We start from the raw sequence: 48,732 nt of genomic DNA, 5'->3' as shown, positions 1-48,732 counted from the left end.
TAGCGAGTCGATTGAAATTTGTTCCCGGTGTCAGCTATCGCAATTTGTTGATCTACCGTGGTGACGCGGATCCCCCGTCGCCGTTCACGCCGTCGACTCGCACCTCGGCGCCACACGACCTGACCGATCTTTCGGTTGCTGATGATTTCCCGCGCGGACCGGGCAGCGACATCCTTGTCTCACTGATGAGCGCGTCGGCAGATATCCTGGCCGACCACCCAATCAATCAATCGCGAAAATCGGCCGGTAAGAAAGTCGCCACGAACGTCTGGTTGTGGGGCAGCGGAGGGGCACCGGGATTGCCAACGTTCAACGATCGATACGGCCTGCAAGGGGTAATGATCACCGCAGTCGATCTGCTGCGAGGCCTCGCTTCCCTGGCCGGTTGGGACCGCATCGAAGTCGAAGGAGCCACCGGCTACCTCGACACCAACTACGCCGGCAAAGGCAAGGCCGCCGTGGAAGCGATCGAAAAATACGACATCGTTTGCGTGCATATCGAAGCTCCCGATGAGGCCTCGCACGAAGGACGCGCCGACGCCAAGGTCGAGGCCCTTCAACAAATCGACGAGCACATCGTTGCCCCGTTGTGGAAGGTGGTCCAAAACCGCACAGACGCGAAGATCCTCATCCTACCCGATCACCCGACATTCTGCCGCACCAAGAAGCACACGCACGGCCCGGTACCGTTGGTGATGGCGGGCAGCGGAGTCTCAGCCGATGACACGGCCGCCTACGATGAAACCACTGCCGCCGCGTCAGGGCTCATCTTTGATCCAGGTTGGACGATGATGGATCAATACCTCAAGAAATCGAACTGATCTGCACGGGACGCACCACTTGCGTCCGATGGCACCGGCTTTGCATCACACGAACCGCATTGTCGGTGCCGCACAGGTTCGCCCGACGTGGGATTACCGCGGCACAACTCCAACGCCAGTGAATGCCACCGCCGACTGCAGCCAACGTCAACCAGAGGAGCGTTGCTGCCTAATCCGGCGGAAACAAGGCAACAACGCCCATTACAATCAGGTAAGATTCGGTGTTGGCACTTCATCGAATTTGAATCCCCCCGCCTTTGGATACCCGAAAGATGATCAACACCGCACCCCACCGCTCCAGGCTGCCCGCGGTTCTCACGAGTCTCGTTCTTGCTAGTTTTGTTATTGTGGCGAGCATCGGATGCAAACCTCCGGCTCCCGCCGAACCAGCAGATCCCGTTACTCAAAACCGATTCGAGCAGACCATCAACCAGGACAAGATTGTACTCGTCAAGTTCGGCGCGACTTGGTGTCCCCCTTGTCGCGAAGTCGATCAAGAACTCAAAACACTCGCGGGCCAACTGCCCGATGACGTCGAAGTGCTCAAGATTGATGTCGATGAAAATCCCGAGCTAGCCCAACGCTACGACATCTCGAGCATTCCCAAACTGCTCTTGGTGCGCAACGGCGAAATCCTCTCGGAAGAGATCGGCTACATGAGCGGCGATCGGATCCAAAGCTGGATCAACGAATACCGTGGCGACGCCGGATCGACGCCTTAGTCGTTTTTGTTGGCTCCATGTTCGGGTAGTGGATCTTTCACAAGATCCACGACAGCCTTCCCGAAAACGAAGGTGTGTGGGAATACCTGGGATTCGCCCGAGTGAATCAGCTCGGGTTCATCTTCTGACGAGCCCGATGCAGCAGCGGTCCGATCGTGTTTTCACTCACGCCAACCGCTTGGCTGATCTCCTGATACGACTTTCCTTCGAGGTGATACATTCTCACCACGTTGGCTTCCCGCGGGTCCAAACGCGTCATCAGGTGTTCCACCTCTTCGGTGTCTTCGATCCGCTGGATATCCGCGTCCGAAGGGCTCGCGTGCTTGCCGTTGACGACCGACGCATCCGCGGAACCGCTCGCCTCCGCCATCGCTTCTCGTTGTTGTTGCTGCAGACGCCGGACGACGACTCGTCTCGCGATCACGGTCAAATAAGTGGCCAGTGAACAATGTCGGCGGAACCTTCGCAGCACGGCAAAATCATGCCGAACCAGGACCATAAAGACTTCCGCGACATAGTCGTCGCGGGTGGATTCATCGATCGAGATCCCGCGCCCGGTAGTGGTGCGATGCACGACATGAACAACGAGCCCCACGAACCGATCGACGAAATTCTGCCACGCCCGCGGTTCGCGGTTGAGGCAACGTTCTAGTAGAAGTCGATCGACGTCGGAAAGGCTCACGTGGGTGGCTCGCGAGGATGAAGAAGAGTCGAGGCGGAGTAACGATGTAAAACGGAGGATCCTGTCCCGCCTTGCATCGCATCGGTTTGTAACACTTTTGGCCCCCGCCGCTAACGATGCATAGTAAGTCGACGTGGCCTTGAGAGCAAGTTTTGGTTCGATAGAAGCGATAATCCGGCCCGTTCGGGCTATGCCACTTGTTTCAGGTAAGCGAATAGTGGGGGATTTGACGCCGATCGGGGGGATGTTCGGTTCAGTTCCCAAATGTCGCAGGCGGATTATTTTTTCGCGCGCCGTCGACATGACCTAGGCTTTCACCGACGTCCTGATTATCCGCATTCTCTGCTCCACACTTCCATGAACGATCACGTTGCAGACGCACTTACGCAGTCACCATCCACTGTCTTTCCTGTCGCGGCCCCCGCGACGGACGACTGCAATGCCGGTCAATCAGCGACACGCCTGAGCGAACTGCTCGTCGGCCTCGGCGATGCGGCCACGGGTGAATTGGCGGCACTTCACCACGGTGCCGAAGCCCCTCCTCATCAAGACGACTCCGGTTCTCGCGGCGAAGAGCCAACCGACGCGTCCTCCAGCCAAGATACGGCGGGCGATGCGGCGATGGCCCGGATGTACGAAAACCGGTTGGCGATGGTCCGGCTGGGCATGGCGACGTCACTGTTCTACGCACTCCGTACCAAACACGCCCCCACCGCCGCACACAGTCTTCGCGTCGCACTCTCCTGTTCGGCATGGTGCGAGCGACTCGGCCTCAGCGATGAGGAACGCGACCGAATCGAAGTCGCCGCTTTGCTGCACGACATCGGCAAAATCGGCATCCCCGATCGCATTCTGCGCAAGCCCGGAAAACTGACGGTCGAAGAACAGATGACCATGGACTGTTGTGCCGAATTGGGGTGCGAGATCCTCCGCGGCTGCACTGACGACCAAAGCCTGCTCGAAATCGTTCGTTACAACGGAACGTGGTTTGAATCCCGACGCCAGGACGACACGGTTCGTGGCGATGCACTTCCACTCGGTGCACGCATGCTCTCCGTCGCAGGTGCGTTCGACGCGATGACGACCGACCAGGTTTATCGCGGCGCGATGAGCCGCGAACGCGCCTTGCAGGAATTGTTCCGCGGCAGCAACACCCAGTTCGACCCCGAACTCACCCGCGACTTCGCAACGATGCTCGAGAAGCGTCCTGAGATGCTGCATGGCTGTGTTGTCGATCGTTGGTTGCAACAGCTTCAAAACACATCCCACAACCTGCTCGGCAAACCCGTTGGCAGTCACCACGCACACGCTGCGATGGCCGGTGCGTCCGAGAACAACCAAACGCTTGCTTCGATTTTCGACACAACCTCGGGAAGATCATCGTCGATCGAAAGCTCCATCGCCGCTGAATTGCTTTACTACGAAACGCTCGGCGACCACCTCCGCGATGGAGTCGCGTTCACCAACCGCGAAGGTGAAATCCTTTATTGGAACGATTCACTCGCACAGATGACGCGAATCGCCGCCGTCGCGTCCGTGGGCACTCACTGGGATTCCGAAGAGTTGAAATTCGCCGTTGTCGGCAAAAGCGATTCGACGGAATGTCCCGTCAACGAATGCCTGCAGCGTCAAATCGTGGTCACGCGAAACATGAAGTTGCTCTCGGGACATTCGGCAGACGAGCACGAAATCCTCGACCACCGCGACAAACTCGCCCCATCCAAACCTGTTTCTGAATTGCCCGGACGCGACGTCCTCGTGCACGTCGCACCGGTCGAAAATGAAAACGGCGGCGGTGCCGTTGTCATCGTGCGAGACATCTCTGACCGCGCACAAATGCAGAGTCAGATCCAAACCCTGCACAAGAAAGCAACGAGTGACCCCTTAACGGGAGTCGCCAACCGAGCCGAGTTTGACCAACGCCTGACGCACAGCACCACCAAAGCCAAACAGCAAGGCATCACCTTCAGCCTGATCATGTGTGACATTGACCACTTCAAAAAGGTCAACGACATCCATGGGCACCAGGCCGGTGATGAGGCCTTGATTCAATTCGCCAACGTGCTCGAAAGCCACACGCGTGGATCTGACCTCGTCGCCCGATACGGTGGCGAAGAATTTGCTTTCCTCGCGATCGGCAGTGACAACGCCACGGCCACACGTCGCGCTGAAGAAATTCGCGAAGCCATCGCGGCCACGCCGCTGAAGGGACTCGACGGAGAATCGGTCACGATCAGCATGGGGGTCACGGAATTCCAAACCGGCGATGCCCCCGAAACGATCGTCGCACGAGCAGACCGCGCGTTGATGCAGGCGAAAGAAAACGGTCGCAACCGCGTCGTTCAACTCGGCAGCGGCTTTGTCGACACCAACGAGAAATCCGAACCATCCGGATGGCTCAGTTGGTTCACGTCGAACGATTCCGGGAAACAGCAAGAGTTCGAACTCGCGACCCCCGTTCCGACGGACCTCGCGGTCGAGAAACTCCGCGGATTCATTTCCGACCACCGCGCCGAAATCATTAACGTTCACGGCAATGAGCTGTCTCTGCGTCTGAACGTTTCTGGTGGCAACGGCCGACGTGCCGCCGATCACCGCATGACGTTCAACACGTTGATTCGACTCAGTGAATCGCGTGGCAAACGCGGGATACGAGGTGCCTCGCTGACGCAAACGCAAATCAACGTCACGATCACGCCACTGCGAGGTCGAGATCGAAGAAGTGCGAGCTTTGGCCCCTGCGTCCGACAAGTCGTCAACAGCCTGAAGAGCTACCTGATGGCAGAAATCGTCCAAGCGGACGACTGATCACGCACACCGATAGCTGCACGCTTGCTCGAAACAATCGCGTATTAAGAGCGCGTCTTTCCGGCCAACGTGACTGATTTGGGACGCTGAACGTTCTTGGCGAGTCCAACCATTTCGAGCATTCGGATTACGCCCCACGACATATCAAACTCGTACCACTTGTGGCCGTGACGGGCCGCACGCGGGGAAGCGTGGTGGTTGTTGTGCCAACCTTCTCCATGGCTGATCAACGCGACCAACCAATTGTTGGTGCTGTGGTCACGGGTCTCATAGTTGCGGTAGCCGAATACGTGACCGAGTGAATTGACGGACCATGTTCCGTGCAGAACAAAAACCGTTCGCACGGCAACGGCCCACACGGCCCAACTCAGGTAGTGACGCAGAGCGACCGACCAGTCGCCTCCGCTGACCGCCAATCCGATGATGCCACCGATCACCGACAACGCGATCGCGTGAGCGAGGAAGACAAAGAACCAGCCGTCTTTCCGCTCGAGTTTGAGGTAAAAGGGGTCACGCAACAAATCGCGAACATATCGCTCGTAGCGACTCGTGCGGTCCAAATCTCGGTGGCGGCAAACGACCCATCCGACGTGCCCCCACAGGAAACTCGCCAGCGGCGTGTGCGGGTCGGGTTGGTGATCGGAGTGTTGGTGGTGCATCCGGTGGATCGCCACCCAGCGAGCGGGACTGTCTTGCAAATTGCACATCCCTAGCATCGCCAGCGTATGCTCCAACCACTTCGGGCAGGTAAACCCGCGGTGTGTCAGCAACCGGTGATATCCGATCGTGATCCCGAGCATTCCGAACACAAAGTGACCGGCAATCGCGGCAATGAACGCGGGCCACGTGAACAGGTAGCCGAAGAACGGCGGCACGATGGCGAGCAGTGCGACGACATGCACGAGCGACAGCACGATCACGTATTCCCACATCACCTGCATCGGTTCGGTCGCCTCCGGTCGAGGCAACCGTTGCGGGTCATGACCGGCCAACTCCTCGTCTTTGTAGAGCAGTTCGTCGCCCATCGGATCGTATTCCGCTGCCGCTCGATCTCCAGGTGACGCCGTCTTTCCGGCGGAATCGGCAGCGTTGGGCATTACTTCGGAGGTCGACATCAGAACCGTCTCAGGCTTGGTTTGGGTGGATCGTGCAAAGGTCGGCAGTGGGGTAGCGTCGGCATTCTCCCACAAACTTGCAATCCCAATTTAGCTAGATGCGATATTTGCGTCGAACCGGAAAGGTGCGACAACCGGGTAAAAAATGCAGCCCGCTAGAGGCACCGGGCCTGGCAAACCGCCGCCAATGCCACCGCTCGCCTCGGCTTGACGACTCTGGCGGTCCCCAAATTCGGCCTCAAATTCGCCCGCATCTTCCGCGGATAAAGCCGCTACCGCCGCCCCGCGTTTCCCACCGACCAACATCGCGAGCACATAATTCGCGGGGTGGTCCTCGGGCAATTCGCCAACGGACTCCGCCAAATGGTCCCGAAATTTCACGGCTGCCGCCAATGGATGCTGCCGCGTCTGCAGCCGAATGGTGCCCGATCGAACCGCTTCGCAAACCGCCCGCACGGTCTCTGGATCGTCCACCCGGACCTGAGAATGAGCAATCACGCCGAGGTCCCCGATTTCGATCTCGGCCGATTCCGCTGCGTCCTCTCCAGCCCGCAGGGCAGCGGACGCCGCGTCGAACACCGACCCGTCCGCGTCAGTGCACGCGGCAACCACCGGTACAGTGGCGACCTCGGTCGCCTCGATCCACCGCAGGTCATCCACATCGCCAACCGGCATGTCCGCCGGCAACAGATCGTCGATCCTCAAGCCCACGATCCAACCAAAGGTTTCGTCGCTTGGCTCGCCGTTGGCGATTCGTTGTCGAAACGCGTAGATCGCATCCGAATCGTCGCGGCGAAGCACGCCTTCGGAGACCCATTGCTCGATAAACTCCGTCGCTCGTTCGAAACGGTCGTTCGCTTCGTCCCCCGGCTCGCTACGGTTGGCGATAACACGGACGACATTCGCGGGATGCCGTTTGTAGAGACGGTTGATAGCGTCCTCGCAGGCGCCACACTCCGCCGGCGCGACCACCTCAGCGAGCGAGCTGACGTGGTCGAGGTTGTATCGCAGCGGAGCAAACGGAATCGCTTTAGCCATCGGACGAACCTGCAGCGGCGGTCATCGGCATGAGCGAGTTAGCTCATCCAGGCCGGCAGTTCACCCGCGGCCGGCAATTCGATGATCTTCGCCTGCGTGATCGCATCGATGGCCATCAGTTCTTTCATGACCGATTCAGGCACATCGCCATCAAGGCTCAACACACCAATCGCGTCGCCACCGGCAGCGTTTCCTTCTCGACCGACCGCCATTTGAGCGATGTTGATGCCGTTGTTGCCGAAGATCGTTCCGACGTTGCCGATGATCCCGGGCACGTCTTTGTGAGAGAACACAAACAAACGGCCATCGAGGAACGACTCCAAACGATAACCGTCCAGGAGGATCAAACGCGGCATCTCGTGGCCGAGTACTGCGGCACCGGCACTGACGCTCTTTCCGCTGCCAGAAACCTCAACTGTGATGCTGCTCGTGAACGCACCTTGATCGCTGTTGTGCTCGACCGTCAATTCGATACCGCGTTCCCGCAGCAACATTTCCGAGTTGATCACGTTGGCGTCTTCGACGACTCGTTCGAGCAGTCCGGCGCAGAACGCGTTGTTGAGCACGCGAGTGTCTTTGCCGGCGACGGCACCGCGGTACAACAACCGGACATGATCGATTCCACCGCCGTGCCACTGGTTGACCAACAGCCCGAGGCGATGAGCGATGTTGAGATAACTGCGGAGTTCCTCGAGCGTCTTCGGATCGAGCGAAGCAACGTTAACGCTGTGTCGGATCTCACCCGTCTTGAGGTAGTTGATCAGCAGGTGAATCCCTTCGACGGCAACCTGCGTTTGGGCTTCTTCGGTACTCGCACCGAGGTGCGGCGTGCAGCAAGTGCCAGGCATTTTGAACAGCGGGCTATCGGTGCACGGTTCGTTCTCGTAAACGTCCAAGGCAACTCCACCGAGCTTGCCGGTTTCGAGTCCTTTGACGAGCGCGTCGTGGTCATAGATACCACCGCGAGCAACGTTGATCACGCGAAGTCCCGGTTTGACCTTGTCGAGTTGGTCCATTCCGATCAGTCCCTTGGTTTCGGGCGTCAACGGAGTGTGCACGGTCAGGTAGTCGATCATCGGCAACATTTCGTCGACCGTCTCGACCCGTTTGACGTTCAACGATTCAGCCTGATCGTCAGTGAGGAACGGGTCATACGCAACCACCGTCATGTCAAACGCACGAGCACGCGAGGCGACTTCGCGACCGATGCGTCCCATCCCCACGATCCCGATCGTCTTACCGGCGACCTGGGTCCCCATATAAGCCTTCCGGTCCCAACGTCCTTCGACCAGGCTCTGATGAGCCGGTGCGATGTTGCGGCTCAGTGCGAGCATCATCGCGAACGTGTGTTCGGCGGTCGAAACCGTGTTGCCCGCGGGGGTGTTCATCACGACGATCCCGCGACGCGTGGCGGCGGGCTTGTCGATGTTATCGGTTCCCACGCCGGCACGAACCAACGCACGCATCCGTGTGTTGCCTTCGAGCGATTCCGGAGTGATTTTCACACCGCTGCGCAGAATCGCGCCGTCGAATTCGTTGAGAGATTGGCGGAGTTCTTCGCCCTTGAGTTTCGTGCGGATCTCATACTCGATACCGTCTGTGGCTTCGAGAAGGTCGAGTCCCTCTTGGGCGATGTCGTCGAGAACTAGAATGCGATGCATGGGAAGAAAGTGGGGAAAAAAGATAGGTTGGTCGGTGAGAACAAAAGGACGGATAGGAGTCCGTCGAACACAATCCGTTTTGCGAAGAGGCCGAACGTTCGACGCAGGATTCTTCGCCAACACCACCTCGACGAACGGTTTCGTCCGCCGTTGGGTTATCGACTCAGTGGAATTAACCGTTGCGACTGAGGAAGTCCGTCATGAATTGGCCGAGCGTTTCGACACCCTCCCGTGGCATCGCGTTGTAGATGCTCGCACGAATGCCTCCGACACTGCGGTGACCTTTCAACGCTGCCAAGCGATGCGTCGCCGCCTCGGAAATGAACTTCGCGGTCAACTCGTCCGACGGCAAATTGAACGTCACATTCATCAACGAACGGCACTCGGGGCGAGCGTGCCCACGGTAGAACCCACCGCTTTCGTCAATGATCTTGTAGAGAGAGCCGGACTTTTCACGATTGATCTTTTCCATCGCTTCCAAGCCGCCGATTTCGTCACGCAGCCATCGAGCGACTTTTCCGAGCACGTAGATCGCGAACGTCGGCGGGGTGTTCCATTCCGAGTCGTTATCGTGATGGTTCTTGTAGTACAGGTAACCGGGCACCGAGGCGTCGGCTTTCTCGATCAGGTCTTTCCGCATGACCACAGCGGTCACACCGGCAGGCCCCGCGTTCTTCTGAGCACATGCGTATAGCATGCCGTACTTTTGCACATCGAGCGGACGACACAGAAAATCACTCGACGCGTCGCTGACCAACGGCACCGACTCGGGGCATTCCGGTTCGTCTTGGAACTGGACACCCTGGATCGTCTCATTGCTGCAGTAATACAGATACGCCGCGTCGTCGCTGACGCTGTAGTCTGCCGAGGTCGGCAGGTGGTCGTAGTTGGATTCTTTGGCGTCGAAGATCGCGACCGCGTCGCCTTCCTTCTTCGCTTCGTTGATGGCCTTTTTGCCCCACGATCCGGTCAGCAGGTATTCCGCACGTTTGCCGGTTCCCCGCAACAGGTTGGCGGCGATCGCGGAGAACTGCAACGTGGCTCCGCCCTGCATGAACATCACGCTGTAATCGTCACTGATTCCGAGCAGACTGCGGAGCGTGTTTTGGGCGTCGTGCAGAATCTCGACGAACAGTTTGTCCCGGTGGCTGATTTCGAGCAGCGATGCTCCCGCACCGGGTAGACACAGCATTTCGTCCTGGACCTCTCGGAGCACCGACTCCGGCAAACACGCCGGTCCAGCGGAAAAATTGAATACGCGGTCGGTAGCAGCAGAGGGAGCCGGAGCGGTCATTCGAAAAACTCTTTCGGGAAAGAGTGAAAAGGAGTGGGAAACCGACGAAAAATCACGATTAACAGCCGATCAGTCAGCCGTTCGGCCGGATTCTATGCTTGGAAACCATTCTGCGAAAGGCAACGCGGGGGTGAAGCGGTGGGATCAAAGCAATCAATTTTGCCACTTCCGCGCACACAACCCGCCGCAGACGAATATTCCGATCGCTGCCCAACCTGTTGTCCCGATCCGATGGATTTTCGTCGCCCCCGGAAAACGTCCCCGGGTCGGCTCGAGCCCCACTCGGCCCGCCTCCGGCACACTCCTGGGTCGCTCCCAAGCCGCAATCTGGTCCGCGTCTGGGCAGCATCTGGGGCTGGGCAATCGGGACCGCCGCTGTGCTCGGCGACGTCTCGCGGTGCGGCTTTTCGATCTCGATCTCGCATAGAATGGGTCCGGGCGAATGACGCCGGACTCCCGTTACCATCCCTACCACGAGGCGGAAAACCGTCGCGACTCGGTCACCGCGAACGATGCAGAAATTCATCGGGCGATTAAAATTCGAGTTGCCCGCATGACGTTGCAGATGCCTGCACGGCGTCGTGGGACGAGCGAAGTCCGCTGGTCAGTGCTGATGCAGCTTGCGAACTCGGCGAGCCCGGCTCCTGCGTTGGTCGCCACGGTTCTCCTCGTTGACGCCGTTCTTTGCGACGAACAACGAATCACTACCATTCTTCGTGCCAGCACATTCTTTTGTGCCTGCCTTGTTTCACTTCCGAATTCAAAACCTGAGTTAGCTTGACCGCTCCCGCCGCACATCATCCGGAGGCGTCCTCTCCACCGGAGGCATCCGCGCCGACAACCTCGTGGGGATCACCGTTGGTGATTTCGATGTGGCTATTGATCGTGGTCGCGGTAGTGATGGGACCGCTGGATATTTCATCGGGTGCTCCCAAAATGACCGTTGGACTGGACTCGACCGTGGCGTGCAAACTTCTGGTCGCCGGGTTGGCCAGCATGCTGGGTCTGTATGCGGTGCTCACCTCCACCGCGACACGTCAAACCCTGATGACGTTGCCCAGCGTCGCGATCATCACGATTTTGTTGCTCGCCGGTTTGGCCACCCCGATCGCGATCAGCAGCACGTCACTGCCGACGACGCTGATCAATTTCGGATACTTGATGTTCACCGTCACCGCATTGCTGACGCTGAAACTGCGCGGCGTCGGGCTGGCTCTTCTCGCTGGCGTAACGGTGACCTGTTCCATCGCGTTGTCTCTGTGGTTCTTTGTCCCTTCCTACGGCGTCTTTCCGGAATTGCTGGAGGGCGGCTTGATCGTCAAACGTCTCAGCGGCACCGCTCACCCCAACGCGGTCGGACGAGCGATGATGCTCGGACTGATCTTGACGCTTTACTTCTACCGTACCGACGTACTGCCCGCGTTGCCGACCGGCGTGCTCGTTGGGATGTTCACGCTCGCCGCGTATCTCACGCTCAGCCGTACCGCGATGGTCGCGGGCGCGGCCGGCGTCGTGATTTTGTACTTGGACGTGATCTTCAGTCGTGCCGGCATCTTGGCAATGTCGTTTGCCGTCGTGCTCGGAATCTGCGGCGTGACGACCATCTATATGCAAGGCGACGAAGATCGATTCATCGACAAAATCTTGACGAAGTTCTCGAAGTCAGGAAATGCTGAAGAAATCACCAGCGGCACGGGGCGTTCTGAGATTTGGGCGAAAGCAGCGAGTCTGATCGGCAACCGACCGATCATCGGCCACGGATTCAACGCGGCCCCCACGTTGATGATTGACCACTCGCAGGCGACACACAACGCGGTGCTGCAAGCAACACTCGCGGCGGGTATCATCGGCGGCGTCTTGATGTTCGGACTCATGGCCTGGAACGTGTACCTTGTCACCAGTTCCAATGCGCTATTGATTCGGGCCCTTGCAGCCCTCATCGTGATCGCCTCGCTCGCCGAGGATGCGGTCCTGGAAACGTTTCCTGGCCCGCTGACGATCGCGTTCTTTGTTTGTTCGGTCTATCCGGTGATGGTCACCGCCCCCAACAGTCAGCCTGGCACCGAGTCTCGGTCGATCGCCGGACTCGCGGGAGATGCCGCGTGAGCGATTCGCAACTCACGCGAGACGCGGCTCCCGGCGGGAACGCAGCCGGAAATGTGAAGACGGCACCTGCCGAGAATGTTGACGCCACGGTCGTGTGCCTGCAGAACTTTCTCGCCCCCAACATGATTGCTGTGTGCCAATCATGGTCCGAGAAAACACGCCACCTCATCTTGCTCGTCAGTGTCGCGATGGAGGGCAACCGAGCCTGGACGGCCGACGACGGTGGGATGGATCTCCGCGTGCAGCGAACATGGACGCACGCAAAGACAGACCACCACCCCGGTGGCTACAGCGACGTGAATTATATTCATGTCCCCTTAGACACCATCGGCCAACTCCGTCGCGCCAAACCAGACGTGGTGGTCTCCTGCGAACTGGGAATGCGTTCGATCCTCTCGGCGATCTACACTTCCGCGACGGGATGGTTTGGTCTGCGACGCCGGCGTTGCCAACTCGTCCTCGCGATCAGCACGTCGCCGTGGATCGAAGCAAGCCGTTCCGGATTGCTTCGCCGGACGCAGCGTCGATGTCTTTTGCGATTTGCAGACGCGGTCACCTATCACGGTCCCGAGTGTCGCGAATGGCTCGTTGAGCTAGGCGTGCCCAAGGAACAGTTGTATCCATGGATCTACGCGGCCGACCCGACCAAAATTTACAACGGCCCGCTTCAATGCGTCGCGGGCGAAAACGGTTCCACACTGCGCCTGATCACAGTGGGGCAATTGATCGACCGCAAAGGTGTCCGCGAGGGACTCGGCGAACTGCTCGAAGTCGCCAAACGGATGCCGAATGTCGCGTTCCACTGGACCCTGCTCGGTGACGGGCCGCTGATGCCGGTCTTGCGTGAAACTCAGTTGCCCACGAATCTGACCGTGGACTTACGCGGCAACGTCAACTCCGAAGAGATTCGCGACGCATACCGCGATCATGAGATGATGTTCTTTCCCACCCGCGGCGATGAGTGGGGATTGGTTGTCGATGAAGCCATGCATTCGGGCCTCGTTGTCATCGGGAACGGTCGCGCTCAGGCGGTCGTCACGTTGGTCCAAACAGATATCAACGGCTATATCTACACTCCCGGTAACGTCGACTCGCTGCAAACAGCGATCGAGAGTTACACGTCGCGCTCGCCCGACGAGCGGATGCGGATGCGTGAAACCGTGCGAAAAACGGTTGCCGATCGAACTCACGAGACCTCCGCCCAACAAATCACTGATTTGGTTGCAAAATTGAAATCGAATTGATCTTGTCTTGGTTTCACGGTGGACGGCACAATCGCCGCCATGTCGCTGCCCTTTGATTCCGACGCCCCAACCTCACCCACTCGCTCCGCCGGGAAGCGTGCGGACGTTGCATGGGAAGATGACGGGCCCAACCCGTTTGCGTTGGTACTCGAATCGAGCACGCCGTCGGCGAAATCACGTTTGCTGCGTGCGGTAAAAACGATGTTGGCAATCATCGCTCTGACGGTGGTGTTGCTCGGTGGAGTGTTCTTTGGAAAGCAGTTTTTGCTGTCGCGTTTGGTTGCCGGTTTCGACGAACTCGATGCCACCGCCAAACAGAATCGATTAGTCCAAATTGCTAGCTTTGGATCCGACGCGGTCGAACCGCTCGTCGAGAAACTGATCGCGGAAGACGACGCGGTATCGGAGTCAGCGTTCTCGCTGCTGCAGCAAATGCAAAACGATTGGATCACCCTCGAACCGGAATCCGCACGAGCGGTCCATTCACGACTACTCAAAGCGATCGCGTCCACCTACCGCGAACGAGTCAACGCATCGTCCGCTCTTTCAACGAGACAATATGCCCGCGCCCGGGAGTTGGTGCGGCAAACGATTCTCGAATATTCCGGCTCGCCCGCCGAAGGGGGACAGACACCAGAAGGTGTGCAAAGCCTGCTCGCCGGTGCGAACCGTTTGTTGGCTGTCTTGACGCCGCCTACATCGCCGAACGCGACCATCGCCCGATCCGGACTGAAAATCGATCCCCAGCACGCACAAGGCGAAACATCGCCTACCGCTCTCTCCGCCACCGACCGCCAATCCGGATGGACCGACTGGCCGCCGCCGAGCCAGCGGGAACCGGGCCGTTCCGCGAACGCATCGATCGTACGCTCCGGCTCCAAACTGAACCAACCTGAACGCGGCCCCGGTGACGACGCAAAATTGCAGCCTGTCCCCGAAGGCATCACCGTTCCGCTTACCACGGTCGAACCACGCGTGATTCGTTCCGGTTCCCAAGTGGTCGCGGCGCGGCCTCCGGTCAATCAACCGATCAAAATGACGGCGCACCTGGCGGACTCCCCGATGGCGGTTCTGTCCGATGAGACCGTGATTCGCCATCTCGCCAATCCCGACAAACTCCTCGCCGGCCAAGCGAATGCGGAATTGGTCCAGCGTGGTTTTTCGGACGCACAGCTCGAAATGGCCTCAGCGATCGCGTTGGCTAGCCCACAAGACCGGATTCGGTTGATCGACACGCTCGTGCACTCCAGCCAGTTGGACTCGGGCCCATGGCTATCGATGCTGCTCGATGACTCCGACCGCCGTGTCCGTTTGCACGTCGCCTCGACGCTGGCCACGACGAACAACCCTGCGATTCTCGAAAAACTGCGCCAACGTCTCAATCACGAACGCGACGCTCACGTCGCCGCCCGCCTGCGACGCGTAATCGACCGCAACTAAGCCCTGATCGCTGAACTCAAGATCCGCCGGGCATTTGCCTCGAAATTCAGATAGATCGAGGTTTTCAGAAGCGTTCTGGAGAATGGTCCCTGGAGAAACTGCCACCTCGACCTATAATCGGGGGGATAGTTCAGTTTCACACACTTTTCTCATAAACGTTACGGGCACGAACATTCATGAGTCTCGAAGACGAAGTCGAATTCGCCGGTGCTTTTGGTCAGTTAACGCCGACAGGCGGTGGGGATCCGATTCCGCTCATCAAAGACAAACTGCTCATCGGTCGACGCCGTCACTGCGATATCTGCCTGGACTTCCCCAATGTGTCTAGCCAGCACTGCAAAATGACGCTGGAGCACGGATACTGGTTTATCCGCGACCTCAACAGCCGCAATGGCACCAAGGTCGACGGTCGCCCGATCATGCGAAAACGGGCCGACCCTAACTGCAAAGTCGCCATCGCTCGTCACCAATACGTGCTCGAGTACGACCCACAATTGCTCGGTGCCTACGGGCCGCCTCCGGCCGACGACGACTACATCGATGAAGTCATGAAGAGCTCGCTGATGGACCGCGCCGGGATGTCCAAACGCGACCCCAAGAAAGGCTTCTTCAACCGCAAATCGGATTGAGCCCGCCCGATTCCGATTCAATGCAGCGAGTTCGTCAAATTTTGACTAACCCGCATCCCTTATCTCGCCGATAAAATCGACAGGTGCACTACCGCTGCGCTTCGCTACCAACGATGCGATGCCGCGACGCGATAGTGAAGCATTTCTGGGATTTTTACGGCGAGTTTTCTTTTGATGTCGAGCGACTCGACTTCTATCGATCGACGCCCCTCCTCCGGAGCAATGGATGCCGGACGATCGCGTTTGCCCCAACCGCTGCACGCCTGGATCATGCAGTGGGGGACAGCGATCGTGGAAGGCATCTCGTCAGTCGGCGACATCGCCTACTTCGCATACCAGATGTTCGGTTGGATGTTCACGCGGTTGCCCCGACGTGGCACCATGATGGTCAACTTCTATCAAGTCGGTGTGCTCAGCCTGCCCGTCGTTGCGTTGACGGGCACCTTCATCGGCATGGTGCTCGCCGTGCAAAGCTACTACCAATTCCAAGCCATCGGTCTGGAAAGCCGGCTCGGTGTGGTCATCAACACCTCGTTGGTCCGTGAACTCGGCCCCGTCCTCGCCGCAACCATGCTCGCCGGACGCGTCGGCGGTGCGATGGCTGCGGTACTCGGAACGATGCGGGTCACCGAACAGATCGATGCATTGACGACGATGGGTGCCGACCCGATCCACTACCTCGTTGTGCCGCGGTTTCTGGCATGCCTGTTGTTGATCCCCGCACTGACCGTGATGGCGGACTTCATGGGAATCGTCGGCGGCTATTTTTACAGCGTGATTGTTCTCGGCATCGATCGTGCCGCGTACCTGCACCATTCACGCGAAGGGGTGGTCGGGTTCGATCTCTTCAGCGGCATCTTTAAAAGTTTTTTCTTCGGCGGAATCATTGCGGTGGTGAGTTGCTACCGCGGGTTCAACTGCCAACCAGGTGCTGAGGGAGTCGGCAAGGCGGCTACGGCTGCGTTCGTCTACTCGTTCGTGCTGATCCTCGCAATCGATTTGTTTTTGAACATCGTTTTGGATTCGATCTACTTCATGATCTATCCGGAAGGAACGATGCTGTTTTGAACGACTACGAACCAGAAACCGAACCAACAGACGATCTTCCGGAGCCTGACACGGCTTCCGAGAGCGCGCCGTTGATCGAAGTCAACAACCTATCGATCGACTTCGATGGCAACTGCATCCTTTCGGGAATCACTCGTTCGATCACGCGTGGGCAGACCGTCGCCGTTATCGGCGAGAGCGGATGCGGCAAAACGGTCTTCATGAAAACGTTGGTGGCTTTGTTAACTCCGACGACGGGAACCGTTCTCTTTGACGGCACCGATCTGAATCAACTCACGCCCGCGCAGCTCGCGCAAGTAAGACGCCGGTTCGGCTTTGTCTTTCAGAATGCAGCGTTGTTTGACAGCATGAACATCTTCGACAACGTGGCGTTTCCTATCCGGCAAAACGAACCATCGACCGAAGAAGATGAAGTCCGCGAACGGGTGCGAAATCACCTCATCGAGGTGGGCCTGCCCGAAGACGTCGCCCGTAAATACCCAGCCGAAATCTCCGGCGGGATGCAGAAACGCGTCGGCCTCGCCCGCGCCCTCGTGCTGAAACCTGAACTGATCGTGTACGACGAACCCACCACGGGACTCGATCCGATCATGAGCGACGTTATCAACGAACTGATCCTCAACACACGGCGACTCTATCCGGTCACCAGTGTTGTGGTGACCCACGACATGCACACCGCACGCAAGGTCGCCGACCGCGTGATGATGTTTTACCCTCGTCGGATGCTCGACCAGGGTCAATCACAAATCTTATTCGACGGACCGCCCAGCCAACTCGAAAACGCCGACGACCGCCGGGTCCGTCAATTTGTGCGTGGAGAAGCTGGCGATCGCATTCGCGAAATGTCTCGAGCAACGGCGTAATTCAATGGACGAAAACAAACTGCGATTTGGCGTCGGCGTGTTGGTCATCGCCGCGATCGGGATCGGGGTGATCCTGACGTTCCTGTTCGGTGCGTTCCCCGCCATCCTGAACCGGGAATACACGCTGACGGTGTATTTCGATTCGGCCGAGGGCATCAACACCAACTCACCGGTGCTGCGCGACGGCGTCAAGATTGGCCGCGTGTCGGATATTCAATTGCGTCCCGAAGGCGGCGTGCTGCTGACGCTCGCGATGGATGCCGAACACAAAATGACCCACCAATACATCCCACAAATCGGGATCGGGTCCTTGATCACCGGTGACTCCAAACTGGAGTTTCGCAAAGCCGAACCGCGTGAACTCCAAAAACTGCTCGGCCAGGACCAAGACCTGATCGATCGCACGTACTCCAACGACGAGTATTTCGCGTACGGCCAGAAACTCGAAGACCCGTTCTCGCTGCTCTTCGGAATGGAAGACGAAATGCGATCGACCTTCCGCAGCATCCGCGGCGCCGGCGATGCCGTTCAAGACATCGGGAACAGCATTCAAACTCTCGTCCGTGACGTGCGCGGCGTGATCGGCATCGATCCCGTTCCAGCCCCACCGACGAACTCGTTCCCTGCCGGTGTACCCCGTCAATCATCTGCGGGTCCGGGTTTCTCACCATCCTCGTACGCCGCCTCGACGTCCAACAAAATGATGCCGAGCCCGTCTTGGGCACGTCCTGTTCGCCTCGTCGCGCAGTCGTCACCGCAAGGTGGCTCCCAATACGCGATCCAAACGGTTGCGTTCGCGGCCCCGTCGCCCAATCAAAACCAGTTTGCACCTCCTGGCTCTCAGGTACTGCCACCAGGAACGCAGCCACCCAACGCGTTGCAACAGGGACTCACGCCTCCCGTATCACCACAACGCACTCCAGGCACGCAACCGACTTTGCTCGACCTACAAAACGAAGCCATCGCGACGCTCGAAGAACTGCAAGGCGCCATTCGCGACGCCCGTGAAATCCTCGGTGATGAACAGATCCGCCGCGGTCTGTCGGACTCGATCGGACGTTTCCCGGAAGTACTCGATCAAGCAACCGAGACGTTGAAAACCACCGAGAAGACCTTCGACAGCTTTGCCGACGTCGGCAAACAATTCGAACAAGTCGGATCGGTTGCCGAGCAAGCACTCAACGAACTAAAAACGACCGCCGGCGACACACTCGAAAGCTTCCAAGCAACCGCGAAAAACGTCGAAGCGATCACCGAACCGATCGGACGTCGCAGCGAAGAACTCGTCGACCAAGTTCTCCGCAGCCTCGCGAACGTCGACAACGCGTTGCTCCAAATCGACACGTTCGGCCAAACCCTCAACACCTCCGACGGAACGCTCAAACGACTCCTCGAAGACGACGAGCTGTACTACGAAATCCGTCGCACGGTGGAAAACATCGAAGCCGCAACGGCCCGTGTTCGTCCGATCCTCGACGATGTGCGTGTCTTCACCGACAAGATTGCACGCGACCCACGTCAACTCGGCGTGCGAGGCGCACTCGGCCGACGTCCCACCGGCGCCGGACTCAAGTAAACACGTGGCGATATTCCGTCGCCGCAATCGTTGGTGTACAGCCTTGAGGCGATTTCCGGGCTGATCAATCGCGGTGGTCCGCCAACGACCGGCGTCAATCCTTCGCAACCGATTCCATCGCCTGGTAAACACGAATCCAATCCACCCACATGATGCTCTTGTTGGTATCCGCCAACTCTTCATCGGTCGGTGTGATCCCTTCGTCTGAACGCCAGTCTTGATCTTCGGTGTTGATAATGATGTGCATCGGTTTGCTCAGCCCTTCACCCGAGGTGTATCCCTTGGGATCGATCACATCCGGCCCCGAGACCTCACGCACCTTCTTCCCGTCGACGTAGTACTCCAGGTGCCACGGGTCGCGCCAGTACACGCCGACTCGGTGAAAGTCCTTTCGCCAATTGGTTCCGTCAAAATACCACGACCCCTTATCGGTCGGCTGGTAATCTTGGAACGGTCGGCGAATGAAAACGTGATGGCTGAGATGCAACCGCTGCGCCGTCCATGACTGCGACTCCCTTTGGCTGCCATAAGCCTCGATGATGTCAATTTCTTGCGTGGAGTCAGGGCTGAGCATCCACACGTTCGAGGCCATCACGAGCCCACTGATTTTGACCTTCGCCTCGACGAACAAGGGATAGCGAAACGTCTCTCGGGAAGAAATCGCACCGGCGTAGACCTTCTTTGTCCCCGCCTTCCGGCTGGCATGAATCCCCAAATGCCCATTGGTCACATAGGAATGCCCAGAGTTGAATTCGCTCAGTCCCGGGCCCAACCAACGATTAATGAAAGAGTCACGCCATCGTTCGGTAAACGCCGGCGGTTTGTTCATCGGCTGAGCATCATAACCGAAGTCATCCGAAACGGACTGCAACTTCCACTCGAGCCCCTGACCGGGTTGAACCGGAATCGCAAACGCATCCCAATCAGCTGCAAACGTGGTCGAACTCCCCAACGCGAACGCGATCGATACTGCATAGAGCAACTTCATCTCAACCCTTTCGAATCCAACTCGACCAACCCAAACATTCAAAGCATGCACTATAAACCGCACCCGACCAACCAGGAAGGAATTCGACGGCACACATCCGATCCCATCCTAAAAAGTTTTCTCAAACGCCGTCGTGTTCACGTTCCTTTAAGGTTCGCATGTCAGAATCACCTGAGATTGTCCTCTCGCGACATTCTCGTCGTAACCTTCGGGAGCGACGATCGGTCTCACCACACATGTCACCACAAACGTGACTTCCCAATCACAACGAGCCTCAAACATGAAACGCTACTTAATCGGAATCGGCATCGCCCTCCTCGGTTGCTCCGCGACCGCAATCGCATGGAACCAACTCGACCGCCCGGATGAACGCGGTGGTCGGATGCACGGCGAGCGTCAGCACGGAAAACGGAACTGTGGCTGCCTGTCCCAAGACATTCGTTGCGAAGAGGAACAAACCAACCAGGAAGAAAGCGAAATGGCATCTCCATCAAAAGGCACCGTCATCATTGAATCGGGATTCGACACCGACCCTCGCGACGGCGGACGACCGGTCAAACTCATCGCCGCCGCACTCGGAGTGGACGAAGAAGTTTTCAGGGATGCGTTTTCCAACGTGCGTCCTGCTCGCGGAGGCCATCCCACCGCCCAACGAGCTCGAGCCAACAAAGAAGTTCTGATGAACGCACTCGAACCACATGGTGTGACGAACGACCGATTGGATGAGGTGAGTAATTGGTACCGTTATCGGCCCGAGTCCGGCGAACTGTGGCAACACCGCGAAGCAAAACTCACACCCGTGATCGAGAACGAAGAACTCGCCGGTATCCGCATTGATGACGGCGGGGCAGGGTACCTGTCGACGCCCGAAATACGTGTCGCAGGATTCGACAACGTCCGATTGCAATGCGAACTGGATTTCAGCAAAGACCTGGAAACCAACGGGCAGATTACATCGGTTACAATTGTCGAAAACGAAGAGTCTCCATAAAACCGATTCCCAAAGGTTAGCAGTCGACCGGCGTTCGTCACGGCCTATGCGTCCGTGACGTGCGTTCGGCAAAACGGTACCGAAACGTGGTTACTTAACATGGTTTACTCGCCTATGAACCTATGCGAATTCTAGTAGTCGAAGACGACGCCGACTTACTCGCCGGGTTGAGCCAAGCGCTGCGAGAATCCGGCTATGCGGTGGATCAAGCCGACGAGGGAAACTCCGCGCTCGCATTGGCGAAGGCTGGTTCCTACGATGCGATCATCCTGGACATCATGCTGCCTCATCTCAACGGACGAGAAATACTTACGCAGCTACGTCACACTCGCTCGACGCCTGTCCTTTTCCTGACCGCGTGCGACACGATCGACGACCGTGTGGAAGGGCTCGACCTTGGCGCCGACGACTACCTCGTCAAACCATTTGATCTCGCCGAATTGCTCGCTCGGGTGCGAGCGATGATCCGCCGACACCATGACGTCCGCGATCCAGTTATTCGAATGGGTGACTTGGCCATCGACACCAACGCTCGCTTGGTGAGCAAGGATGGCGTCCCGATTGAACTGACCGCTCGCGAGTACGCGTTGGTGGAATTGCTGGCCATGAAGCGTGGTGGGTTGGTGACACGAACGTTTATCTACGACCACCTTTTCGACGACAATCATGACTCGATGTCCAATTTAGTCGACGTTTACATATCACGGATTCGATCAAAACTCGGCAAGGACTTCGTAAAAACACGACGCGGGGAAGGCTATTTCGTTGGCAATTAGATCTCTCCGTTTGCGTATCCAAATCTGGCACGCGGCGATCCTGTCGCTGGTCGTGTTCGGATTCGCTGGGCTGACCTACTGGCAACAGAGTTCTTGGAAGATGCGAGAAACCGATCGGGAACTCGCCGCCGCTGTCGAAGTCCTCACCTCGCAACTCGCAACAATCCCCAAAGATGAATTCGCCGCGTTGATCTCGCCGGGTGCGGTTGCGGACACCAACAGTTCGAGAGCAAACGCAACTTGGCAGAACCTGAGCGTTCCCGACACGTTCGCTTACCGCCGGGTCCGCAACCGTTTCGAAATGCCGTACTTTGTCATTTCGGATTCAACCGGAAAGTCGCTCAAAACATCCACGCAGAGGTTCGAACGAACACCACCAGGAACGATCTACCCGCCGCGGCAATCGTCCACCTACGTTCTGCTGCGTCGGATGGGCGAATGGCGAGAAGCCTATGCCCAAGGTCCTGCCGGGACGACCATCCTGGCGGGTCGTTTCATCGGGACAGACTACCGTGACCTTCACGAACTCGCTTGGACATTAACCGCCGTCGGTGTGTTGCTGTTGTTTGTCGGACTGATCGGAGGATGGATCGTTTCCGGTCGCGCCGTCGCGCCGATCAACCAAATCGCTTCCGTCGCGGAAACCATCTCTGCGAGCGAACTGTCCGACCGGATCAACACCGATTCGATGGACCGAGAGTTCGCCGGTCTCGCTGATACGCTCAACCATGCATTCGACCGTCTCGAGTCGGCGTTCCAACGACAGTCGCAGTTCACCTCCGACGCATCACACGAACTGCGAACGCCGTTGTCGGTGATGAGTATGCATCAACAACTCGCGTTGTCCAAACCGCGCAGCGAAGACGAATACCGAGAGACCCTCGCGGTCTGTCAACGCGCCACCCAGCGAATGACTGACCTTGTCGAATCACTGCTGGTCCTCGCACGACTCGATGCCAACCCTTCACCTCGATGGAGCACGGTCGAGCTTGGGGAGCTTGCAACCAACAGCATCGAAGATTTGCTACCGCTCGCGGAACCCAAACAGATCGCGGTCGAAACCCAATTCGAAGATTCGGTTTTCGTTCGCGGTGATAAGATTCAACTCGCGCAAGTGATCACCAACCTCCTGCAGAACGCAATCACCCACAGTCCAGTTGGCAGTACAATCGAGGTGTTTGTGAACGCCACGGAAACCCGAGCGAAGCTACGTCTCGTCGATAACGGCCCCGGGATCGCGGCGGAACACCTCGAAAAAATTTTCGATCGCTTTTACCGAATCGAAGCCGATCGCAACCGCAGGGAATCCGGCGGCAGCGGTCTGGGGCTGTCGATCTGCCGCAGCATCCTGGAACTTCACCGCGGCCAAATTTCGGTCAGCAGCCAACACGGCAAAGGATGCCAATTCGAAATCAGCCTCCCCCGGGTCCCCGCTTCGCCCGACAATTCCGCCCAAAATCTCAATCCGGTAGATTGAGCCCTACACACGTCCTCGGCGACTTTTTGGGCAGGCGTTTCGCATCAGCGCCTCCCATTTCCGGCCAATACTGGCTGCAATACAAGCGGATTGGGGACGGCTTTTGCGCACCCGTCGCCGGTGGTGTCACCCTCGACGAATTTGGGGTCCCCGACTACAACATGGGTCCCAATCGGCGGCATTCTTTGGAGTGCCCCGCGTCCTGAATCCTTTCCTTTTCGCACCCCTGTCGCCCCATTCGCTCATGTCGACCGCGCCTGCCGAATCCCAAACTTCGTCCACCGACCCGTATTTTCAATCCCTCTTTGCCGAACGCATCGGCGGGGCCAACTACGGCAAGGGAACCGAGATCTACAAATTCGAAAAGATCAAACGGGCCAAACGCAAAGCACTCGCCGACCATCCCGATCGCCAATTGCTTGATTTCGGCATCGGCGAAAACGACTCGATGGCCGACCAAAGCATTCGCGACACCATGCAACGAGAAATCAACCTCGTTGAAAATCGCGGGTACGCCGACAACGGAGTCGCGGAATACAAGGAAGCCGCCGCACGTTTCATGAAGCGTCATTTTGGCGTCGAACTCGACGCGGCGACTCAGGTCAATCACTGCATCGGCAGCAAACCGGCCTACGCAATGTTGCCGGCCTGTTTCATCAATCCCGGCGACATCACGATGATGACCGTTCCGGGTTATCCCGTGGCGGGAACCCACACGCGTTACTACGGCGGCGACGTTTACAAACTGCCGTTGCTCGCGGAAAACAATTTCCTGCCCGATCTCGATGCGATTCCCGACGACATCTATCGCCGCACCAAGTTGATGGTGCTTAACTATCCCAACTCGCCCACCGGTGGCACCGCACCGACCGAGTTCTTCGAGAAGGTCGTCAAACTCGCCAAAGAAAAAGAGTTCGTGGTCGTCAATGACGCCGCCCACGTCATGCTGACCTTCGACGGCAAACCGAAGAGCTTCCTCGAAACCCCGGGTGCCCTCGACGTCGGTGTGGAAGTCCACTCGATGAGCAAGGGCTACGACATGATCGGATGGCGCATGGGATTCGTCGCCGGACATCCGCTCATCGTTCAAGCCTTCGCGGACGTCAAAGACAATAGTGACAGTGGCCAGTTTATCGCCACGCAAAAGGCCGCAGCGGCCGCACTCGACGATGACTCAATCCCGGAACGGATTCGCGCCAAGTACCGTCGCCGGATGGAGAAACTCGTCAAAGTTCTCAAGGACGCGGGCTTCGAAGCCGAAGTGCCCGGCGGTACGTACTTCCTTTACACGAAATCGCCGACCCACTCCGCATCGGGCGAAACGTTCGCCGCGGCCGAAGACGCCACACGATTCCTCATTGAACAGTTCGGAATCGTCACGGTGCCCTGGGATGACGCCGGCGCGTTCCTGCGATTCAGCGTCACGTACATGGCCGAGGACGAAGCCGCCGAAGATGCATTGATGGCGGAAACCGCCTCTCGTCTCGCCGGGGCCGGGCTGCAATGGAAGTCCTAGGCGGCCCCTACTACGCCGTCGCCGGTGCCGGTGAATCACACGGCCCCGCCGTCACAACGATCATTCACGGTTGCCCGCCCGGTCATCGCATCCGCCGCGCCGACGTGCAACCGTACCTGGATCGTCGTCGGCCCGGTGGGAACAAACACGGAACGCCCCGCAACGAAAAAGACAAAGTCGTTTTCCTGTCGGGGCTGTACCGTGACGAGGTCGACGTGCTGCTCGGCGGATCCAAACTATCCGTCGATGTCGATGGCGCGTCCTTCGAAACCGAAGGCTATGAAGACGGCTTCACCACCGGTGAACCGATCGCGGCCATCGTTCTGTCGACCAGCAAAAAGTCGGGCGACTACACCCAATTTGCCGGTCCCAATGGCGAAGTTCGTCCGGGACACACCGACCTCGTCAAATACCATCAGTCCAAAGGTTTCGTTGATATCCGCGGCGGTGGACGATCGAGTTACCGCAGCACGATCAGCGACGTGATCGGCGGCAGTGTCGCGCGAATCATCCTGCAACAACTCTTTGGGGTTCATATCCTTTCGTCGATCAGCCAAGTCGGAACGCTGCGTGCATCCAAAACGCTCGCCGATCACCTATCGATCAAAAACGCAGACGAAATCGTCTCAACACTCGATTCCGCAGAAATTCCATCGATCGATACCGAGTTTGCTTCGGCAGCCGGTGAAGCGATCAAAGAAACTCGCAAACGGGGTGACTCCCTCGGTGCCGCAGTCGAAGTCGTTGCCGTCGGTGTCCCGCCACTACTCGGCAACCCACTCTACCAAAGTCTCAAAGTTCGTTTGATGGGAGCCCTCGGCGGACTCAACGCGGTCCAGTCGTGCGAGATCGGCTCGGGTGTCGATGTGATCGAACGAACCGGCAGTGCCAACAACGATCCGATCCGTCATGACGGATACCAATCCAACACGCACGGCGGTTTGATCGGTGGGATCACGACCGGCAGCCCACTCGTGGCACGCGTCGGTTTCAAACCAACGTCGACGATCAACTTGCCACAGCAGTCGGTTACGAAGAACCTACGCGACATCGAGTTTGAACTCGCCAAAGGTCGCCATGATCCGTGCGTCGGCGTTCGCGCCGGCGTCACGCTGGAATCTCGAATGGCAATCGAACTGCTCAACGCCTTGCTCGCCTATCAAGCATCCGCACACGTGGGCGACGCGATCAATCTGTTTGGCGACGAATAAGTTCCACGCGGATTCCGCTCGCGATGAGCTCGACGAGACTCGCTTCGAGTCGCGTGATCAATTCATCGCGAGCAACCGGGGTTGGCGCCCGACGCCGAAATCCAACCAGCATCCCGGCAACCTCGCTGGGTGAGTCCATAACTGGCGCAGCGACAATCGCATGCGCTGGCGCCCCCTCGTTGTCGGCCTTGGCGTGGTACAAAACCGCCTGCCCCCACTCGACAACGCGTCCGAGGACCCGGTCCATCTCTTTGCTCACCCCGTCAGCGATCGCCGCATCAAACACGTCGACCAACTTATTCACCGGAGAGACCACGTCACCGCGAACGAGGCAGCACAACGTCTTCCATTCCGATTGATCTCTCACAAAAGCAATCGCGACTTCGAATCCGATGATGCGATCCATCGCGGTCAACGCGTCTTCGAGAAAACGGTCGTTCGTCGTCGCGGAATAGAACAACTTGGCGATCGTTCTCAGCCAAAGCATCAACTGCTCGCCTTGCTCGGCATCGAAACTCGAACCGAGGGTATCGACCAGTGCATTCCGCTCGATAGCGCCGGGAGCCACCTCCTCTTCACGCGGATATGAGCCGGTTCCCTCACCAGTGTTCGCCCCCTCGCTCGCCTCAACGCGTTCCTCCACACTCGAATCAATTCCAGGCCCTATCTCCACAAATTGGGAACCGATACCAACGAGCGGTCGTGGCGTTCCCAACGAAATCATGCGATCGGAAACCTTGGGCAACTCCACCACGATCGTCACATGATGCAGATGCAAACGCACGCTACCACGCACATAGCAAGTCTTCCCCGGCATCAGTTCGCGACCGGGGTCGATCGTGATTCGACAGTTTCGACTGCTATTCTGAATCAATACCTCCCCATCGGCCTGCGGCGTAATTCGTAGATGCGATCGGGAAATCTGCGTATCGAGACGGTCGGCGACAATCAATCGACGCACCGGTTGCTGCCCATCGACGCAGAACGGCAATGGTTCGTTTCGGCGTTGTCGCCCGACCTCGATGCTGCCGGTAATCTCGGTGCTGATTCTTTTCTGACCGGCAGAGTAAACGCTTACTACCGCCTGAACTGCCTCGGCATCAGCCTGCTCCCCAAAGGATGAAATCATGTAGCAATATCTAGCAATAAGTCTCTATTCGGAAGGATCGACTCTCAAACATTTCAGCGCAATCAAACATGTTGCCTGTCCTTGAACGACATTAAAATGGCATTTTGAGATTGAACCCGGACATTGAATTCAGTCATCGCGGAATTCAGACATCGCGACGAGGCTTGGCCGCACCACCGATCGCGATTCGCGTCAGAGCGCCGTCTGCGGCCTTGGACAATGCGTTCAACTTGCAAATTTGACACAGACCCTTTCGGCACTCAGAATTCCAATCGGTCAACTCACGCCTATTCGAGTAACACTCCACCGACTTATCTGATGGCTCATGAAACCAGATGAATCAGAAGTCCAATCGTTTTCCACGCGAGTGCCCGAAGAAACCCCACCGAACACACCGGCGGAATCAGATGCGTTCTCCACACGCGTTCCCGATCAAGCCATCGAAGCGGACACTCCACAGAGACTGCAATCCGAATACAGCACACGGGTAGACCAATCGATCGACACACACGGTGATGTCCCTGAACCAGGCAACACTTCGGCGACGCCCAATCGATCGATCCCGTCGCCGCTGCGATTTCGCGTTCTGCGACCGCATGCCAAAGGCGGATTGGGGCAGGTGTCTTTGGCGCAGGACACCGAACTGAAACGTCAGGTCGCAGTCAAAGAAATTCAAGACCGTTACGCCGACGTTCCCGAAAGCCAAGCTCGATTCGTATTCGAAGCCGAGGTGACCGGCCGGTTGGAACACCCCGGCATCGTGCCGGTCTATGCATTGGGAAGGCATCACGATGGTCGCCCCTACTACGCGATGCGTTTCATCTCGGGCACCGCGATGGACGACGCGATCACGGAACTTCATAAGTCACCCGACGCCTCGACGTTCGACCGTCGACTGCGTGACCTCCTGAATCGATTTATCAGCGTCTGTAACACCATCGACTACGCTCACTCGCGTGGCTACATCCACCGCGACCTCAAACCTGCCAACGTGATGCTCGGTGAGTATGCCGAAACTTTGGTCGTCGACTGGGGACTCGCGAAGCAGATTGGTGTCCCTGATTCAGACAGCAATCGACTGAGTGACCAGGACGTTGGATCCGCCGCATACCTCGCCGATTTCGAACACGAACACGGGCAAGGAAAAACTCGCGACGGACGCGCTGTGGGTACGCCACACTACATGGCTCCTGAGCAAGCCGCCGGAGATGTCCGTCGCATCGGACCTCGCACTGACATCTACTGCCTCGGCACAACGCTGTATCACATACTCACCGGTTCAGCCCCGCTGACAACCAACGAACGGCTATCCCTGTCTCAGTTGTTCAACCGAATCAAACAAGGAGACATCCCCCCGCCGATCGAAGTACGCCCCGCGACACGTAAATCACTCAATGCCATCTGCCTCACCGCGATGGCGGTCGATCCCGACAAACGGTACGCGTCGGCCCGACTGCTCGCCAAAGACATCGAAAACGAACTGGCCGACGAACAGGTTAGCGTGGTTCCCGAAACGATCGCCGATCGCGCCGGTCGTTGGATGAGGAAACACCGCGGCATCACAGCAACCGCTGGGATCTCGTTGATGATGCTGACATTGCTGTCCACTGCCTTTTACATCGTGACCCAATCTACGCTCGATCGGACTCGGCGTTATCTCCAAATCAGCCAACTCGAACAGCAATTCGATACCGCGATTCATGCTGAGGCACAGCGTCAACGCGATGCCAATCTCGCAGTCGCCTCGATCACGCCGCCGACTACGAACGTTGACTCGAGCCGAAACACGATCGACCAGATTGAAACGCTCCGTAGAAAAGAAACGCCCGACTTCCAAGACACCAACCGCCGGATGTCGCTGCTCGGGAACTGGACCGCAGCGATCGAACAGTTGGGGCGTCAACGCATGAACCGCGACCTCCACGCCAAATTGGTTCACGAAGTCGACCGGTTCGGAAAAGAATTCCCGTATCCAGACCTCCCCGGATTCCAAGACGAGGTCGATCGTTTGAGCCGTCTCGCGAAGGACCGCATCGCGCAGTGGTACTCCATTCCTTTACCGGAACTCAACGACGAACTGTTTGTCTCCCAGCACGGTATCCCGCCCCGTACTCAACACGCAAACGACCAAGAGTTTGTGTCGATCCTCGACACTCCTCCGGGTAACGTCCAAGTTTCCACACGATTCGCGGGCGACATTGCTGTAGCCCGCAGCGTGGGGATTGTGTTGTCAGAGTCACCCGATTCGGTTTATGAAAATTCAGGCTACCGGTTTCTGATCGCGGATCAGAGTTACCACCCCATCTACGACAACGACTCTCGACCGAGCATCGCGGAAGCCAATCGCCGGGACAGTTTGATGGCGTTTATCATTCGCAACGAAGACATCCTGCGGGTGCAGCCGATCAAGTTATCGCAGTCATCAGAAGGCGACGACCGTCTTCCGAAATTGACCGCCCGCCGAGAACGTGGAACCCTGCTGACCTTTCAAATCGACGACCAGCAAATTCGATTCGAGGATCTCTTTCCGATCCCGCCGGATCAACCGGGACGCATCGGGTTGATCTGTCCGACCGACATGGGTGTCGTTGAAGTTTCTGTTGAAGCCCAACGTGACCGAGCAAGCGTCAACCGCTTCGTCGAATCCCGCAGCGAGTCTGATCCGGTCGCGAATCGCTCTTCTCTCGCGGCTGATCCGATCGAACAGGGCGACCGAGCCTTTGCCGAAGGTGATTTCGTTGCCGCCCGACGCTTCTACGAACAACTCCCCAACAACGTCGAGGCCCTCGCCAAGTCCGCTTTCACGCTCGAGTTCTTAGACCCCGACGAGTACCCGATCGTGCTGCGACGCATCGTGGAAGACTTTGCCCCGGAAGGCGTCGAAAACAAAAACGTTCGTCAGTGGTATCTCTACGCCGGCGTGAAGCTCTTTTTGCACTACCTACGTCTCCCCGATGAACGCTCGCGAGCCGACTGGGTACTGACCCGGCTGAGAGTGAATTACGATCTCGAAGACGTGCAGTCTCTCATCCCCGAGGTCGAGCGACAGTCCTTCACGCAAGAGTTGCTCCGTCCCGGAAAACGCACGCGCGTCCTGTTCGGCAACGAAGGCGACCTCGAAGAACTCGACGGGGTCATCGAGTTGCTCAGTAACAACCCGCGATGGCGGCGGCTTGCGTATTGGCGAAAGTCCGACGCGATCCGATACGACTGGCAATTGTCGCAGAGCGAAAAGAGTGCAGCGGCCGCTCCCATCCTCGATCGCCTCATCGAAGAGATGGCGGACGATCCCGACTCTGACACGCTCGATTGGATCACAATCATTCGCGACCGCGTTTGGCTCCACATTCTTGATGGCACCTTTGACGAAGGCAAAGCACTGCTGTCGCGAGCGATCGGAGAGAAACGCGAACTCATCCCGGTCAACAGGTTGCCCCTGCTCACGGAGCGTGCCCGGTTGATTTACGCAGAAGATCCCGCGCAAGACCAAGAGGCGATTGAAGACCTGCAGTACTTCCTCAAACGCGTGAACCCCGAAACGCCACCTCAGGGATTACACCCGACTCACTACGGCGAGGCATGTGCGATCCTCGGCATACTCTACGAACGGCGCGGCGAACTGGACGCCGCCGAGGAAGTCTGGCTGAAAGGACGACGTCGAAACTGGGGGCCCTGGCGAAGCGATCCGGCGGCAATCGTCTCCGCCAAGGGGGCCATGATGGTCCTGGAAACCGAAACTCCCGAACCGGTGCTTTCCGCACGTACCAACGGCTACACTGAAGTCGAATGGCAACAAATTGTTGACGAACTCTTCGCCGGATCCGGACTCAGTGACGTGGCCGTTCGCAACATGATTTTCAACAGCGAACAGGTCCCCAAAGAGTGGATCGAAACCGTTGCCGAAAAGTGTTTCTCCGGCCCACGGGGCCGCGCCTTCTCCGATGCCACCATGCTGCATCAAATTCCAATGATGGAAGGAAACACCGGCGGCGTCACGTTGATCCTCTATCAAGCAATCGTGCATCTGACGATGGGCGGCGAATCCGTTTTCCAGAAGTACCCGGAATTCGACGAGATCACGTTTGACCGTTGTGAACGTTTGATGTCCGCGTTTCAGGAGGAGCGAATCGGGTGGAACGAGATGGCCTTTGTCTTGGCCGCGTTCACCGGCAGTTGGAATGAAAACTCCTTCGTCAAATTGGCTAAGAAACTCGAGGACGACGATCTCTCGGCCGGTTTTGCCTTGATTTTCGCCCTCATGCAGCAGGTCAAAAACGACGACGTCCAAAAATCGCGGGCAATTGTCGAAAAATTTGTCCTTCCCAACTCGGATCAATTACCCTCCCTCTACCGGAGAATTGCGACCGACCGTTTTGGGCCGTTCGAAGACTCCCCATAGGCGAAAACACCTCCGTTTGGATACTAGTTAGCAACAGATCGCCTCGTTTCCCGTCTGATATGTTTTGCTGAGCTTTCCTATGTCTCGCTTCCTTGTCTTTCCGCCCCTGGACCGAAGCCGCACTGCCGCGATATCGCTCTTCACGACGTTGCTCCTGGTCTGGGGTAGCACTCACGCGTTCACCTCAACTTGCGTAGCCGAACCCGCCGGCCGCACCGTTGACACCACGGTCGCCGACCTCAACGGATCCATCACCTCGATCCTTCCCGACGACACCATCTTTTGGTTGAGTGTTCCGGATTGGGAAACCACCGTTGACGGTCTTGATAACCTTCCGATGCTGCGACTGTTTGCATCCGAAGAGATGAAACGGTTTCGTGAACAAACAGAAGAACGAAGCACTTCGTTTCTCATTGACGCCTACGGTGTCGACTATCACACCATCGATGAAAACATCTCGGGTGAGTTCATCATCGCCGGGCTGACAACCACACAGGGCGAAATGTCAGTCACCTGTTTCGTTCAAACACCAAACGAAGCTGCGGCGGGCGCCTTCATCGACGCGACCGCGACGTTGCTGAAACAACGCGGTGCCGAAGAAGAGTCGCCCGACACGCCGGGTACCGTGCAACTCGAACTCACGATCATGGACGAGCAGTTGGTGCTCGGAACACTCGGATCCTGCGCCATGCTATGCGGTGACGCGGGCGTTGCGGCGAACTTAGTCAACCGATGGCAACAGCACTCGTCAACCGTTTCGAACGAAGCGAGTGATACATCGCCGGGTGAGAACCGACGCCTCGTCGAGCAAAACGAATTTGCCGAAACGATCTCTGCATTTCGAGAAGCTCCTCCCTCGTTGCTGCGTTGGTATTTCGATCCGATCGCCTACGCGGTCGCGAGCGAGAAAGCCTCGGAAACCGATAGCGATCAACCGAGCGATCCTGTGACAAACGAGGAACCGTTCTCGAACATTCCATTTCCGATGCGGCACGGTTTCCCTGGTTTGCAAGCGATCGCGGGACGCGCATGGATCAACCCGACCACCGGTGACCTCGAATCACGCACGCTCATCCACGCTCCAACTCGCGAAGAGGCGTTGGAGATGTTTCAGTTCGAACCTGGCTCGCTCGAAATACCGAAATGGCTGAGCGATGAAGCGAACGTCGCCACGTTGGTTCGTTGGAACCTTGGCCAAATGATCTCCAATGCAGAAGCCGTCTATGACGACGTCACCGATGCCCCCGGTGCATTCGAAGGCACCATGGAAGATCTCAAAAACGAATTGAATGTTGATCTGCTCGGTGGGCTGTTTCCCGTCATCGGTCCTGAACTGGTGATCTATTCAGTAAATGACACGGCACAGAATAACGAATCCACCGTCGTCTCCATCGAGATTCAAGACCCCGCCAAAAACGAAAAATCAGTCGCATCGATGATGTACAACCTGTTCGTCGGCGACCCCGAGGCCAGACGGATCCGCTTGCCCGGCAAACGTTACGAGATGTGGCAGATCAAACTGATTGTCGACGAAGACACCACTCCGTTTTCCAAGGCCGGGTTGACGGTTGCGGACGGCCGGTTGTGGTTCTGCACCCACGCCTCCACCCTTCAAAAAATGCTCCTGCGACGCCAAGCGTCACCTCTCGCCGAAACCGACGTTTACCGCATCTTCGATCAGGTGGTCTCCAAAGAACGCGCACCAGAATCGTTCGGTGTCTCAATCGCACGCATGGATCGTGATGTGAAAAAGACCTACGAGGTTCTCAAGTCGAGCGGTATTCGCGGGCTCGAAAACGTCGAAAGCATCTACGCAACTCTTCTCCGGTCGATCTTCCTACGTGAACCCACAGAAGACGTTTCTGAAGACGCTCGCAACGCGGGAAGCCGGATTGCAGATGAGATCGATTTCAGTGTCCTGCCGTCGTATGACTTCGCACGTCAATTCCTTAAAAACCTTGCCGTCATCAGCCGCAACACTGAAACCGGATGGGAGATCTTCGCGGTTGTATTCGATGAGGATTCCGCTTCACCGTAGACCTCATCGAGCACACATCAACACGCCTGTTTTCGATCGCGTCATCGATTGCCCGACGCCAATGTGAACCACCTCGGCCTATCATCATGAGTACACCACGTCATCCTGTTTCTCCAATTCCTGTTTTGCCATTTCTCTTTCGGTGGGCGTTCGCCCCTTTGCTGCTCATCGCGAGTCTCTTCGCCGAACCCTCTCTCGCGGGCGGACAATCGTTTGAACTGAACCGCATCGCAGAGGCAACCTATTTCAGACCCACCACGGAAGACTTTGAATCGGACCGGCGGCGCGCAATCAACGCTGTCACGGATTTGGACCGATACCTCGGATACGGTTCCAACGCCGACGCATGGAAACGATTTCTCAAACTGCAGGAACTCAACGACCAACTTGCGTCGATCCCGGCCCCCACGTTTCCACCAATCGATTTTGATGATCGCGATCTCCAGCTAACCGATACACAACGAGATTATCTCGACCAGTTTCAAACGATTCGTGAACTCGCGGCGCGAATGATGGGCAAACATCAAGGACTCGAGCGGGGGCCGATCGCCGGCGCCCGTGAATCGATCAAGCGGTTGGTGCTGACGAGTGAATTGATGATCGACGCGACGCTGGAGAAAGGATTCCGGTCACGACGGGACACCATTGTCGAATTGTTGATGACGCCCCATCAAGAAGACCAAACGTTCTACCGGACACTGCAACCGCTCGCTTCGTGGATGGACCAATACGCTCAGGCGACCGAATGGACACCGGTAGCGAAGGCGTTGTGGTCTCGCCCCAACCTGCGAATCAACGTTTCTGCGGCGGCAATGCGAAAGGTAACCCTTCGCCCCATTCGCGAAACCGAACCGATCGACGAGTGCGAGGATGGTCGCCGCATTCACGGACGTGCCCTGGTCACCGGCGTCGCCTACATGGTTCCGTCCGAGTCATCGCAACCGATCTCATGGGGCGTTGGTCATTCATCTGTGGACGTGACTTCATGGCAGGCACGTCCACAATGCCAAATTGTCTTTGATGGGAATATCGAGTCGACCCTCAACGGTTCCGACGGTCCGGTTTCGTTCGGGTTGATTGGCCAAACGCGCGTGAACGGTTACACGCCGGTCATTTTGGGAACAGACCGCTTTATCGTTCTACCAATCCAAACCTCCTCGTCGACACATTTGCGCACGCGTCATGTCTCCACACGACGCAACGGGATCGGCAGCCGCTTGGTCAGAAAGATCGCCACCAACGTTATCGAGAAGAAACAACCCGAATCACAACGGGAGCTCGACAAGGGAGCCGTCGAGCGTTTTTCGACTGCGTTCATGGAAGACGTTACTCAAGAGATTCTCGAGGCGGAAATGGACTTCAAAGAAGACGTCCTCGCCGCGATGGATCGTTCGGACGTCCGTCCGTCTGATCTGAACTTCGCCGGCACCGGATCCCATCTCGAAATCGGCATGACGCTGAACGGTGGCTTTGGTCTCGGTGCACCACCGCTGGCACTGCCAACGGTGGTTCCCAGCCTGCCGATCTATTCGGCACGCTCGGCTCCTGACATCACGATTCGATTGCACGAATCGGTTGTCGAACGTTTGGCCCAGCGAATGTTGGCGGGTGAAACCATTTCTGATTTCGCAACGTTGGTTCAATCGATCGGATTGCCGGTTACGGACGAACAAGCCGCTGAAATGCCTGACGACATTTTGATCGAACTCGCACGCGACCTCCCCGTCACCGCTCGCTTCGAAGACAACACGCTCGAGTTGATGGTACGCTGCAAACGCTTCCAAGTCGGACGAGCAAGCCCGATCGCGGTGAATTTCACCGTTCGTTATGACGTTCGCATCGATGCCGGGAACGTCAAATTCGAAATGCTCGGTGACCCCAAAGTCACGCCGCCGGAAACCAAACGGGCGGGAATCCGTTTCTACACCATGAAGAACGTGGTCGCGAGACGATTAAAAAAAGAAATCCCAAAGGAAAACACGCTCGACGGTTTTGACCTCGACGCCCCCGGCGATCGCCTTGGGCACCTCAATTTCGACACCGCCAACGTCAGCCAAGGTTGGTTGACCTTGACGATGCGAGGAGATCGATAAACCGCCTGCTCGCCTCTAGCGTTTCCCAACCGGTGGCACTTCACCCCGTCACCGCCCGGTCGTAGAATTCACCGCGAGTGCACGGTCAGCGGCATGACGATCTTCCTAGACGCGTCACGCGGTCGCGTCGCGACGGGTCTGCACTGAGTCTCTCTCATCGCTTGTTGCCTCGCGAACCACGCACCGTATGAAACGCCCGTCGCTGCCCATTGATGAGGTACTGCCTCAACTCGTCGATGCGGTCACGGCAGAAAATCCGGTAGTTCTCAAAGCTCCACCGGGTGCCGGCAAAACGACCGGTGTCCCCTTGGCGCTATCCAACGCGATGAAGAGGGACGAGGGGCAGATTTGGGTTGTTCAACCGCGACGTTTGGCAGCCCGTAGCGTCGCCGAGTATCTCGCCAGATCGCTCAACGAACCGATCGGCGAAACCATCGGATACCACGTCCGTCTCGATCGAAAAGAAAGCAACTCGACACGCGTGCTGTTAATGACGACAGGAATTTTCCTGCAGCGAATGCGTTCGGATCCGTTGTTGGAAAAGACCGCCTGCGTGATCCTGGACGAATTTCACGAACGAAGCCTGGAACTCGACCTATCGCTCGCACTCACGCACCGACTGCGAACGCAACTTCGCGATGACCTGCGGTTGATCGTTATGTCCGCAACGCTTGACCCCCAGCCGATTGCGGACTATCTCGGCGTCACGTCACGGTCGTTGGAATGTCACGGACGCAGCTTTCCGGTCGAGACTCAACACCATCAGGTTGATCCTCGGGCACGCCTGGAACAATCGATCACGCCTCTTATCTGCGGCGCGGCGCAGCAAACAGACGGCCATGTCCTTGTGTTTTTGCCAGGCGTGGCTGACATTCACCGTGTCGGCGAGGCGCTGCGTCAGACCGAGCTCGCCGATGAGCGTTCTGTCGTTCCCTTACACGGGTCTCTCACGCCGAAACAGCAGGACGATGCCGTTCGCAACGATCCCTCGGCACCGCGGAAGATCATCCTCTCGACGAACATTGCCGAGACTTCCGTGACGGTGGACGGGGTTACCGCCGTCGTCGACTCGGGGCTCAGCAAGACGCCGATGCTCGACACACGTCTCGGACTCACTCGATTGCAAACGAGACCGATCTCGATCGCGTCGGCGGATCAGCGTGCCGGACGGGCCGGGCGAACGTCGGCCGGAACCTGTGACCGCATGTGGTCAACGGCGGCGCACCGGACACGCGACCTCTACGACAATCCTGAAGTCTCACGCAGCGATTTGTCATCCGCATTCCTAACGCTCGCGACTCTCGGAGAAGACCTCGAAGGAGATTTCCCGTGGTTCACACCACCGCCGGAACACGCAGCCCGAGCAGCCATCGGTTTGCTCACCGCACTCGGCGCGATCGGAGACGCCAATCGAATCACGAGCGTCGGTCGCGTGATGTCCACTTTGCCACTGCACCCCCGCGTTTCCCGCTTTGCGATCACCGCGAGTGAGTTGTTGGGAACGGAACTCGCTGCCGCAGGCGCGGCTCTGATGAGTGAACGCGATCCCATCGACAATCAAGACTCACGTTGGTCGGAACTCTCCCTCGCCGAAAAGATGCAGCACGTCGTCTCACGTCCGAAATCAATGGGACGAAACTATCTGAACGCCGCACGTCAAATCCAACGCTCTCTCGAAAGATCGCTCACCCCGGAAACGTCTTGCGGCGCAGCGAGTGATACGAAATCTACCTCCAACCATGACGCCGTGGCACAAGCGTTACTCGCGGCGTACCCGGATCGAGTTGTCGTTAGACGTGACGGTGATGAAGATCGTGGCGTGATGGTGGGACGTCGAGGTGTCTTGGGGCTGAAACGAATCCCGGACCTTTCCCAGGACTCCAAACTCCTGCTGTGTTACGACGTGGACGGGAACGCGACCGAGTCGCGCGTTCGAGGTGCTGTATCGATTGACGAATCTTGGCTCCCGAATGGTTCCCTTCAAAAAGAGGTTTCCGTCGACTTTGATGCAAAACGGGAAACCGTAGTGTGTCGGGCCGTCGAAAAGTATGCGGACCTCGTCCTCAGTGAAACTCCGATCACGTGCGAAGAGAATCCGGAGACAAGCGAACGTCTTTACACCGAAGCGATCGGGCAACTCGAGAAAGTCTACCCAGAGAACGCTCGCGGAAACTCAGGTGAATTCCAAAACGTTCTGCATCGCATCCGTTTGGTGATCGAACACTGCCTTGACGAGCCCCCACCGTTTAGCAACGTCGACGAACTGTGTCGTGAGGTTTGCCGAGAACTGTGTCACGGCCGACGCTCCTTTGCCGAACTACGTCGTGCTGCGTGGACAGACTACCTCATCGGAAAAGTCGGCTATGAGTTTTGGGAAATTGTTCAATCGGAAGCTCCAACTCACCTGACGCTGCCGAGCGGCAATCGCGCCCGAGTGGGATACGCGGAGAATCGCCCGCCGTGGATGGAAGCCCGCATCCAAGAGTGCTTCGGATGGCCTCAAACGCCGCGGATCCTACGAGGCAACGTCGCCGTTCAGATGCATCTGCTCGGCCCCAACCGGAGACCGCAACAAATCACCGAAGACCTCGAGAGTTTCTGGAAGAACACCTACGGCGAAATTCGAAAAGAGCTTCGGCGACGTTACCCGAAACATCATTGGCCGGAAAACCCAACCACCGCCGAGGCGACACACAACGGGCTCAAACCGCGCGAGAAGTAGTCAACAGCACGATGTTTGGACAATTGCGAAATCATTTGGACTTGAGTTGGACCCGGCACAATGCCGAAATAACAGAGGAAACCGTGCTGTTTTAAGATTTGTTTGGATTACGCCGGGTAACGGATTGCGTCGAGAGACGCTGCCAACCGCAATCGATACGGCGGATCGTTTGTACGTTCTGTGCGGCTTGATTCCACTTCAACGACGATGGACTCGCATAGCAGATGGCTCTCCTTCCCGTTACAACCAATCGCGTCAGCACGCCTCTGACCAACCAACGATTGTTGTATCAACTCAACAACGATCAACTCGCGATCCAACGCCAGTACGACCAACTCAGTACGGGGCGTCGCGTACTGCGAATGAGCGACGATCCGGCCGCGGCGAGCCGTGCGATCGGATACCAACGGTCGATCTCATACAGCGAGCAATTGATCCGCAACGCGAACGTCACCGAGGCGTTTTATCAATCGACCGACGTCGTGCTGAATCGCGTCGACAACGCGTTAATCGAAGCCCGCGGGGTGGCCGTCGAAGCCGCACAGAGCGTGCTTTCGGAAGACCAACGCGAAGCGCTCGCGATGACCATCCGGCAAAACATGGAATCGGTCGTTTCGGCGGGAAACGGCATGTTCAACGATCACCAGTTGCTCGGCGGCGTGCTAGAAAACGAAGCGGCGCTGCAGTATGTCAACGATACGGTCCTGTTTAGTGGAACCGGCGCGATCGGGCAAACCAAAGTCGGTGACGGTTCACCGGAAACATTCACCGTCACGGGAGCAACCGCGATTGGCGTCGGAGGGACGTTTCAAACCGGGGACGCCCTCAACGCCGCCATTGATGAGGACACTCGCCTAGTCGACCTGCGGCAAGGCATCGGCGTTAGCCCCGGCATCATCACGTTGTCCGATGGCGACAACCACGTCGAACTCGACCTGCAAAATGCGGCCACGATCGGAGATGTCGTGGATGTTCTTCGCACCGTGGAACTCGGCGGCCGTCCGCTCGGGATCAACCTGGGCAGCGATTCCATTTCGATCCAGTACGCGGACTCACTGCCGGGAACGCTCGCGGTGATCGACGCCGAAGGCAGTTCCCTCGCACACGATTTGGGGATTTCCAATCCGCTGGGCTACCGTTCGCCACCGATCGTCGGCGACCGGTTGTCGCCGCGTGTAACCTCGTCCACGAAAATCAGCGATCTCGGTGACGGCACCGGTTTGGATCTCACCAACGGAATTGTCATTCAGCGAGGAAACGAGAGTTTCACGATCGACTTTGACGGAGCCGAAACGATCGGAGACGTCTTGATCGCGATCAATCGAAGTGACGCCGGTGTTCACGCCACACTCGATGAAATCGAAGGACACATCGATCTCTCCGGTCTGTACTCGGGCGTCGACTACAGCATTGGTGAAAACGGTGGAATCGCTGCCACGGAACTCGGCATCCGCACCGCAGACACCGAAACACTGCTGAGCGATCTAGCCCGCGGTCGTGGCTTGAGCCTGAATCCCAACGGTGCCGACGTCGTCATCACACGTCCCGACGGCGTTGAACTCGAACTCGAACTCGAAGGTGCTGAAACGATCCAGGATGTCATGGACCTGATCGCCAATCACCCCAACAACCAGGACACGTTGCGAGTCCGTGTTTCGCTCAACTCGGTCGGCAACGGTCTGGAGTTGACCGCACCCACAGGCGCCGGACCGATTCGCGTGACACAGCCCGGCCTGAGCGATGCAGGGGTTTACCTCGGTTGGATCGAAGAGGGGCAAAGCGAAGCCACCTCCCAGGTCAACATCGGCGCGTCCACATTGACCGGCCAGGACTATCGGCCCCGCGAAGCAGGCGGGGCAGTCGACACACTCTTGCGTCTGGAAAAAGCGGTCCGCGAAGGCGATATTCCCGAAATCAGTCGACTGCAAACACAGCTCGACAGCGACCTCGATATGAGCAGTCGCACGCGGGGGCGAGTGGGTGTCTGGACTCAGAGTTTGGCCGAGACCAAAGCCGCGATGGAGGACGAGAACGTGCTCTTGCAAGCGCAGATGTCCGACGAACTCGATGCCGACTTGGCGACCGTGATCAGTGAACTCGGGGCCCGGCAAGCCGCCTTGGAAGCGTCCATGCGGTTCATCGGGCAAACATCTAACCTGACGGTGTTGAACTACCTTTGATCCGTAGTGCGGTGAACAGGTTGTCACGGAAGCGGGCGCTCGGCGAACCGTTTTCCCAAATAGGCCCGCTCTGAGCAACGCGCCGGTTGTGACGATTTTTTCGGATTATTTGCTCGTTTCGGTTATCTCTCGGCAAAGGTGTTGCCGATGAAAGACGTGAAGATAGTTTCAACCACGTGCATGAACCCTGTCCCATCGGAACTCAGCCATGCGAATCGACACACATCGCTTCGGCACACTTGAACTCAACGCCGATCAGCTGTTCCTCTTCCCACAGGGTCTCGTGGGGATGGAGTCACTTCATCAATGGGCGTTGATTCCCGATCCGGACAACGAATCAGTTGCATGGTTGCAATCCGCCGCTCGTGGTGACCGGGCGATGGCAGTCGTCAGCCCACGTGCTTTTTTTCCTGAATATCGAGTGCACGTCGGACGCCGAGACCTTGCCGGACTGCACCTGACCAGCGGCTCGGAAGTTTACATCATGACCACCGTCGCCGGTCATGTCGGCAAGTTGACCACGAACCTTCGTGCTCCGTTGCTGATCAACCTCGACCGGCGTTTGGGATGCCAAGTCATCACGAATGACGACCGCCCTTTGCGGCAACCACTTCCAACCGCAGCACGGTCGGCCGCCGAGCCACTGCCCGTCTCGCAGGTTCGTGCTGCCTAGAACAGTCGCTGCTTTATCGCGAGCCTTCTTGGCTCGCAAACAGAGGATCTACCGAACGAAAACAAAAAGCCGACCTGGCGGATGCCGGTCGGCTTTCTGCATTTCCTGCACGTAGTCCGCGAACGGTGATATCTCGGGAACGGTCGCCGGCCACGTGCCTTCTGTTTAGGCAATCCGCATCGGCGCACCGCGGATGCGTTTCGATTTCGTTTCTTCACGCGGAAACGATCCCACTGCAATCGTTTGCCCTCTCGATCCGGTCCGCGTGTCACAGCCGGCGAACGTGACACCACTGCCCGCATTGGCACGGTTCTTTGGCAATCTGCTCGCTAATAGCGCGAACCCGCACGACCGGTACGTGTGGACCTTCTCAGCGGATCTTGGACAAAGCAATGTCATCGGGACGATCACTCTCTTAGCGAGGCGGAATCGACATTGTGTTGATTCCACTTTAGAGACCTCGTTCGATTGTTGCGATGGAATGCAGATCACGGCAAGGATTGCCGAACCGAACGCATCAGAATTCCAACCAATTTGGTCCCACTGATTCTCCCTCCAGAAATATCAAACCGAGGACATTATGCTCGTCCTTTCCCGACACCGCGACGAAAGCATCATGATTGGTGATGACGTGGTTGTGACGATTGTCGACATCCGTGGCGATAAAGTTCGCCTTGGCATCGAGGCACCACAAGCCATCCCGGTGCACCGTCAAGAAGTCTACGACGCCATTCAACGTGAAAATCGTCGCGCCTCACAAACCGGTGCTGGTGCCACGAAGGATGTGCGACCACCGCGATCTTAGCGACCGCTGTTTCCACTTCCCTTGATCGACGCGAGTGCTGCACACCTTGGTAGCCGGTGCAGTGCGTTGATCAAACCGGGGACGATGACGCAGGCGACGACTCACCGCGAAGAACGGGACGGGGCATCCGTCCGTAAGCGTGTGCGAGCAATTTCAATGGATGCACGGCGGAGTAGTTCCCACCGTGTTCCATCTGCAATTTGCAAGCGCTGCATTCGGTGGCCGGCGCGGCATCGGCAGCACGACGTACCGCAGAGATCATCGGCCAACCGATCCGAAGGCTATTCCGATAGTTTTTCCGCTGCAGCCCCCAGGTGCCTGCCATCCCGCTGCAGCCCTTGCCGACGGTATCGACCTCGATTCCCGGGATCAACTGCATCAATCGTGCCGCCGACGACTCCCGTTCGAGCACACGGCTGTGGCAGGGTTGATGATAAATGACGCGGTGGTCAATCCGTTGGAACTCCAACTCGAGACGGTCTTCCTCGTGCAGCGACCAAAGGTATTCACACGCTTCATGCGAGTGCCGTGCAACGAGGTGAGCGTCTTCGCTGTCGAGCAGGTTCGGGTACTCGTGTTTCAAACACAACGCGGCCGCAGGTTCTGTCGCTAAAACGGTGTAACCCTGTCGAACCGCATCGGCGAGAATCCGGACGTTGCGTCGAGCCACACGTCTGGCCCCTTTTAAATCGCCGCCGGTAATCCGCCCCATCCCGCTGAGTCCCTGTCCAACCGGAACGTAAAAACCGATTCGGTTGTGCAGCAAAATCTCGGCGAGCGCCCGCCCGATTTCGGGATCGTGGTAGTTCGCGAAATGGTCGACAAAGTAAACGACTTTCAGTCCGCCGTGCGGTGATGATTTGTGCCAACGTCGCCTCGTCGCGTAACGCACAAACGTTTCGTTGGACAGTTTCGGGATATCTCGAGCGGCCGAAAGGCCAAACAGGTTTTCGCCTAACCAACGCATCGAACGTCGACGCAGCAGGAAGTTCGAGATCGACGCCACTTTCGAAGCGATCGATGCCACCACATCGAGCCGCCCAACCAACCAATCCGACAAAGGCATCCCGTTGGTCGCAACATACTGAGCCTTGATCTCGCCGACGACTTTGGGGATGTCAACCGAGGCGGGACATTCCACGCGACAGGAATGGCAATTGAAACAAAGGTCCGCGACCGCCTTGGCTCGTTCCCCTGTCAACTCGTTGACATTCAACGCGCCACTGAGAACTCCACGCAGCAAATTCGCTTTCGCTCTCGGCGATGCCTCTTCCACCGCCGAGATGCGAAACATCGGGCACTGGCGTTCCCCTTCGCTATGCGACCGGCAACGACCGCAACCGTTGCACTGACGGGTTGTGTTTGTGATCGGTGAACTTCCCGGCCATTGCTGCAACACCTCTAGCTGAGGAGGCGGTTCGTGCGGCATCAACGAGGCTACCAACTTTGACGCAGCCGACTCGGCCAACCCTCGTTCCTTGACAACGTCTTCTTGCGCCGCGTTCTCGGACGGTTCGTCTGTACTTGGCGTTGCTGCCGCTGTCGCATTCGGCGACTCCATCGCCGCATTGAAACCACTCAACGTGGTCGCCGGATCTTCCCCTCTTCGCAGCGGCAACACGCTTCGTCCCGCTTCGATAATTTCGATCGTGTGATTGAGCGGACGCAGGTTCTCGTCGGGCTTCTGCAACACTGCACCAAATAACTTGCCCGCGTTGAACCGATGCTGTGGATCAAACAGTCGCTTGACTTGACCCATCGCCGGCCACAAATCACCAAACTGCGTCGGCATCAAGAAGGAACGACTCAATCCCGCCGCATGTTCCACACCGATCTGCCCGCCCTCGCGCCAAACCACTTCCGCGATCGCTTCGCTTAACGGACGAACCCGACGACGGTCCTCTTCCTTAGCGAGGTCCAACATTGGCCGCACGTGCAACTGACCGTGACCCGCGTGCGCGAAAACAGTCGCCGTTGTTTGAAAACGTTTCAACACATCCTGCACCGCAACTAACATCTGCGGCAACGTTTCCGGTGGCGAATAGATGTCTTCGACAAACGGCAAAGGCATCGCTCGACCAGGCACCCGGTATTGTCTTTGGATCACCCGTCGAAACAAAACCCAAAATAAATCACGCAGTTGATTCTGCACCGTGTCCTGGGAAGCAAACGCGGCATCCGGGCCCGTTGCGAGCGTCTGTCTTAAAATCCCGAGTCGATGATACAAGTCACCGAGAGATTCACCTTGTATCTCGACGAGCATGCCCGCTTCTGCCTCGCGAGGCACCAAGTCGGCGAAACGTTTCTCGCCCTCGCGTGCGATCTGTAACAACCGGCGATCCATGACGTCACAAGCGATCGGGCCGTGACTTAACGCCGAAACGGCGGCTCGCATCGCCGAATCCAACCGCCGAAAGAACAGCAGCACGACACCACGATGAGCCGGGATCAACTCGGTGCGGACGGTCGCGTCAACCATCACCCCCAGAGTCCCTTGGGTACCGGCGTAAAAGCGAGCCAGGTCAACAACGTCCGACGAATCCATGAAGTCATCGAGGCGGTACCCGTTGCTCGCCGGGGACCGAAACGAATGCGATTCCAGGGCATCGACGAACTGGTTGCGAATTTCCCTCAGCCCGCGTGCGACCCGATTGCGATACGCGATCCCGCCTTCTCCACCGACCTGTGACGGCGACTGCATGTACTCTTCGGGAGCGTGCTGGGCGAACTCAACGAGCTCTCCGCTGGCGTTGATCACGCGGACGGATTCCACCGTATCCCGCGCCGAACCACTTCGCAGGTAATGGCTGCCCGACGCATTGGTCGCGATCACTCCGCCCATCGTAGTAATTGCTCGCGTTGCGGGATCCGGGCCGAACCATCGTCCCGAATGAGCCAACAGGCGATTCACACTCGCGAGCGTCGCCCCGCTCTGCACTGTGACCGTCGTCCCATCCTCCTGCAGCGACACCCGCCGGAGATGACACGACATGTCCAACACGATCCCCGGCCCGAGCGATTCCCCCGCCACGCCGCTTCCGCTGCCACGGGGATGAATCGTTAAACCATGATCCCCCGCATACACGACGGTGGCCGAGATGTCAGCGGCCGAACGCGGCCGAACGACGGCCAAAGGCCGGATCTGATAGACGCTCGCATCGGACGCGTACAGTTGCAAGGAAACGTCATCACACAAAACCTCCCCGTCGACAAGGCCGCGGAGGTCATCGTGCAATCGTTGGCGATCCAGATCAGTGCGCATTGCCCTCATTACGACTCAAAAAGGCCCATTCCGTCAAGGAGTCTGACTACTGCCGTGCCCGGCCCGTTCCAATCGGCCTTGATCTAAGGCTCCTGCTGCACGTGTGCTCCCGCACGATTTCGAATTGGGCTAGAACACCTACGGCCCCAAGGCACAACCGGATCGGAAAAACAAGACGAACCTCCCAAACGCCCTCGCCGCGACGTTGCTTGGGAGCGTTCATTTTGCATCACGAGGGCAAATGCGGAAAAAACGCTGATCTGGTGATTAGACGGACGACGCGGCAGGACATTACTCCAAATTGTTCGAACGCTCCGCCAATTGAACCAAACTCATGGCTGATCCCATCTCCCTTCCTCGCCTTGCCCTGGCACTGATCCCCGTGCTCGCGCTGATTCTGTGGCTATACGGCACCGGACACCGGATCGTGACGTCACTGCAAGGACTCGGCCGGATGCTGATTCAGCTTTCGCTCGTCGGCTACGTGTTGGTGTTCTTGTTCGAATCAAAACATGCATGGACCAGCCTCGCTACGCTCAGCGTGATGATGCTCGCCGCTTCCGCGATCGCCATTCGCACCTCCGCCGATCGACCGTGGTCGTTGTACTTTCAGGTCCTCGCGTCAATCGTCCTCGGCGGCGGAATCACCCTCGCGGTGATCACTGCGGGGGTTCTCAACGTGGACCCTTGGTACAACCCGCGGGTATTGATTCCTCTGGCAGGCATGACGTTTTCCAACTGCATGAACGCACTCTCTCTCGCAATCGAGCGACTCGAGTCAGAAACCAACACACCATCAAACAGTTCCACCACGTCCATCGTCGCTTCCCCAGCAGAACACGCTGCCGACCCCAACCAGGCCGTTCGCGTTGCCTTGATTCCAATTACCAACAGCCTCTACGCCGTGGGTGTTGTCTCAATCCCGGGCATGATGACCGGACAAGTCCTCGCGGGCGTTTCGCCACTGATCGCCGCTCGGTACCAGATCATGATCATGTGCCTGATCTTCGCGTCGGCAGGATTGTCGCTGATGATTTTCCTACAGCTTCAACGTCGCGGCGATACAAAACCCATCCAGAACCCCTGAACCGAATCAACAGCTACGTTCAGGAATCAACAGGGTTCGAAAGCCAAACGCTTTCAAAGACAACACCACTCACTCAGGAAGCGGTGTTTCCCTGACGCGATCGCCAACGTCTTAAGACCGATGGCAAACGGCGGTGCAACGGCGTCTTGGCGATCTGCTCGAGACAAGGCAGTTCGTTGCTACTGGATTCGGTTATCACCGTCGGGTCAGGCTTGCGAGCAACCATGTAGAACGGATGTTCGGCAACCGCTTCGCGTCCTTCTTCGACAAAGACACGCACCCGGATGCCCCACTGAATGCAAAGCAAATGACCGCGATAACTCAGCGGCGAAGGCGGCAACCGGCACTGAATCGGTTGACTGTCGACCATGCCTCGTTCTCGCAGTTGAGCGGCATCGTAACGACGGAAGTAGTGCACACTGAGATCTTCGTCACCTTTGCCCTCGGTGTACCACAACACCGAAACCTCGACGCTACTGATCTCGTCGAGACTCACCCGACTCACACGCCAACTCGCCTTCAAAACCCCACCGGCCGCGTATGTCGCATCGTCACGACATAACGTCACATTCACCGCGGGCTGTTTGGTGGAACCATTAGCGGCGGATGGACGACGAGCGGGAAACTTCGGCAGAACGATGGCCAAGGGCGGGCTTCTCCTGAAACGATCAATCGCCACCTCACCGAATTATTCGTCGCACTGAACGAATGCATCACATTGGCGGGTAGCTCGAACTCCAATTGTTGCTCCCAGGGGGTGAGCGGGTCAACACGAACCGGCCCTTCGGCCAGCAATTCTTTCGAAAGTGCAACGTGTTGATCGGACCGAACGTCGGTTCCCTGCCGGAAAAATGACTCCTCTTCACAAACCAGTTCAACCCGCAAACTCCGCAGCCGCATCCGCCCCATTTGCAAAACAAAAAGCTGATACGCGCCGCCGGGCTCCAACGGGTGATCACTGATTTCCACCACCGTCGGACCAACCCCAGCGATCTGCCGCACCTTCCTCAGAAAGGACTTCAGCGCCCAAATCGCTACACCGGAGAAGGGCAACAGCAGCATCGCCAAAACAGGCCTAGGGCGGTCATACCACCATCCCGAAATCGCCACCGCCAAAAGAACCACACAGACCGAGTTCCATATCAGCGCCAACGAGGCCGCCCCGAAGATCGCCCATCGTCCCGTCGACACCGACGCCAATCGATAACGAAGTCGCTCCCCCAAACTCTCATCGAGCACCGTTCCGCGGGGCACCGCCGGCAGGCTCGGGTACTCATCCGACGCCTTCGGATCGGTCTGCGGAGCCGACGCAATCGATTCTTCCTCCTGATTTTCGGCGGACGCAGAATTCCACCGAGAAAGTCGGCCTTTTTGGGCCGAAATGCGTTCCTGGCTGAAACCGAGGTGCATCAAACGGTAACCAAGACCGAATGCACCGGACCCGATTGCAGCGACGGAGATGATCGCCACGATCCATGGCCCCCAGTGATGACCGCCCCCGCGTGCCAAATCCGAGTCCAGCACCACACGGGCCTCCTCGGGGAGGTCAATCCCGATCCGAGGAACCATCCACTGCGCAACGAGCACCAGTGTGAAGAGAAACACACCGGCAAAAATGAGGCTCAGGTAGAACGCGAGCTCACCGAGGACGCCCCGAAACGGCCCCGTACGCAGCCGCCGTCCGAGCTTCTTGCTCCACGGACGCCACTGCCAGACTGATCGAGACCGTCTCACGTAGAATTTAGCCGCGGGATTAGTGGGCTTTGGAGGTCACAACCTGACGGCCCGGACGGAAAAATCCGAGTTGCTCCAACGCGTCGTACACTTCGTCCAACGTCTTTTCGCCAAAGTTACTGATTTTCAACAATCGACGAGGAGTCGCGTTGAGCAAATCCCGGACGGTCAAAATTCCGGTTTCTTCGAGACAGTTGGTCGTCCGGACCGACAATCCCATCTCGGCAATGCTCAGGTCGAGCCGCTCTCGTCGCAAACGGGCTTCTTCTTCGGCCTGGCTCAGTGGAATGCGCGTCTTCATATGAATCCTTCCATTTTGATTTGATGGTGAAGCTGCAATTCGCACGCAGATCATACGTTATAAACGTTCAATTTGCTGCGTGTGAATCCACAAAGAATACTGTTTCTCGGGATTCCAGCAATGGGCAAAAATTTGTGGACGTCTATCTCCGCTCATGCCAATTCGCGTCACCGTACCGAGTTTGCATTAATTCGTCGGCGATTGCCTCGATTTGCCCCGCAACTCCATCGGGAAAACGCTCGGAGACAACCGATCGAGTGTCACCAACGGTTGACTCACCACT

35 protein-coding genes are annotated in these 48,732 nt (G+C 57.7%); 24 read left to right on the top strand and 11 right to left on the bottom strand.

Going from position 1 to position 48,732, the window contains the following annotated elements:
- Both RSSM_RS04405 and RSSM_RS04400 read left to right on the top strand, forming a co-directional pair.
- Nucleotides 1-821, top strand: an 821-nt coding sequence (locus RSSM_RS04405; protein ID WP_044301099.1) for an alkaline phosphatase family protein, incomplete at its 5' end; no start/stop codon positions are given.
- Between the two features lie 272 nt (nucleotides 822-1,093).
- Nucleotides 1,094-1,543, top strand: a complete 450-nt coding sequence (locus tag RSSM_RS04400; protein ID WP_063709011.1) for a thioredoxin family protein — start codon at nucleotides 1,094-1,096, stop codon at nucleotides 1,541-1,543.
- Between the two features lie 106 nt (nucleotides 1,544-1,649).
- On the opposite strand, the gene RSSM_RS04395 is transcribed toward RSSM_RS04400, so the two are convergent.
- The gene (locus tag RSSM_RS04395) at nucleotides 1,650-2,225 is read right to left on the bottom strand and encodes an RNA polymerase sigma factor (RefSeq protein WP_044301082.1); all 576 of its coding nucleotides are present in this window, start codon (nucleotides 2,223-2,225) and stop codon (nucleotides 1,650-1,652) included.
- A gap of 357 nt (nucleotides 2,226-2,582) precedes the next feature.
- On the opposite strand from RSSM_RS04395, the gene RSSM_RS04390 reads away from it, so the two are divergent.
- A complete protein-coding gene (locus RSSM_RS04390) occupies nucleotides 2,583-5,033 on the top strand; it encodes a sensor domain-containing diguanylate cyclase/phosphohydrolase (RefSeq protein WP_008674947.1) in 2,451 nt (816 codons plus the stop codon).
- 44 nt (nucleotides 5,034-5,077) lie between these two features.
- Here the strand turns inward: RSSM_RS04390 and RSSM_RS04385 are convergent, their stop codons facing one another.
- The 4 genes from RSSM_RS04385 to serC form a co-directional block, all read right to left on the bottom strand.
- Nucleotides 5,078-6,148, bottom strand: coding sequence for an acyl-CoA desaturase (locus RSSM_RS04385; protein ID WP_008674946.1), 1,071 nt, complete (start codon nucleotides 6,146-6,148; stop codon nucleotides 5,078-5,080).
- 90 nt (nucleotides 6,149-6,238) lie between these two features.
- Nucleotides 6,239-7,186, bottom strand: a complete 948-nt coding sequence (locus tag RSSM_RS04380; protein WP_008674945.1) for a DUF1015 family protein — start codon at nucleotides 7,184-7,186, stop codon at nucleotides 6,239-6,241.
- A gap of 38 nt (nucleotides 7,187-7,224) precedes the next feature.
- Nucleotides 7,225-8,847 carry a phosphoglycerate dehydrogenase gene (gene serA / locus RSSM_RS04375; protein WP_044301080.1) on the bottom strand — a complete coding sequence of 541 codons (1,623 nt, stop codon included), beginning with the start codon at nucleotides 8,845-8,847 and terminating at the stop codon, nucleotides 7,225-7,227.
- 172 nt (nucleotides 8,848-9,019) lie between these two features.
- Nucleotides 9,020-10,141: a 3-phosphoserine/phosphohydroxythreonine transaminase gene (gene serC, locus RSSM_RS04370; protein WP_081613687.1), complete on the bottom strand. Its 1,122-nt coding sequence runs from the start codon at nucleotides 10,139-10,141 to the stop codon at nucleotides 9,020-9,022.
- Between the two features lie 442 nt (nucleotides 10,142-10,583).
- Between serC and RSSM_RS04360 the strand changes: the two genes are divergently transcribed.
- The 8 genes from RSSM_RS04360 to RSSM_RS04325 all read left to right on the top strand — a co-directional run bounded on the left by RSSM_RS04360 (nucleotide 10,584) and on the right by RSSM_RS04325 (nucleotide 19,067).
- On the top strand, nucleotides 10,584-10,922 hold the full coding sequence (locus tag RSSM_RS04360; RefSeq protein ID WP_008674940.1) for a hypothetical protein: 339 nt from the start codon (nucleotides 10,584-10,586) through the stop codon (nucleotides 10,920-10,922).
- Entirely contained in the window at nucleotides 10,919-12,247 is a 1,329-nt protein-coding gene (locus tag RSSM_RS04355) for an O-antigen ligase family protein (RefSeq protein WP_008674939.1), read from the top strand. Before RSSM_RS04360 ends, RSSM_RS04355 begins: the two co-directional genes overlap by 4 nt.
- 380 nt (nucleotides 12,248-12,627) lie before the next feature.
- Nucleotides 12,628-13,491 carry a glycosyltransferase family 4 protein gene (locus RSSM_RS04350; protein WP_390174043.1) on the top strand — a complete coding sequence of 288 codons (864 nt, stop codon included), beginning with the start codon at nucleotides 12,628-12,630 and terminating at the stop codon, nucleotides 13,489-13,491.
- Between the two features lie 39 nt (nucleotides 13,492-13,530).
- Entirely contained in the window at nucleotides 13,531-14,931 is a 1,401-nt protein-coding gene (locus RSSM_RS04345; protein WP_236620929.1) for a HEAT repeat domain-containing protein, read from the top strand.
- A 176-nt stretch (nucleotides 14,932-15,107) separates the two neighbouring features.
- Nucleotides 15,108-15,560: an FHA domain-containing protein gene (locus tag RSSM_RS04340; RefSeq protein ID WP_008674936.1), complete on the top strand. Its 453-nt coding sequence runs from the start codon at nucleotides 15,108-15,110 to the stop codon at nucleotides 15,558-15,560.
- A gap of 222 nt (nucleotides 15,561-15,782) precedes the next feature.
- The gene (locus RSSM_RS04335) at nucleotides 15,783-16,628 is read left to right on the top strand and encodes an MlaE family ABC transporter permease (RefSeq protein ID WP_085979980.1); all 846 of its coding nucleotides are present in this window, start codon (nucleotides 15,783-15,785) and stop codon (nucleotides 16,626-16,628) included.
- A gap of 71 nt (nucleotides 16,629-16,699) precedes the next feature.
- The gene (locus RSSM_RS04330; RefSeq protein ID WP_173403133.1) at nucleotides 16,700-17,491 is read left to right on the top strand and encodes an ABC transporter ATP-binding protein; all 792 of its coding nucleotides are present in this window, start codon (nucleotides 16,700-16,702) and stop codon (nucleotides 17,489-17,491) included.
- Between the two features lie 4 nt (nucleotides 17,492-17,495).
- On the top strand, nucleotides 17,496-19,067 hold the full coding sequence (locus RSSM_RS04325) for an MlaD family protein (RefSeq protein WP_008674932.1): 1,572 nt from the start codon (nucleotides 17,496-17,498) through the stop codon (nucleotides 19,065-19,067).
- Nucleotides 19,068-19,161: 94 nt separating this feature from the next.
- Here RSSM_RS04325 and RSSM_RS04320 read toward each other — a convergent pair whose 3' ends face one another.
- Nucleotides 19,162-20,055: a family 16 glycosylhydrolase gene (locus RSSM_RS04320; protein WP_044301075.1), complete on the bottom strand. Its 894-nt coding sequence runs from the start codon at nucleotides 20,053-20,055 to the stop codon at nucleotides 19,162-19,164.
- A 280-nt stretch (nucleotides 20,056-20,335) separates the two neighbouring features.
- On the opposite strand from RSSM_RS04320, the gene RSSM_RS04315 reads away from it, so the two are divergent.
- The 5 genes from RSSM_RS04315 (at nucleotide 20,336) to RSSM_RS04295 (ending at nucleotide 26,026) form a co-directional block, all read left to right on the top strand.
- Nucleotides 20,336-21,046, top strand: coding sequence for a hypothetical protein (locus RSSM_RS04315; RefSeq protein WP_008674930.1), 711 nt, complete (start codon nucleotides 20,336-20,338; stop codon nucleotides 21,044-21,046).
- A gap of 122 nt (nucleotides 21,047-21,168) precedes the next feature.
- Nucleotides 21,169-21,822: a response regulator transcription factor gene (locus RSSM_RS04310; protein WP_008674928.1), complete on the top strand. Its 654-nt coding sequence runs from the start codon at nucleotides 21,169-21,171 to the stop codon at nucleotides 21,820-21,822.
- A gap of 10 nt (nucleotides 21,823-21,832) precedes the next feature.
- A complete protein-coding gene (locus RSSM_RS04305; RefSeq protein ID WP_008674927.1) occupies nucleotides 21,833-23,299 on the top strand; it encodes a sensor histidine kinase in 1,467 nt (488 codons plus the stop codon).
- 244 nt (nucleotides 23,300-23,543) lie between these two features.
- A complete protein-coding gene (locus RSSM_RS04300; protein ID WP_008674926.1) occupies nucleotides 23,544-24,815 on the top strand; it encodes an LL-diaminopimelate aminotransferase in 1,272 nt (423 codons plus the stop codon).
- Nucleotides 24,803-26,026 (top strand): chorismate synthase, encoded by a 1,224-nt coding sequence (locus tag RSSM_RS04295; RefSeq protein WP_008674924.1) that lies wholly within the window; start codon nucleotides 24,803-24,805, stop codon nucleotides 26,024-26,026. Before RSSM_RS04300 ends, RSSM_RS04295 begins: the two co-directional genes overlap by 13 nt.
- Here RSSM_RS04295 and RSSM_RS04290 read toward each other — a convergent pair.
- The gene (locus RSSM_RS04290; protein WP_008674922.1) at nucleotides 26,004-27,155 is read right to left on the bottom strand and encodes a hypothetical protein; all 1,152 of its coding nucleotides are present in this window, start codon (nucleotides 27,153-27,155) and stop codon (nucleotides 26,004-26,006) included. The genes RSSM_RS04295 and RSSM_RS04290 overlap by 23 nt on opposite strands.
- Nucleotides 27,156-27,480: 325 nt before the next feature.
- Here RSSM_RS04290 and RSSM_RS04285 point away from each other — a divergent pair, with 325 nt between their 5' ends.
- From RSSM_RS04285 to csrA, 7 genes are all read left to right on the top strand, one after another.
- Nucleotides 27,481-31,554 (top strand): serine/threonine-protein kinase, encoded by a 4,074-nt coding sequence (locus RSSM_RS04285; protein WP_008674918.1) that lies wholly within the window; start codon nucleotides 27,481-27,483, stop codon nucleotides 31,552-31,554.
- A 79-nt stretch (nucleotides 31,555-31,633) separates the two neighbouring features.
- On the top strand, nucleotides 31,634-33,592 hold the full coding sequence (locus RSSM_RS04280; protein ID WP_008674917.1) for a hypothetical protein: 1,959 nt from the start codon (nucleotides 31,634-31,636) through the stop codon (nucleotides 33,590-33,592).
- 86 nt (nucleotides 33,593-33,678) lie between these two features.
- A complete protein-coding gene (locus RSSM_RS04275) occupies nucleotides 33,679-35,685 on the top strand; it encodes a hypothetical protein (protein WP_008674916.1) in 2,007 nt (668 codons plus the stop codon).
- Between the two features lie 187 nt (nucleotides 35,686-35,872).
- Nucleotides 35,873-38,407 carry an ATP-dependent helicase HrpB gene (gene hrpB, locus RSSM_RS04270; RefSeq protein WP_008674914.1) on the top strand — a complete coding sequence of 845 codons (2,535 nt, stop codon included), beginning with the start codon at nucleotides 35,873-35,875 and terminating at the stop codon, nucleotides 38,405-38,407.
- A gap of 224 nt (nucleotides 38,408-38,631) precedes the next feature.
- Nucleotides 38,632-40,587 carry a flagellin N-terminal helical domain-containing protein gene (locus RSSM_RS04265; protein ID WP_008674913.1) on the top strand — a complete coding sequence of 652 codons (1,956 nt, stop codon included), beginning with the start codon at nucleotides 38,632-38,634 and terminating at the stop codon, nucleotides 40,585-40,587.
- Between the two features lie 208 nt (nucleotides 40,588-40,795).
- The gene (fliW, locus tag RSSM_RS04260) at nucleotides 40,796-41,260 is read left to right on the top strand and encodes a flagellar assembly protein FliW (RefSeq protein ID WP_008674911.1); all 465 of its coding nucleotides are present in this window, start codon (nucleotides 40,796-40,798) and stop codon (nucleotides 41,258-41,260) included.
- A 580-nt stretch (nucleotides 41,261-41,840) separates the two neighbouring features.
- Nucleotides 41,841-42,065: a carbon storage regulator CsrA gene (gene csrA / locus RSSM_RS04250; RefSeq protein ID WP_008674908.1), complete on the top strand. Its 225-nt coding sequence runs from the start codon at nucleotides 41,841-41,843 to the stop codon at nucleotides 42,063-42,065.
- A 70-nt stretch (nucleotides 42,066-42,135) separates the two neighbouring features.
- Here csrA and RSSM_RS04245 read toward each other — a convergent pair whose 3' ends face one another.
- A complete protein-coding gene (locus RSSM_RS04245; protein WP_008674907.1) occupies nucleotides 42,136-45,327 on the bottom strand; it encodes an anaerobic glycerol-3-phosphate dehydrogenase subunit C in 3,192 nt (1,063 codons plus the stop codon).
- Between the two features lie 334 nt (nucleotides 45,328-45,661).
- Between RSSM_RS04245 and RSSM_RS04240 the strand changes: the two genes are divergently transcribed.
- Nucleotides 45,662-46,414 carry an ABC transporter permease gene (locus tag RSSM_RS04240; RefSeq protein ID WP_044301072.1) on the top strand — a complete coding sequence of 251 codons (753 nt, stop codon included), beginning with the start codon at nucleotides 45,662-45,664 and terminating at the stop codon, nucleotides 46,412-46,414.
- A 73-nt stretch (nucleotides 46,415-46,487) separates the two neighbouring features.
- Here the strand turns inward: RSSM_RS04240 and RSSM_RS04235 are convergent, their stop codons facing one another.
- From RSSM_RS04235 to RSSM_RS04225, 3 genes are read right to left on the bottom strand one after another with little or no spacing between them, the layout of a single operon-like run.
- On the bottom strand, nucleotides 46,488-46,988 hold the full coding sequence (locus RSSM_RS04235) for a hypothetical protein (RefSeq protein WP_008674903.1): 501 nt from the start codon (nucleotides 46,986-46,988) through the stop codon (nucleotides 46,488-46,490).
- On the bottom strand, nucleotides 46,985-48,148 hold the full coding sequence (locus RSSM_RS04230) for a hypothetical protein (protein ID WP_008674902.1): 1,164 nt from the start codon (nucleotides 48,146-48,148) through the stop codon (nucleotides 46,985-46,987). The genes RSSM_RS04235 and RSSM_RS04230 overlap by 4 nt, the downstream gene beginning before the upstream one ends.
- Nucleotides 48,149-48,167: 19 nt before the next feature.
- Nucleotides 48,168-48,449 (bottom strand): DNA-directed RNA polymerase subunit alpha C-terminal domain-containing protein, encoded by a 282-nt coding sequence (locus RSSM_RS04225; RefSeq protein ID WP_008674900.1) that lies wholly within the window; start codon nucleotides 48,447-48,449, stop codon nucleotides 48,168-48,170.
- Nucleotides 48,450-48,732: the final 283 nt, after the last annotated feature.

Source organism: Aporhodopirellula sallentina SM41 (assembly GCF_000346505.1).
GTDB lineage: Bacteria > Planctomycetota > Planctomycetia > Pirellulales > Pirellulaceae > Rhodopirellula > Rhodopirellula sallentina.
The sequence above is the reverse complement of the archived record's forward strand: the minus strand, read 5'-3'. Positions and strand labels throughout refer to the sequence as shown.

Excerpts from the sequence above, each read along its gene's own strand:
- RSSM_RS04400 (WP_063709011.1), top strand. The coding sequence starts at position 1,094 with ATGATCAACACCGCACCCCACCGCTCCAGGCTGCCCGCGGTTCTCACG.
- RSSM_RS04390 (WP_008674947.1), top strand. The coding sequence starts at position 2,583 with ATGAACGATCACGTTGCAGACGCACTTACGCAGTCACCATCCACTGTC.
- RSSM_RS04385 (WP_008674946.1), bottom strand. The coding sequence starts at position 6,148 with ATGTCGACCTCCGAAGTAATGCCCAACGCTGCCGATTCCGCCGGAAAG.
- RSSM_RS04380 (WP_008674945.1), bottom strand. The coding sequence starts at position 7,186 with ATGGCTAAAGCGATTCCGTTTGCTCCGCTGCGATACAACCTCGACCAC.
- serA (WP_044301080.1), bottom strand. The coding sequence starts at position 8,847 with ATGCATCGCATTCTAGTTCTCGACGACATCGCCCAAGAGGGACTCGAC.
- serC (WP_081613687.1), bottom strand. The coding sequence starts at position 10,141 with ATGACCGCTCCGGCTCCCTCTGCTGCTACCGACCGCGTATTCAATTTT.
- RSSM_RS04360 (WP_008674940.1), top strand. The coding sequence starts at position 10,584 with ATGACGCCGGACTCCCGTTACCATCCCTACCACGAGGCGGAAAACCGT.
- RSSM_RS04350 (WP_390174043.1), top strand. The coding sequence starts at position 12,628 with ATGCGTTCGATCCTCTCGGCGATCTACACTTCCGCGACGGGATGGTTT.
- RSSM_RS04345 (WP_236620929.1), top strand. The coding sequence starts at position 13,531 with ATGTCGCTGCCCTTTGATTCCGACGCCCCAACCTCACCCACTCGCTCC.
- RSSM_RS04340 (WP_008674936.1), top strand. The coding sequence starts at position 15,108 with ATGAGTCTCGAAGACGAAGTCGAATTCGCCGGTGCTTTTGGTCAGTTA.
- RSSM_RS04335 (WP_085979980.1), top strand. The coding sequence starts at position 15,783 with ATGGATGCCGGACGATCGCGTTTGCCCCAACCGCTGCACGCCTGGATC.
- RSSM_RS04325 (WP_008674932.1), top strand. The coding sequence starts at position 17,496 with ATGGACGAAAACAAACTGCGATTTGGCGTCGGCGTGTTGGTCATCGCC.
- RSSM_RS04320 (WP_044301075.1), bottom strand. The coding sequence starts at position 20,055 with ATGAAGTTGCTCTATGCAGTATCGATCGCGTTCGCGTTGGGGAGTTCG.
- RSSM_RS04315 (WP_008674930.1), top strand. The coding sequence starts at position 20,336 with ATGAAACGCTACTTAATCGGAATCGGCATCGCCCTCCTCGGTTGCTCC.
- RSSM_RS04310 (WP_008674928.1), top strand. The coding sequence starts at position 21,169 with ATGCGAATTCTAGTAGTCGAAGACGACGCCGACTTACTCGCCGGGTTG.
- RSSM_RS04300 (WP_008674926.1), top strand. The coding sequence starts at position 23,544 with ATGTCGACCGCGCCTGCCGAATCCCAAACTTCGTCCACCGACCCGTAT.
- RSSM_RS04295 (WP_008674924.1), top strand. The coding sequence starts at position 24,803 with ATGGAAGTCCTAGGCGGCCCCTACTACGCCGTCGCCGGTGCCGGTGAA.
- RSSM_RS04290 (WP_008674922.1), bottom strand. The coding sequence starts at position 27,155 with ATGATTTCATCCTTTGGGGAGCAGGCTGATGCCGAGGCAGTTCAGGCG.
- RSSM_RS04285 (WP_008674918.1), top strand. The coding sequence starts at position 27,481 with ATGAAACCAGATGAATCAGAAGTCCAATCGTTTTCCACGCGAGTGCCC.
- RSSM_RS04280 (WP_008674917.1), top strand. The coding sequence starts at position 31,634 with ATGTCTCGCTTCCTTGTCTTTCCGCCCCTGGACCGAAGCCGCACTGCC.
- RSSM_RS04275 (WP_008674916.1), top strand. The coding sequence starts at position 33,679 with ATGAGTACACCACGTCATCCTGTTTCTCCAATTCCTGTTTTGCCATTT.
- hrpB (WP_008674914.1), top strand. The coding sequence starts at position 35,873 with ATGAAACGCCCGTCGCTGCCCATTGATGAGGTACTGCCTCAACTCGTC.
- RSSM_RS04265 (WP_008674913.1), top strand. The coding sequence starts at position 38,632 with ATGGCTCTCCTTCCCGTTACAACCAATCGCGTCAGCACGCCTCTGACC.
- fliW (WP_008674911.1), top strand. The coding sequence starts at position 40,796 with ATGCGAATCGACACACATCGCTTCGGCACACTTGAACTCAACGCCGAT.
- csrA (WP_008674908.1), top strand. The coding sequence starts at position 41,841 with ATGCTCGTCCTTTCCCGACACCGCGACGAAAGCATCATGATTGGTGAT.
- RSSM_RS04245 (WP_008674907.1), bottom strand. The coding sequence starts at position 45,327 with ATGCGCACTGATCTGGATCGCCAACGATTGCACGATGACCTCCGCGGC.
- RSSM_RS04240 (WP_044301072.1), top strand. The coding sequence starts at position 45,662 with ATGGCTGATCCCATCTCCCTTCCTCGCCTTGCCCTGGCACTGATCCCC.
- RSSM_RS04225 (WP_008674900.1), bottom strand. The coding sequence starts at position 48,449 with ATGAAGACGCGCATTCCACTGAGCCAGGCCGAAGAAGAAGCCCGTTTG.